A 57,671-nucleotide genomic window follows, 5' to 3' on the forward strand; every position below is an offset into this window, starting at 1 on the left:
TTTAATTCTAAAACTATTCCCATTACAAAATGAAAAACAACTCCGAGAATTAAAACAGGCTGCATAACAAATTGAATTACTGGATTATATCCCATAAAATGAGACATCATATTGAAAGTTTCAGCACTAAAAACCGATATCATGTTGATAAAAAAGTGAAGTGAGAGAAACGTTATCAGGAAAATTCCCGAAAGAGCCATAGCGACTTTTTTTGCTATCGATGACTTCAACATTGTTGATTTTGCCATAGTATTTTTGTTAATTATTTGGTTTTAAAAAAATTTAAACAAAAATAACGCAAATTCATCTCATCAACAAATGTTAGTAGCTTATTTATAATGAATTTAAAATGGGTTTAACTTTTGTTGAAGCCTAATCAGTCAAACCCATCTTTAATATTTATTCTCAAAGCTATTTTATCTCACATAGCTAGGAATTAAACCTCTTAATCCCATATCTACAACATTTTCTCCAGCTGAGGGTTCGTATTTTCCATCTACATTAACTTCATTCCACTCAAAACTATTGTTAATAGAAAGCGAAAGCGTCACTTCAATGTTGCTTGTTTCGGCTCCAGTAATGACTAAATTATTAGCAAATTTACCTGTAACCACACATGAATTTGCAGGAATGTCCGATTGCCCTGAAAGCGGATTGGGAACTGTTGTTGCGCCAGCAGGTGTTTGCCCAGAAGTTGAATAATTAACTCCTTGCAAACCAAAAGCCCAGTAACCTTGGTCACGATTTCCATTTACCACAAATGGATAATTCCCTATATTATGGGTTGTGATATAAGTTCTAGACCCTACAAAACTTGCTAAAGTCCCGACATAATCAACTCCTGCACTTCGAACATTGATGTCATAATTTTGATATGAAAGCGAACATCTAACCCACTCGTAACTTCCTGCTTGAATTTGACTTAATGGAATACTTAGAAACGCTTCGCCTTCTGCAACAATTTTTGCTTGACTAAAATCGAAAGCGTTCAATCCTCCAGCAGTAGTTTCTTGCCCGTGATATAAAATTGTTCCTGATCCTAATTGTGTTGTTGCACTTGGTGAAAATTCTAAATAATGTGAAGCAATAGTATTAAAAATTGGAGATTGCGCTGCATTTCCAGCAGTAACAGTCGATGGTTGCCCCAAGTTATTTAATCGAACTTGTGTTGGATCAAACTTAAACTTAACGATTAGTTGTGGTTCAGGAGCTTTAGGAATATCAGCTTCGTCGTCATTATCTGTACAACCGAAAAGCGTCAAAGCAACTATAGGAAATAACAATAGGTTTTTAATTTTCATGTTTAGGTTTTTTGAGGTTCAATATTAAACAAAAATTCAATATGTTTTAGTAACATCTTCGTCTATTACAAGAATAAAATCGGCTCTATGAAGGTTTTCTTTTTCAAAACGAATAATATCCTTTTGCGTAACTGTGGCAATAGTTAAAATTTTTAATTTTGGTTCTTTTTTTATTAAATACCAGTTAATTCCTTCAAGATTATCACTATGATAAGTACCATTATAATGTACAAACGTGGTTTCTGGTTTTTTATTTTTTAGAATGAAATAAGCCATTGTTGCGTCTTTTGAAGCTTGTGCTTTTGGCATATTTGGGCTGGTATGTTCTCCCATCATTTTCAGCATTTCGACATAGCCTGGCAAATTTGCATCATATAAAATAGGTAATGGAGCTATCCAATTTTTTTCTTCCACTGTCAACTCATCAAGAGCTTCGAAACCATTTTTAGATACTTTTGCAGCAAAACGACGTGGAATGTTTGTAGCTATAAAAGGAATATTTTTTGTCTTAGCAAAATCGACTAATGGTTTGTAATCTGTTTTGTAATTAGGCCACAATCTAGCAGTAGTATCGAGTTGCTTTTGATTAATTTCTCCTTTCAAATACTGATCTAATTGTTTCTGATTATCGGCTTCAAGCATTTCGGCGCCCAAAACGAGTTGCTTTTTTTCAGCTAAATCCTTTGTAAGTTCCAACTGAAGCCAATGAGCAATCGCATTATTATGTTCTTCCCCAAACAAGATAACCTCTGCCTTTTCCGAAGCTTTTAGCATGTCTTTATAACTTGCTTCTCGACCGTTACCATCAAAAATTCGAAACGGAACCTTATCTTGAGCTTGAATTGTAACTGAAAACGAGAATAAAATTAAAGGCCAATATTTTTTCATAACTGAAATTTTTATAAAAATATTGTTTTAAAGCTTTTAACCAAACTTATTTCCGTTAAAAAAGAATATTTTTGTTTAAATTTTTTCAAAAAATGGAACTTTCAAATTCTAAAACTAATTTTATCGATTATTTGCATCAATTTATTGACTGTGAAATTGATGACTTTAAAGAATCCATTCAAAAAGCGGAAAATTCATTTACAATTTTAAATTTGAAAAAAAATGAATATCTGGTCAAAGAAGGAGAAATTTGCCAATATTTTTGTTTTGTTGAAAGTGGAATTTTACAACATTCGATTCTCGTTCTTGGTGAAGAAAAAACATCTTATCTAGCATTACGAAACACGGTAACTTCTTCACTTAGTAGTTTTCTATTTAACAAACCTTCTCGCAAAAGTGTGAAAGCAATTTTTGATTGTAAATTACGAGTTATAGATATTCATACCTTTAGAGATTTAATAAAAAACAATAAAGCATTCAATTTGTTTTACTATAATTTAATCGAAAAACAGATTTGTTTGATAGATGATTATCGCATCGATTTGCTTACACTTACTCCAGAAGAACGATATAAAAAATTATTGTTAACAGAACCTAAATTATTGCAAGAAGTTCCGTTACATTATTTGGCTTCTTTTCTTGGAATTTCCTCTCGTCACATGAGTCGTATTCGTAAAAATATCTTATAATTGTTATTGGAATACAGATTACTATAATTGTGAATATAAAAATAACGCCATTTGGCTACGTCAAAAATTATAATATTACTTATTTTTGATAAAAATTATCATATCATGAAATACCATCAAATAGATTCTCAACTTTTCATCAAAAATAGAGCAAAATTTATAGCTCAGATGAAACCTAATAGTGTTGCCATTTTCAATTCGAACGATATATATCCAGTTTCTGCAGACAGCACATTGCCATTTGCACAACACCGAGATATTTTTTATCTATCTGGAGTGGATCAAGAAGAAAGTATCTTATTACTTTTTCCTGATGCGCCTTACGAACATCTCAAACAAATTTTATTCTTAAAAGAAACTAACGAACATATTGCCATTTGGGAAGGCGAAAAACTAACTAAAGAGCGTGCTTTTGAAGTTTCTGGCATAAAAAGTGTGATTTGGTTACAGGATTTTCATAAAACATTAAAAGAAATTATGGCTTATGCCAATACAATGTACATTAATACCAATGAACATTATCGCGCAACTATTGAAACCGAAACTCGCGAAGCTCGTTTTATAAAATGGTGGAAAGAGAATTATCCTGCGCATAAAGTTGAAAAATCGAATCCTATTTTGCAACGAATTCGTTCTATCAAAGAAAGCGAAGAACTAGATTTGATACAAACCGCTTGTGATATTACCGAAAAAGGATTTCGTCGTTTGCTGTCGTTCGTTAAGCCAAATGTGATGGAATACGAAATAGAAGCGGAATTTATGCACGAATTTTTAAGAAATCGTTCTAAAGGATTTGCTTACACGCCCATTATTGCATCAGGGAATAGTGCCAATGTTTTGCATTATATAGAAAACAACTTGCAATGCAAAGCAGGAGATTTAATTTTGCTAGATGTAGGTGCCGAATATGCTAATTATTCTAGCGATATGACACGAATGATTCCCGTTTCCGGACGATTTACCGACAGACAAAAAGCAGTTTACAATGCAGTTTTAAATGTAAAAAATGAAGCTACAAAAATGCTTACGCCAGGAACTTTATGGAAACCTTATCAAGTTGAAGTAGGCAAAATCATGACTTCCGAATTACTTGGTTTAGGGTTGCTTGACAAAGCCGATGTGCAAAACGAAAACCCAGAATGGCCAGCATACAAGAAATATTTTATGCACGGAACCTCCCATCACATGGGTTTAGACACGCATGATTACGGATTATTACATGAACCTATGAAAGCCAATATGGTGTTTACAGTAGAGCCAGGAATTTACATTCCAGCTGAAGGTTTTGGTATTAGACTAGAAGACGATGTTGTAGTACAAGAAAAAGGAAAACCTTTTAACTTAATGAAAAATATTCCTATTGAAGTAGATGAAATTGAAAGCTTAATGAATAGTTAAAAACTTACTATTTTATTTAACAGATAACGACTCACAAAGTGAGTCGTTTTTTTTATTTTTACAAAAAACATGATTATGAAAAAGTTTCTTTTTATTATTATTTTATTGAGTATTCAAATTGCATTTTCTCAATCCGATGGTTATTCTACAAATGCTGATTCGAGTAAAAGTTATTATAAAATTTTTGGAAAAGGAAACCCTATTTTAATAATAAATGGTGGGCCTGGTATGAATAGTAATGGTTTCGAAGCAATGGCAAAAAAGCTTGCTGTAAACAACCAAACTATTATTTATGACCAAAGAGGAACGGGAAAATCCCCTCTAAACTCTTTAGATTCAAAAACTATTACCATCAAATTAATGGCTGATGATATTGAATCCTTAAGACAGCATCTCAAAATTAAAAAATGGATTATTTTAGGTCATTCTTTTGGAGGAATGCTTGCGTCTTATTATGCAACCGTCTATCCAAATAGCATCGAAAAATTAATATTATCATCTTCTGGCGGTATCGACTTAAGTTTATTGAATGGTCCAAATCTAATCACCTCTCATTTATCTAAAATAGAACAAGACTCTTTGCAATATTGGAATGACAAAATAGACAAAGGAGATACAAGTCACGCAACCAGTCTAGGAAGAGGTAGAGCATTAGCGCCTGCATACGTATATGACCGAAAATTTATACCTATCATTGCCGAAAGACTTACCCAAGGAAATTCGACTATAAACACATTGGTTTGGGATGATTTCAGAAAAATAAAATTTGATTGCAAAAACAAACTAAAACTTTTTAAACAGCCAGTTCTTATTATACAAGGAAAACAAGATGTTATTAATGAGGAGATTGCTCAAACTGCACACAAAGCCTTTGCGAATTCTAAAGTTATTTTGCTAGATAACTGTAAACATTACGGTTGGCTTGATGCCGAAGAAAAATATTTTTCTGCCATAGATGTTTTTCTAAAATCATAAACGAATATTATTTCTTATAGTTTTCAGTTATATAAATCTGTAACACTTTGAATTCTTATTCGACATATCAATAAATTTAAAACAAAAAGAAAATGCAAGCACATGAAATAGATTATCAGATATTTGGTGAAGAAATGCAATATGTAGAAATAGAACTTGACCCGCAAGAAATCGTAGTTGCCGAAGCGGGTAGTTTTATGATGATGGACAACAACATACAAATGGAAACCATTTTTGGCGACGGTTCTGGACAACAATCAGGACTTTTCGGAAAACTTTTAAGTGCTGGAAAAAGAGTTCTAACAGGAGAAAGTTTGTTTATGACGGCTTTTATTAATCAAAACAATACAAAAAGCAAAGTGTCTTTTGCTTCTCCTTATCCAGGGAAAATTATAGCTATCGATTTAACCCAATTTGGCGGTAAATTTATTTGCCAGAAAGATTCTTTCCTTTGCGCTGCAAAAGGTGTATCTATAGGAATAGAATTTTCTAAAAAACTAGGTCGAGGTCTTTTTGGAGGAGAAGGATTTATTATGCAAAAAATAGAAGGAGACGGAATGGCATTTGTACATTCTGGCGGAACATTAGCAAAAAAAGAATTAGGTGTTGGCGATGTTCTTAAGGTCGACACAGGCTGTATTGTAGGTTTTACCAAAGATGTAGATTACGATATCGAATTTATTGGAGGAATAAAAAATTCGTTATTTGGTGGTGAAGGGCTGTTTTACGCTACACTTCGCGGTCCAGGAACTGTATATGTGCAATCATTACCATTTAGCCGATTGGCAGACAAAATTATTGCCTCAGCACCAAGAGCTGGAGGAAGTAGCAACGAAGAAGGAAGTGTTTTAGGCGGATTAGGAAGGCTTTTAGATTAATTTACTTTTCAAAATATATAAACAAAACGGTTTACGAAAGTGAGCCGTTTTTATTTTAAAGGCAATTGTATTTGTGGTAATGGTTTGCAAAGAGTTTTGTTTACAATTTTTTCTCTCATTAATTTCTTTTTATTGAAATGGCGAGAAATATTTTGAATAATATCTGTATAATTATCTTTGACCACATTACCCTCTTTGTCTTTAGTTTCATGATAAAAGACTTTTATAGATCGGCAGTTGTTATGTTCGAAAATTGTATTTAATAATGTCCTGTCTGACAAACCACAAGAATGCCCCATTATACATACTTGGTATTTATCGCTATCAATATATCTAAGTAAATCATTATAATTTGAATTTTGTAAATATTGAAATGACTTAAAGTTTTTTAAATATTCATTATCGTCTATATTTTCAATCATTTTATAATCATCATCCATTTCGTCTCCAAAACCGAAATTGATTTTATTCTCAATAATATTCCCAAGGTTTCCATGAATATAATTCACTTTACTTTCTATTCGATCATCTTTATTTAATAAATCACTGTAGATCCCTGCAATTGGGGTGTAATTGAAATTTAAGAAATATAAATTATTTACTAATTCTTTTTCTCTTTCTTTTTCAAAATGCAGTTTTATTTCTTCGACATCTTCAGTTTTTATAAATTCATTATGAACTTCATGTTGATTACTCAATAATGAAATCGGCTTCAGGTTATTGTAAATATTTACCCAATCTATATTTTGATCTTTGGTAAAATCTAATTGATATTTATCTACTACTTTTTCTTTCAAATATTTTTCAAGTAGATTTTTCACCTCTTCAAATTCCTTATTTAATCGTTTAATGTCCCCAATATAATTTTGTTTTCTTAATTCGCCTTTTACTATTTCCTTTAAACTCTTATAATAAATATTCTCAATATCAACCCAATTTTGAATTGAGTTTTGATTTATTAATTTAAAAAAAAGATTTTTATAGTTCAGAATTTGAACTCTATTATCTTCTATTGGTTTAAGATGTGTCTTTAATTTATATACTCCTATACCTTCTTTCCTAAAATCACTATTAGTATTGATTATCATATCTATTAAATCATCCAAGTTTTCATGATTGTTGAATTCGCCGTAATTATTCAAATTAAAAGATATCAATTCATCATGATTACTATTTTTAATACTTGCCCAGTAATCATCAATAAAATCTTTGTATCTCGTTGGTAATCCATGAGCCAAATCAAATCCGTTTCCAATAATAAAAAGTCTGTTCATAAAAATACTTTTCTCAAAAATAAGGTTTTAACTTATAAAAATTAATATAATTTCTCTAATCTGTGTTCTAAATATTAAATCGTTGGAATTGTTTCTACAACCATTTCATTTCCGTTTTTATCATAATAAGAACAGGTCATTTTAGCCATAACTACAATCCATTTTTCAACACCTGATCTCGCACAATCATTTAGAAATGTCATATAATCGGTTTTCCCTTGTTGGTGTGCTTTTAAGTCAATCTGAAATTGTTTTATATTAATTTGATCCGAAATTATAAGTGTTTCTAAAAAACCTTCCGATGATATTTTAAAATCATTAGTTCCATAATAATTAGTATGATTATCATACACAAATGTTTCAAAAGAAATTACACCAAGTGCGATAAGATCTTGCATGTATTGTGGAAAATCAGCGCCACTTTTTACTTTAGTATGAGCGTCTTTAATTTGTTTAACTGTGAACATATTATAACTTTTAATTATTCAAACATACATTTTTTAAATTTCAAAAATCTATTTTTGCAATAATCTTTAACTTGTTTTTTAACGTTGAAAACAATTCACCACAAAAACACGAAAATCTCCTATTCCGATGCTGGAAAAGGAACTGCTATAGTTTTACTTCATGGTTTTTTAGAAAATGCCACGATGTGGGATTCTTATATGGCATCGTTTACAGAAAAATACCGAGTTATTACTATCGATTTATTAGGTCATGGCAAATCGGAATGTCTAGGTTATGTACACACGATGGAAGACCAAGCCGATATGGTTTATGCTGTTTTGCAACATTTAAAAATTAGAAAATCTATTTTCGTAGGACATTCGATGGGTGGCTATGTAGCTTTGGCTTTCGCCGAATTGTATCCTGAAAACACTAAAGGATTTGCCTTATTAAACTCGACTACTTATGCTGATGATCATGAGCGAAAAATAAACAGAAATCGCGCTATAAAAATGGCACACAAAGAATATGCTTCTTTAGTACAAATCTCTATCGCAAATTTATTTAGTATAGACAATCGGGAAAGTTTTATTTCAGAAATTGAGCAAGTAAAAAAAGAAGCTTTAAAAACGCCTTTACAAGGTTATATTGCAGCGCAGGAGGGCATGAAACTCAGAAAAAACAAAGAACACTTATTACATCTTACTTCTTATCCTAAACTACTTATTCTTGGTAAAAAAGATGGCGTTCTTAATTACGAAGACAACATCAAACAAATTGAAGGTACCAATGTGCAATTGATTCCTTTTCCTGATGGTCACATGAGCCATATTGAAAACCGTGATGCTTTAGAAAAAGCATTATTGACTTTTTTTAAGATTTTTTAGATAATTTTTTCCTCAAAAGGAATCTCAATATTCAAAATCTCATTAATTAAAACAACTATTTCCTTTTTAAAATGCTCTAGAATTTCAGGTGTTATGGTTGTAAAAACCTCTTTGTCTTGTTTTATTCCAAAAGGTAAAAAACCGCCTTTCATATTTTTAAATGAAATGATTCCGGCTTCCATTTCTAAGCCATTTGCTTGCTCTTCATACATAAATGCATAACAAAGCAACTGAATTATTTTATCCTTTTTTATATCTAAAGTAAGTCCGTTCCAATCTTTGAGTTGAACGCTGTTTTTTTCTACTTTTCCTGTTTTGTAATCGATGATTCGAATTTTGTTGTTTCTAATTTCTATTCGATCTACGTTTCCAGCAATTTTTATCGGAAATGGCAAACGCTCATCTTCTAAAACTTTTTCCAACGGCGTTTCTAATGCTAAAACTTTTACCACATCCCCATTTGCAATTTGCTTTTTTTCTTCAATTAAAAAATTAAAAACATTTCGTTTTGCTACTTCAAAAGCCAAAAGATTTTTCCCTTTTTTAACCTCTCCTTCTTTATAAATTTCTTTAAATTGTTTGAGAACTTCCTCGTTAGCAAGAACCAACATTTTATCTAAATCATCAGTAGTCAAAAATTTATTAATGACTGGTTTGTACAATGCTTCCAATGTTTCATGGATAATCGTTCCTAATGTGTTTAACGCGATATTTTCTTCTACTTCTTCCGATTCTCGAATAGATAGTATTCTTTGAAAATAAAACTGAATCGGATTTCTGATATAAGTCGTTAATGCCGATGGCGAAAATCCTTTTCCTGTTGCAATTTCTTTCAATCGCATCATTACTGATTCAGATTTTGGAATTACGATTGGTTTGGAAGCAATATTAGGAACAATTGGCTGAATAATTTCATGAGTCAAATTGTGTTTTGGTTGTTTTTCGACTTCTAACTGCGTAATGAAGCGACTTTTTTCGCCACCATCTAAACCATCACTTTCCGTATTATAAAGCAAATAAATATTTTTTGCACGCTGTAACAAATGGTAAAAATGATACGTGTAAATAGCATCTTTTTCTTTATAAGTTGGCAAGCCTAATTCTCGTTTTACATCGTAAGGGATAAAAGAATTAACTGTTTTTCCCGCTGGAAATTTGCCTTCATTTAGCGAAGTTATAATAACCGTTTCAAAATCTAAAACACGACTTTCCAAAACACCCATAATTTGCAATCCGGACAAAGGTTCTCCTTCAAATGAAACCTCAGCAAGATCGATAACTTGTTTGTATATGGCATACAAGGTATCTATATTTTCTATATATTCATTTTTAGAACAATAGGTAATCAGCTTATTAATGACTTTATATATAGAATATAAAAATGTTTTTACCACCTTATCCTCTTCTAAACTTGAATCTAAATTTGATTTAACGATTAATAATATTTCGGAAATAAGTTCTAATATTTCGATAGGTTTTTGATTCCATTTCTGAAAAAGCAATTCGAAAAGACGATTGGGATTTTCTTGAAACGAAATAACTTTTTGATGTGTTATAAATGTATAATTATTCTTTTTGATAGTATAAATTACTTTTGAAGCATTTACGTAAGATTCTATAATTGGATTAGAAAGCACATCAAGCACATCTTTATAATAAAAAACATAGTTAGATTCACTTCTATTTAATGCATTGTTATGCATCTTAAATAATTTAGCAACCAACAATTGGATTGGATTGTTTTTGCTAGAATAACCCATTGTGATATTCAAACTGCCAACGCTTGCTGGAAGAGAATGTAACATTGGAATAAGCATGTTTTCATCACCAAGAACTAAAGCTACCTTGTCTAATAATGCGTTCGGATTATCTAAAATTTGCTTGTCGATTATTCCCGATACAATTTTGGCTTGACCAATAGCTTTTGCTGTACCTATAATTTGAATATTCTTTTCATCTGAAAAATTAGTAGTGATCCACTCGAAAGGATTGGTTTTATAATGAGACCAAGTATTTTTGAAACGTCTCACAAATAATCCTGCATCGTGAGAAATATCATTTAGAAAAACCGCATCAATGTCCCAATAGATAGATGCAATATCTTTAACGATAAGTTGCTGCACGATTTTTTCTTCTGCTTGATTTAAGGCGTTGAAACCTGCAAAAACAATTTTTTTATTTTTAAAATTAGAAATGAATTTTTCAAGATTTGATACTGCTTCTCTATAAATTAACCCTTGGTAACCAATTTCTTTATTTTTTAGATATGTATAAAATGATTCGTAATACAATGGAAGTAATTTCCAAAATTCTAGATAATTATCTATTAATTTAGTTTTATCTTCAACGTCAATACCCCAACGTTTAATGACTTCTATATCTTGAAGATAAGAAAATACATGTTTTGGGTCTAGAAGATAACGATCAATCTCGTTAAAATCCTGTAATAATGTTTTTGCCCAATTAGAGAATTGTTCGAATGTTTGTTGCTTTTCCTTTACCGTTACCGATAAATAAACCGTATAAAACTCGAAAAGCAATTCTATAGAATCTATAGATCGAATGTTTGCAATTTCTTGAATAAAGTCTTCAATGCTTGTAATCTCTGACGCAAAAGTAAAATTAGGTAGTTTTTTTTTTAATGCCTCGAGAAGGAATATTTTAGCTCTTTTGTTGGGTAGAATAATGGTTGTTTCAGAAATGTTTTCGGTTTCATCTGAAAGTAATTTATCAACTAAGTTTTCTAAAAAAGTATTGTTTTTCATAGAATATAAATATAAAAAAAACGCCCCGATAAATCGGGGCGTTTTAAGAATTTATTTTAGAAGTGATTATTTAACCACTTTTACTTCTACTCTTCTGTTTAAAGCTTTTCCAACTTTAGTTTTGTTTGAAGCAATTGGCATAGAATCACCAAAACCTGCAGAAGTTAATCTGTCTGAAGCGATTCCTTTTGAAATTAAGAAATCTGCAACTGCTTTAGCTCTATTTTCAGACAAAGTTTGATTTGATGCTTTTTTACCAGCATTATCTGTATGTCCTTCAATACTAAATTTTGAAGATGGATACTCGTTTAAGATAGCAACCATAGCATCTAAAATAGGTAATGTTTGAGCTTTGAAAGTAGATTTAGCGTTATCAAACAAGATAGTTTTAGCATAATCGTTTAATCTTTTGATAGCTTCTTCAGAAACTTCAGGACAACCATTGTTAGCTACAGTACCTTTAACATCTGGACATTTATCATCTTTGTCAAGAACTGAATCTCCGTCAGTATCTGGCCATGGACAACCACCGTTATCTCTTGGACCTGCAACTGTAGGACATTTGTCTTTCATATCTGCAACACCATCTCCGTCAGTATCAGGACAACCGTTTAATGCAGCTAAACCAGCAACTTCTGGACAAGTATCATCTTTATCAGCAATTCCGTCTCCATCTGTATCAGGACAACCTTGAAATTCTTTTAAACCAGCAACTTCTGGACAAGCATCATCTTTATCATAGATACCATCACCGTCTGTATCTTTACCACCAAATTTAAAAACTAAACCTGCTGTATTTTCAAAAAGTGAAGGAAGTTGAAAATCTGTTGCAGATTTATATTCTCTATCAGTAAATGCTTTTTTGTATGTAGAAGCTAATGATAAACCAACTTGTTCAGTAAACCAAAAAGTTAAACCAGCTCCTATGTTTGCAGTACCACCAGATGTTTTACCCATCCAGCTATAACCACCACCAACATTTACAGAAGGATCAATTACTTTTGAACCAATTAAACTCATTAAGCTATATTTGATAGCTAAATCTCCTGAATAATACATCGCATTTGGATTGTCAACTCTCACTGCATTTGGAGTTGGACCCTCCCAATTTACATATTTTGTAATTTTGTTTACAGAACCTGTAACTCCTACAGAAAAATTACCACCAACATTTCTAGAAACTGTTAAGTAAGAAACAGAAGGAAGGATATTCCAATTGTCTTTTGCATTAAAGAATTCTGAAAAGTGATCTTTTAAATTAAAATCTCTGGTACCAGCACTAGTTCTTGTGTCTATTGCATTGGCTCCGAAAGATATTGCCCATGGATTGTCGCTGTCTTGTGCAGAAGCACTTAATCCAGCAATCATCAACATGGAAACAAAAAGTTTGTTAAGATGTTTCATACTTAATTTTATTTGATTACATTACGTTATTGTGACAAAAGTAACTAGGAAATTATTAATTACAAAATGAATTGTTAAAAAAGTTAGATAAAAAGTGAAAAAAAATTATTTTTTAATAATATTCAAAGCTTCTCCAACTTCTGTAAAAGCTTTGATAGCCTTGTCTAAATGCTCTTTTGTATGTGCTGCAGACAACTGAACTCTAATCCTTGCTTTGTCTTTAGGAACAACCGGAAAAAAGAATCCGATGACATAAATGCCCTTTTCTAGTAATTTTTCGGCCATAACTTGAGATAATTTTGCGTCATAAAGCATCACTGGAACGATTGCAGAATCCCCATTTATAAAATCTAACCCTGCTTTTCTCATTCCATCTTTAAAATAATTGGTATTCCATTCTAATTTATCACGAAGTGTGGTGTCTTTTTCTAATATTTCGAAAACCTTAATTGAAGCTCCTACAATTGCTGGCGCTAATGAGTTTGAAAATAAATAAGGTCGTGAACGTTGGCGTAAAATTTCAATAATTTCTTTTTTAGCTGTTGTATATCCTCCCATTGCACCGCCTAAAGCTTTACCCAGCGTCCCAGTAATAATATCTACACGCCCCATTACACCTTTGGCTTCTAACGTTCCCTTTCCTGTTGCTCCAATGAATCCTGCTGCGTGACATTCATCAACCATGACCATGGCGTCATATTTATCTGCTAGATCACAAATTTTATCTAAAGGAGCTACTAATCCGTCCATAGAGAAAACACCGTCAGTTATAATGAGTTTGAAACGAGTTCCAGCTTCAGTAGCCTTAATTAGTTGTTGCTCCAAATCTTCCATATTCGAATTTTCATAGCGATAACGAGCTGCTTTACATAGACGAACTCCATCTATTATTGATGCGTGATTTAAACTATCAGAAATAATACAATCTTCTTCTCCTAGTAATGGTTCGAAAACACCTCCATTAGCATCAAAAGCTGCTGCATATAAAATGGTATCTTCTGTTCCGTAGAAATCAGCAATCTTTTTTTCAAGTGTTTTATGAATATCTTGTGTTCCGCAAATAAAACGAACCGACGACATTCCGAAGCCATGAGAATCTAAAGTATCTTTTGCTGCCTGAACTACTTCTGGGTGCGATGATAATCCTAAATAATTATTAGCGCAAAAATTAAGAACAGTTTTACCGTTAACTGTAATCTCAGCTCCTTGTGGCGAAGTGATAATTCTTTCTTTTTTGAAAATTCCGTTTTCTTCGATTGTGTTTAACTCGTTTTGTAAATGTTGTTTAATTTTTCCGTACATTTTTTTAGTTTAAAATTTAAGGTTTAAAGTTTTGAGAAACTTTCGACTTTTTACATTCGACTTTTGATTATTTTCTACAAATGTACTATTTCTATATTTTCTCCTATATACACAAGTGATTTTTTATGCACTTGAAATCCCATTTCTATCAGTGCTAATTCGTAATCTCTTAGTTGGCTCTCATATTTAGGCTGATGTTTTCCTGTTTTGTAATCCAACAAGTAAGCATTTTTTCCAGAAACAGTAATTCGGTCGGGTTTTATTGTTTTTGATTCTTTTTTAATAATCACTTGTTCATTAAAAACTTTGCCATTTTCATCAAAAAAGTCATTTAATTCTGGATGAAAAACAATTTCAGCAATTGTTTTTTCTACTTCTTGTTGCTGATTTTTAGTAATAAGACCTGTTTCTAATGCTTTTTTTATTGCCGATGGAATATCATTTTTAGTTTTGACAAATGATAAAATTTCATGTAAAACATTCCCAAATTCGATGGCTTTTTGCTGGTGTGTTCCCCACATGAGTGATTCTCGTTGTGCAATTTTTATAGCATTTGGATTAATTACAGCATTTACAACTTCAATATTTTTTCGTTTGGCTTCGAGTGGTTTTTGTTTAGAAATTCTTTTTGAATCACCAAATTCATAATTCAAAACATTTGAATCAAAGTTTTTGCAATCTTCTAAAAATTCAATAAATAACGAAGCCGAATTATTAGGCAAATCACCTTTGCTATTTCTTTCTTTCATACTAGAGATAATATACAATTGTTCTTCTGCGCGCGTTAATGCTACATACAAAACATTAATATTATCTAATAAATCTTCCTGTGATTTCTGATTGTAAACCGCAGCTGCATTTTCTCCATATTCGGTTACTTTGCTAGATTTGTCTATTAGAAATTTATCAAAATCTAAATCGTCAGATTGAGAATCTATCCACATTTTTTCTCGTTTGGGGGCACTATAATTTTCTTCGGCAAAAGGAAAAATAACTACAGGAAATTCTAATCCTTTCGATTTGTGAATTGTCATAATTCGAATCGCATTAGATCCTTCGGCAGATGGAATACTTAGTTTGAGACCGTTTTTGTCCCAATAGACTAAGAAATCAGAAATACTCATTTGATATTTTACATCACGCTCTAAAACAATGTCTAAAAAATATTGCACATAGGCATTATTGTTTTTAGGATTGATACATTTTGCTGCAATCAATTCAGCAATTTCGTACAATGATTTTCTTCTACTATTTTGAAACGAAAGATGTATTCCGAAATTAGCCAGCCATTTTTCTAAGGCATTTTCCTCTTTGTATTGAATTCCTTGGTAAATAAAATCGTGTGTTTTTATAGTATTATCAATATTTTGATCCAAATAATATAATGCATTGGCTAATGATTCGATATCATTTTTATCATTTAAATATCGAAACATATTTAGTATAAACTTCACCTCCGATGACGCATTTATCAATAAACTTTCGGACGAAATAACTGGGATATCGTTTTCGGTCAAGTAATTTGCCAATAAAACGCCATGTTTATTATTTCTAGTAAGCAATACAATTTCGTTAAACGAAAAACCTTCTGTGACTACTTTTCTAATAGTTTGCAAAGAAGTTTTAAGGTAAATGTCATTTTTATCGATATTTTCATCATCATCTTCCGAAACAAAATCGGAATCAATTTCTGGAATGAAAGAAATGTTTACATAACCTCCATTTTTAGCATTTGATTTTTGAAAACTATAATTTTTGTATAAATCTTTGTAATCTTTGTTAGAAAATTTTTGTGATAAAAACTTAAAAAAATCATTATTAAAGGCAATTACCGTATCGAAACTTCGATAATTTGTTTCTAAATTAAAAACCTCTTTGTCTTTATTACTAAATGGATTTTTGGACTTAGCCAAATCGATAAACTGTTCCGCTTTTCCGCCACGCCAACGGTAAATAGACTGTTTTGGATCTCCTACAATCATCAATGAACCTTGGATACCTTGCAAATCTTCACTCGAAAGTGCATTATCAATTAACGGAACCAGATTTTGCCATTGCATTTCGGATGTATCCTGAAACTCATCGATAAAAAAATGCTTGTACTTTTCGCCCAATCGTTCGTAAATAAATGGTGCTGGTTGGTTTTGTATGTGTTCGAATATTAATTTATTAAATTCGGAAATAGATAAAATGTTTTGGTCTTCCTGAATTTTAGCTAACTCATTACTTACCGTATTAAGTAATGAAAGTGGCGTAATATTTTTTAGAAAAGCTTGGTAAAAATCCTTCTTTTCGTAGTTTTTATAAACTTTATATAAGGTATAAATTAGTTCCTCGGCAATTCCTTCAATAATATCTCTGTCTTTTGCGTTTTTATTAATAGCAATGTCATCGACAGTTCTAAACTTTTTATGTGTTGGTTTGAGTTCACTTCTCTGAATAAAGCCCAAATGATTAGGAAAAGTTTCTCTAGAAAAGGATTTTGTATCAATTCCTTGTGTATTAATAAGCTGCAAGGCTTCATTTGCTAAATGAATATTTTCGTTTTCTAATGACTTACAGGTTTCTTCTAATTTTGCTTTGAGCTCGATAAATTCTGGAATTGTTTTGTCTTTGAGCGATAGAATTTCTTCACGATAATTTTCGTTAAGAATTAACCTTCCTGTGCTCATGATTTCGCTCGAAATATCCCACGATTTGTCATCGTCGGTTTTTTCCATTGTAAAATCGACGAGTAATTTTGTTAGGATTTCATCTTCTCCAGCCTGCGCAACAATAGCATCTACTGCTTCTTGCAATAAATTTTCGGTATCTAGCGAAACATCAAAAGTGATAGGTAAACCCAAATCAAAAGCAAAAGCACGAATTACTTTATGAGTAAACTTATCGATAGTCGAAATATCGAAAGCCGCATAATTATGAATAATGTTTTTTATTATTGCTTGTGCTTTTGTTTTAATTTGAAATGGATTGAGATTGATTTCTTTTGATAAATCATCCATCAATTGAATTGATTTTTCAGATGGATTATCTTTAGAAAAATCGAAAAGGCTGTCTATAATTCTAGTTTTCATTTCGAAAACTGCCTTGTTTGTAAAGGTTATAGCGAGAATATTTTTATAAGCATCGTTGTGTTTGGCTTTTAGAATTATTTTTAGGTATTCTTTGACCAAAGTATATGTTTTACCTGAACCAGCTGATGCGTTATATATAGAGAATGCAGGTGTTTTCATAGTCATTACGAGGAACGAATCAATCTCGTTCGAATTAGAATGTTGTTTTATGGCAAATTGCTTCGCCAGTTCGCACTTTCAGGCTCGGGGTGCGGGAAATAGCTTCAAATATCTATTTCTGTTAAAACTACAATTATATAATTCACACTTTTAATGAAATTATAACAGATTGAAATTTTAATTCCAAAGTTAAATGATTAATTTTGAATTTAAATATATACTAATCATTTAAAATATACAATTATGGCTTTCGAATTACCACAATTACCTTATGCATACGATGCATTAGAACCACATATTGATGCAAGAACAATGGAGATTCACCATTCTAAACATCATAATGCTTATACGACAAACCTAAATGCAGCTATTGCAGGAACTGATTTAGAAGGAAAATCTATTGAAGATATTCTTAAAAACCTCGATATGACTAAAATGGCTGTTCGTAATAATGGTGGTGGTTTTTTTAACCACAATTTATTTTGGACAGTAATGTCACCAAACGGTGGTGGTTTACCAACGGGTGAATTAGCAACTGCTATAGATTCGGCTTTTGGGACATTTGGAGATTTTAAAGCGGCTTTTGCTAAAGCTGGTGCTACACAATTTGGTTCTGGATGGGCTTGGTTGTGTCTAAAAGATGGAAAATTGGAGGTTTGCGGAACTCCAAATCAAGATAACACACTTATGCCTGGTGTAGGTTGTGGTGGAACTCCAATTTTAGGAATGGATGTTTGGGAACACGCTTATTATTTACACTATCAAAATAGAAGACCTGATTATATTGAAGCTTTTTTTAATGTAATAAACTGGAATGAAGTTGCAAGACGTTTTGCAGAAGCAAAATAATCTTTGAAATAACTTTTTTTAGATAATTGACGAATAGACTTTTTATAAAGTTTGTTCGTCTTTTTTATTTTCTTGACTTTGTTCCAATAAAAAAGGTGAAATTATTAGTTTCACCTTTTTTGCCCCAAATCTACCATAACTTAACCTACTTATGTAATGGTGAGGTAAAAGTACTGCTACTGTGCTTTTTTACCAAATAAAATCGTTGAATTGTATAAAAAATCGTTGATTGAAGAAGTATTATTTTTTTCTAACTAAATACTGTTAGAGCCTTTCTAACCTAATTTAGTTAGAAAAAAAATGTTGCTTTTTTATTATTTTAGTATTAAAATAATTTAGATATTATTATTTCATTTTATTCCAATAAAAAAGGTAGAATTATTAGTTCTACCTTTTTTGCCCCAAATCTACCATAAACTTAACCTACTTATGTAATGGTGAGGCTAAAGTATAGGCAGTTTGCGCGGTCACCAAATTAAATCGGTGAATTGTATAAATACTCGTTGAATTGTAGTTTTCCTTGTTTTTAGTAGGCTCTAGCATCTTTCCCTTCATAAAAATTCATAAAAGCTCGGTTTACTACTCGGTTCCCTCCAGGTGTTGGATAATCACCAGTAAAATACCAATCGCCTAAATTTTTAGGACAAGCAATATGTAAATTTTCTACTGTTTGAAAAATAATTTTTACTTTCGCTTTTACTGAATCTTCGGTAAGCATTTCGGCAATTTTATCTGATACTTCTTGCGGTTTGAATGGTGCGTAAATTTCGGTTACAAAGTTTACAACTGCGTCATCTTTTAGATTTTCTTGTGCTTTGCATTTAGCATAAACTTCATCAACAATGTGATATAAGTTTCTTTCTTTTAGCAATTCTAAAGCAGCTCTAAAAGCAACTAATCCTTCTAGTTTTGCCATATCTATTCCATAACAGTCAGGATAACGAATTTGTGGCGCAGAGGAGACTACAATGATACTTTTTGGCTTCAAACGATCCATCATTTTTATGATACTCATTTTTAATGTCGTTCCTCGAACAATACTATCGTCTATTATAACAAGATTGTCTGTTGGTTTTATCACACCATAAGTAACATCATATACGTGAGCAACTAAATCATCTCGACTGCTGTCTTCGGTGATAAAGGTTCGCAGTTTTGCATCTTTTATAGCTACTTTTTCGGTTCTAATTTTTACCGAAAGTAATTCTTGAAGCGATTCGGTTGTTAATGTGTTACGATTTGCAAGAATAAAATTGTTTTTTCGTTGATTTAAAAAATCTTGTGCCGCTTCGACCAATCCGTAGAAAGAAGTTTCAGCCGTATTTGGAATATAAGAAAAAACTGTGTTATCAGTGTCATTATCTATCGCATCAAGAACTGCAGGAAGTATTAATTTTCCTAGATTTTTTCTTTCTTGATATATTTCTGCATCACTCCCACGAGAAAAATAAATTCTTTCAAAAGAGCAGGCTTTTTTTATAGTTGGTGTGATAATTTCTTCTTCTGAAACTTTTCCGTTTTTCTTGATTATTAAAGCATTTCCAGGTTGCAATTCCTGTACTTTTTCGAAATCGACATTAAAAACAGTTTGTATCACTGGTCTTTCCGAAGCCACAACTACAATCTCGTCGTCTTGGTAATAATAAGCTGGACGAATTCCTGCTGGATCGCGAAATACAAATCCGTCACCATGCCCTAATAATCCTGCCATGGCATAACCTCCATCGAGATTTTTGGATGCTTTTTTTAAGATTTTAACCAAATCTAGCTTTTCGGCAATAATTGGAGAAGCTTCTCTTTTAGAAAATCCATTATTTTTGCATTCCTGATACAAGTCGGTCACCTCTTCATCTAAAAAATGTCCTATTTTTTCCATTACAGTAACAGTATCCGCCATTTCCTTTGGATGCTGACCTAATTCTACTAAACTATTGAAAAGTTCTTTAACATTAGTCATATTAAAATTTCCTGCTAATAGTAAATTTCTATGCATCCAGTTATTTTGACGTAAAAAAGGATGTACATTTTCAATACTATTTTTTCCAAAAGTCCCGTAACGAACGTGACCTAAAAACAATTCGCCTATGTAAGGAATATTTGCTTTTTGCATTGCCACATTATCAGCATATTCTGGGTGCGCAATCATTTCTTCGTTTATTCGAGAATTTATTTGCGCAAAAACATCTTGTATGGCTTGAGCATCATTAGAGCGGACTCTGCTAATGTATCTTTCGCCAGGTTCAACATCTAGTTTTATGCTTGCAAAACCAGCACCATCTTGACCACGATTGTGCTGTTTTTCCATAAGGAGATACATTTTTTGTATTCCGTAGAAAGCAGTGCCATATTTCTCTTTATAAAACTCAAGCGGTTTTAGTAATCTTAAAAAAGCTATTCCACATTCGTGTTTAATTGCATCACTCATTGGGCTGTTGTAATTTTGTAGTTATTTATGCTTTTACCAGTAAATTTGTAAATTATTATTTCTTGCAAATTAACTAGTTAGTTGTTTTTTTAAATCAAAAACGCCTCGAGAATTCCGAGGCGTTTTTTTATTATAATGCTATTTCAAATTGTGTAAGAGATTTGAATTGTTTCAATCTCGCTACAACTTCTTCTTTATTTAATTTTAGCATTCTTTCGGTTCCAAACTTCTCGACGCAAAAAGATGCTAAATTTGATCCGTGAATGATTGCCGTTTTCATATTCTCGAAAGAAACGTTTTCGCTTTGCGTTATAAAACCTGCAAATCCTCCTGCAAACGTATCACCTGCTCCTGTTGGATCGAAAACTTCTTCAAGTGGTAAAGCTGGTGCGAAGAAAACTTCTTTTTCATGAAAAATTAGCGCTCCGTGTTCTCCTTTTTTGATAACTACATACTTAGGACCCATTGTATGAATCTTAGCGGCAGCTTTTACAAGAGAATATTCTCCTGAAAGTTGACGTGCTTCTTCGTCATTTATAGTGATAACATCGACACGTTTTATAACGTTAAGTAAATCTTCAAGCGCACAATCCATCCAAAAGTTCATTGTATCAAGAACAACTAATTTTGGTTTTTCTTCCATTTGATCTAAAACACTACTTTGCACCATTGGATGCAAGTTTCCTAGCATAACAACATCGGCATTTTTGAAATTTTGTGGCACTTTAGGTTGAAAATCGGCTAAAACATTTAGTTCTGTAGCCAATGTATCTCTAGAATTTAAATCATTATGATATCTTCCACTCCAAAAGAAAGTTTTTCCTCCTTTTACTACTTCAAGACCTGAAATATCAATATTTCTTGAAGTTAATAAATCTAAATATTCTTGTGGGAAATCGTCTCCTACGACAGAAACTATTGCTGATTGCAAGTTAAAATGTGAAGCTGAAAGTCCAATATATGTTCCTGCACCACCTAAAATCTTGTCTGTTTTCCCAAAAGGAGTTTCAATAGCGTCGAAAGCAACAGTTCCAACAATTAATAATTTATTCATTATCTTTAGTTTCAAATTAAAGTGCAAAGATAGTTGTAAAGTTTGAAGTTTGAAAATGGAATTTTATATTATTCTCTTCTTATTAAAAAGGGCTAATTTTTGAGAATTAGCCCTTTTAAAAATTATTATAAAATGTGATTGTTTTTATTGTTTGTATTTAGCATCGGTATCGGCTGTCAATGTTTTTAGATAAGCTTCAATATCTTTAATATCATTATCTGACAAATCTTTGTTTACTTGTAATTTCCCCATAATTTTTATGGCTTCTTTTAGCGAAACAACAGAGCCATCATGGAAATAAGGGTATGTTTTTTCAACATTTCTTAAACTAGGTACTTTAAACATAAATTGATCTCCTTCTTTTTTAGTCCTATCAAAAAGACCTTTATCTATTTTTTTGCTATTCGTCAATTTAGCATAATCTCCATAAAGACCAAATTTTTGCATAAGCTGTCCGCCAATCGCTACACCACTGTGACAAGTAGTACACCCATTATCAACAAAAGCTGTTAATCCTTTCTTCTCTTGTTCGTTAATTGCATTTTCATTTCCATCTAAATAATCGTCAAATTTACTTGTTGGGTTTAACTGACGTTCAAATGCTCCAATGGCATTAGTAATGTTTACAAATGTTATTGGTTCTTTGTCATTTGGAAATACACTTTTAAAAGCATTTTGATATTCAGGAATTGCCCTTAATTTTTTTTCTAAGAATTCTTTACTAGGCAAACTATGCTCTACAGGATTCAACAAAGGACCACCAGCCTGTTCTTCAACATCTTTTGCTCTTCCGTCCCAAAACTGCATGGCATGAAGGGATGCGTAAATAACAGAGGGTGAATTACGACCACCCAACTCTTTTGTATCTCCAAGAGAAAAAGATTTGTTATCAACACCAAAAGTGGCAAGATTATGGCAAGAATTACAACTGATTGTTCCATTTTTTGATAAGGCTTTGTCAAAAAACAATTTTTTCCCCAAATCTATTTTATTTTGTGGAACGGGAGCATACTCAATGGTTGAAATTGATTTAAAAAAAAGAGAGACTTTTTTCATAAGTTCTGATTTTTCAGCGACTTGTGGTTTAGAAAAATCTTGTTCAGCTTCTTTTTTACAAGCAAATAAAACTAGTCCAGCGAAAATAAAGATTGTTTTTTTCATAATATTGTAATTTAATGTTACAAGATTACGCTTTTATTGATTTGTGAAAAATGATAATTATCACAAATTCAATTACTTAAGTAAATCTTAAGCAAGTAATAAATTACAAAAGTTTATTGTCTTCTTTCTCATAAAAAGCATCAATCGAAAGTGTTTTTTGACTAGATGCAAAAACTGCTAATTCATCACATCGTTCGTTTTGAGGATGGTTATTATGCCCTTTTATCCATTTGAAATCGACTTGGTGTTTTCTGTAAATAATTAAAAACCGTTTCCATAAATCGGAATTTTTTCGGTCTACAAATCCTTTTTTCTCCCAACCTAAAACCCATTTTTTTTCGACAGAATCAACAACGTACTTAGAATCTGAAATAACTAAAACTTTCATGTCTGGTTTTTTTAGTTTTTCTAAACCCACAATTACGGCTAATAGTTCCATCCTGTTGTTAGTTGTATGTCTAAACCCTTCGTAAAACTCTTTTTTGAAAGAGGTACCAACTAATTCCATGACCACGCCATAGCCACCTGGCCCAGGATTACCTTTGGCAGCACCATCTGTATATATATGTACTTCGTATTTCAATTTTAGGTTGTTAGGAGTTTTTCAATTTCTTTAGGGAAATATTCCATTTCTAGTTCATGAATTCTTTGAGCAATTTCTTCTGGTTCTTTACAATTTACAATCGAAACATTTTTTTGAAAAATAAATTCGCCTTCATCATAATTCTTATTTACATAATGAATGGTAATTCCGGTTTCAGGTTCTTTATTTTCCAGAACTGCTTTGTGTACATTCATTCCGTACATTCCTTTTCCACCATATTTTGGAAGTAAAGCTGGGTGAATATTTATTATTTTATTAGGAAAGGCTTCAACAATAGTTTCAGGAAATTTTAATAGAAAACCCGCCAGAACAATTAAATCTGGATTTATTTTATTTATCTTACTTAAAATGGTACCGTCAGAAAGTTCTGCTTTACTAAATATTTCGGTAGAAACCTGGAGCTGATTTGCTTTTTCTAAAACTTTGGCATGTAGATTGTTAGTAAATACAGTGACTACGTTTGCTAGATTTTTGTTTTTAAAATGTAATATGATATTTTCGGCATTAGAACCCGACCCTGAAGCAAATATTACAATCTTTTTCATTTATCCTGTGATTTATATTACGCAAAAAAAAGAATAATAAATGATAAATAATTAAAATTAAACGTCTTTGTGAAATTATTTTTTTAAATTCGTAGTCAGATTTATTAACTAAAATGTGGTTTTAAGATAAAGTTTTTTATTTTTGCCATCAAATTAAAAATTAAAATTAAAGATTATGTCAGACATTGCATCAAGAGTAAAAGCGATTATCGTAGACAAATTAGGCGTTGACGAGAACGAAGTTGTAACAGAAGCAAGCTTCACAAACGATTTAGGAGCTGATTCATTAGACACTGTTGAGCTAATTATGGAGTTCGAAAAAGAATTTGACATTCAAATTCCAGACGACCAAGCTGAAAACATTGCTACGGTAGGTCAAGCGATTTCTTACATTGAAGAAGCTAAAAAATAATACTCAAAGACATCTGTAAGTGAAATACCTTACAGATGTTATTATTTTTTTAATGTCTTTTCAAAATCTTTCGTAGATTTGTAAAAAACACTGATTGTATTACAATCATAAAATATTTATGTAATACCACCCATTGTTTCTTTTAGTAATAATTAAAAGTACGCTGGGTTTTTTTATATTAAACAAAATCAACTAAACTATGCAATTAAAGCGAGTAGTAGTAACTGGATTAGGAGCACTAACACCAATTGGAAATAACGTTCAAGAGTATTGGGAAGGATTAATAAGCGGAAAAAGCGGTGCTGCTCCCATTACTTATTATGATACTGAAAAACACAAAACTAAATTTGCTTGCGAGATAAAAAACTTCAATATAGAAGATTTTATGGATCGTAAAGAGGCAAGAAGAATGGATAAATTTGCACAATATGCTGTTGCTGCAAGTGAAGAAGCGATTAAAGATGCTGCAATAACAGATACAAATGTTGACAAACAAAGAGTTGGTGTTATTTGGGGAGCTGGAATTGGCGGTTTAGAAACTTTTCAAGAAGAAGTAATGAGTTATGCTAAAGGAGATGGCACCCCAAGATTTAATCCTTTTTTTATCCCAAAAATGATTGCTGATATTGCTCCTGCACATATTTCTATGAGAAACGGATTTATGGGTCCTAACTACACTACTGTTTCTGCTTGTGCCTCTTCTTCAAACGCAATGATTGATGCTTTCAATTATATACGTTTAGGAATGTGTGATATTATTGTTTCTGGGGGATCAGAAGCTGCAGTAACAATAGCAGGTATGGGAGGTTTTAATTCTATGCAAGCTTTATCTACAAGAAATGACAGTCCAGAAACTGCTTCAAGACCATTTGATGCTAACCGTGACGGATTTGTACTTGGCGAAGGTGCTGGTGCAATTGTTCTAGAAGAATATGAGCACGCTAAAGCACGTGGTGCAAAAATATATTGTGAAGTTGGCGGAGGCGGAATGTCGTCTGATGCTTATCACTTAACAGCGCCACATCCTGAAGGAATAGGTGTTATTGCAGTAATGAAAAACACACTTCGTGATGCTGGAATGAATCCTGAAGATGTAGATCATATAAACACTCATGGAACTTCAACTCCACTTGGTGATGTTGCAGAATTGAAAGCGATAAGTCATGTTTTTGGTGCTCATGCTAAGAACATTAATATTAATTCAACAAAATCGATGACTGGACACTTACTGGGTGCAGCAGGTGCTATCGAAGCAATTGCATCAATACTTGCAATAAAACATGGAATAGTTCCTCCTACAATAAACCACACAACTATTGACGAAAACATTAACCCAGAATTAAACTTAACACTTAATTTTGCTCAAAAAAGAGAAGTAAAAGTCGCTATGAGTAATACTTTTGGTTTTGGCGGTCACAACGCTTGTGTTCTATTTAAAAAATTAGATTAATTACTCTTATGAGTATTATTAAAAAAATATTTTCAAATTCCCGTTCTCCAGAGGACGGGAATTTTTTTGATAAACTTGAGAAAATCTTAGGATTTAAACCTTTAAATCTCATTCACTTTCGTAAAGCATTTACGCACCGATCGATGAATAAATTAGATGAAAAAGGCAATCCTATGAATTATGAGCGACTAGAATTTATGGGAGATGCTATGCTAGGAAGTGTGATAGCTGCTCACTTATTTAATATGGTTCCTGATGGAGACGAAGGTTATCTTACTAAAATGCGATCTAAAATTGTTAGTCGAGAACATCTAAATGAACTAGGAAAAGATCTTAATCTTATTCAGTTTTTAGAAAGTAAAGTTACAATACAAAATTTTGGAGAAAACATACACGGAAATCTTTTTGAAGCTTTTATAGGAGCCATTTATCTAGACAGAGGTTTTGCATATTGTGAAAAATTTATTCATAAAAAAGTAATCAAACCTTATGTAGATATCGACAAACTAGAAGGTAAAGTTATTAGTTATAAAAGTCTTGTCATTGAATGGTGCCAAAAAGAAAAAAGACAATTTCACTATGATATTTATGAAGATGATGATGCAGGAAAACTAAAATATTTTGGTGTAAAATTAAGTATTGATGGTAAAGTTATATCAAAAGCTCGAGCAACATCAAAAAAGAAAGCAGAAGAAATAGCATCAAAAAGAGCATATTTTGCATTTCAAACAAAAATAGACGGCAAATAATTCGTTTATTTTAAAACTATAACGTTATCGTTAACAATTTAACAAAAACCTAATTTTGTTAACTGGTTTTTAACTAATAGAAATACTATCTTTACATCTTATTTTTAGTGCTTTATGGCGATTCATAAATTACATCTTGAGGATTTTGACCAAGTCGATTATAACTTAATTGCCATTCATACCTCACAAGAAGATTATAAACTAGCATTTAAACTAAATCAGAAATTAACCATTTCACTTAGTAAAAATGAAAATGAAATTCCTGTTGAAATTCAGGAAAAAGTAAGTCATTTTTCTCGTTTCACCTTTGATGATGAAGAAAAAATGGTGGTTTGGGATTTAATTCAAAATAAACAAAAAATCGATTTACCTAATGAAGATGTAGTCGCCAATTTGTTTGAAAATAAAAATTTTACAAGACGAATTTCCTTGGTTTCCGAACTAAAAAAAGTAGATTATTTTCTAAAAATAGAACATGATTCTCAATACAAAATAAAAGATATTATAAACAAAATAAACAAAATTGATTCTATAAGTGCCGTTTATGAAGTAAACGCAAACGAAATAAAATCAAAAAATAATTTAATTTTCTAAAAAATGCCAACAATAAAAAAAACAAAAATTGTAGCCACACTTGGACCAGCATGTAGTACAAAAGAAGTATTAAATGACATGATTAAAGCTGGAGTAAATGTTTTCAGGATTAATTTTTCACATGCAGATTATGATGATGTAAAATCCAAAATAGATATAATTAGAGGTTTAAACGAAGAATTTGGTTACACTACAGCTATTCTTGGTGACTTGCAAGGACCTAAACTTCGTGTTGGCGTGATGAAAGAAGATGTGGTCGTAAATCCAGGTGACATCATCACTTTTCAAACTGCAGAAGATGTTCCAGGAACTGCCGATAGAGTTTACATGAACTATAAAGAGTTTCCAAAAGATGTAAATCCAGGCGAAAAAATTCTTCTTGATGACGGAAAACTAATGTTTGAAGCCATCGAAACTAATAGAAAAACCGAAGTGATTTGTAAAGTTATTCAAGGTGGTCCTTTAAAATCTAAAAAAGGGGTAAATCTTCCTAACACTAAAGTTTCTCTTCCTGCCTTAACAAAAAAAGATATAAAAGACGCCATTTTTGCTATCGAACAAAAAGTAGATTGGATAGCACTTTCCTTTGTAAGAACAGCGGAAGATTTAATAGAGTTACAACAATTAATCTCAAAACATTCTGATTATAAAATTCCGATTATTGCCAAAATAGAAAAACCTGAAGGAGTTGCAAACATAGATAAAATTGTTGCTTATTGCGACGGTCTAATGGTAGCTCGTGGAGATTTAGGAGTAGAAGTTCCTGCTCACGAAGTCCCTCTTATTCAGAAAAAACTAATACACAGAGCAAAAACAGCTCGTATCCCAGTAATTGTTGCCACACAAATGATGGAAACCATGATTACAAGCCTTACACCAACTCGTGCCGAGGTAAATGATGTTGCAAATTCTGTTATGGATGGTGCTGATGCTGTAATGCTTTCTGGCGAAACATCTGTTGGAAACTACCCTGTTCAGGTTATCGAACAAATGACACAAATTATTGAAGCCGTAGAAGATTCTCCACTTATTCAAGTGCCACAAAACACACCACAAATTCGTACCAATCGTTTTATCACAAAAACTATTTGTCACCATGCTGCAACGATGGCAAATGTGATTAAAGCCAAAGCAATTTGTACCTTAACCAATAGTGGATACACTGCTTTTCAGATTTCTGCATGGCGACCATCGGCTCATATTTTAGTTTTTACTTCTAACAAAAGGATTCTTACCCAACTTAATTTACTTTGGGGTGTAAAATCATTTTATTATGACAAATTTGTAAGTACCGATGACACTGTGACCGATGTAAATGAAATAGCACGTGTAAAAGGATTTGTAGAAAAAGGTGATTTCTTAATAAATCTAGCAGCTATGCCAGTAACCGACAAAGGAATGGTAAACACACTGAGAGTTTCTGAGATTGAGTAATTAGATTTCAGCTTTTGTGGAAAAGTTAAAATTCAAACCGTAGTTGCACAACTACGGTTTTTTTTATCTCCGTATTCAAATTAGCGAGAGAAATTCCGAGTAATCGCACCGAATCTTTCATTCGTTCTTGGTATAACAATTCTTTGACAGTTTCAAAAATAATTCCTTTGTCAGACACAAAATAAGGCAAAGTTTTACTTCGAGTTTGTTGGGTAAAATCGGAGTATTTTATTTTTAATGTAATGGTTTTTCCTGATATTTTGTATTTTTGAAGTCTTCTTTCGAGTTCGGAAGCAATTCGTTCCAATCGTTCTGCCATAAATATTTCGGAAGTAAGATTAGTGTCAAATGTATGTTCGGCAGCGACCGATTTTGTAGTTCGATTGGGTTTTACTTCACTGTTGTGAATGCCACGCACAATCTTGTAATACTGAGCGCCACTTTTACCAAAATGCTCCTCGAGGTATTCGGACGTTTTTCTTTTTAAATCTTTTCCTGTAAAAATCCCATGTTGGTACATTTTCTCGGTAGTTACTTTCCCAATTCCGTAAAATTTTTTAATATCTAAAGCTTCCAAGAAATCTTCAATTTCTTCTGGATTAATGGTTTTTTGTCCGTTGGGTTTGTTATAATCCGAAGCGATTTTTGCTACAAACTTATTAGCCGATATTCCTGCCGAAGCAGTTAGCCCAACCTCATCGAAAATGCGCTTTCTAATTTCTTGTGCAATCAAAGTCGCACTAGGATTTCCTTTTTTATTTTGGGTAACATCTAGATAAGCTTCGTCGAGCGATAAAGGTTCGACTAAATCTGTATATTCATAAAATATTTTTTGAATTTTTTTCGAAATCTCTCGATATCTATCAAAACGAGGCGGAACGAAAATTAAATCGGGGCAATTTCGCTTGGCTTGCGCACCACTCATCGCACTACGAACACCAAATTTTCGCGCTTCGTAACTTGCTGCCGAAACGACACCACGAATTTCACTTCCGCCAACAGCCAATGGTTTTCCCTTTAGGTCAGGATTATCCATTTGCTCGACCGATGCATAAAAGGCATCCATATCGATATGAATTATTTTTCGCTGTATATTATCGGACATGGTACAAATTTAAAAAAATTACCTCGAGATTTGTAGAGATGAAACTAAGATTAGTAAAGTTTGCTTTCTGAAAAATCATATCTTTGGTAACGAAACCCATAGCCCAGATTGCAACGAAAATCCTTTGTTTTTTTCTTTAAAAAAATAAAGATTGCAGTGTAAAGCTGGAATAGCTTCCAAAAAATGATAGAAATAGAACGCAAATTTTTAGTTTTAAATAATGATTTTATTGCTTTGGCTGTTGCCAAAAATAGAATCGTACAAGGTTATTTAAATTCTAATCCTGAGCGAACGGTTCGTGTAAGAATTAAGGGAAGTAAAGGTTTTTTGACTATAAAAGGTAAAGGTAACGACTCAGGAACAACAAGATTAGAATGGGAAACCGAAATCCCATTAGCTGAAGCTGAAAAATTATTATCTATTTGCGAAAATGGCGTGATTGACAAAATCAGATATGAAATCCCTTTAGGAAAGCACATCTATGAAGTTGATGTTTTTGCTGGAGAAAACAACGGTTTGATTATTGCAGAAATAGAACTCGATGACGAAAACGAAAGTTTCGAAAAACCAAATTGGTTAGGTCAAGAAGTTACGGGTGATAATAGATATTACAATGCTTATTTGAGCAATAATCCTTTTGGAAGCTGGTAAAAATTACTTTTTCTTCATCACTTCGATGGTCACTAATGTTTCTCCGCCACCTTTGTTAGAGGTCATTTGCATATAAGCACGTCGTGATAAATCTATTTCTCTTCCTTTTACAAATGGACCACGATCGGTTACTGTAACTATGACATGTTTTCCGTTTCGCTCATTTGTAATACGCAACATGGTTCCAAAAGCGAACTTACGGTGCGCTGCTGTGAGTTTGTTATTATCGAAACGGGTGCCACTTGCAGTACGCTTTCCGTGAAATCTTTTGGCATAATACGAGGCGTGGGCTTTTCTTTTGTATAATTTATAGGTAAAATTGCCTTCTATAAGCAAACTGTCTATCGCTACCGAATCGACCTTGACTGTATCTTGAACTGGTCTTATAGAAAAAGATTGTTTATCGAATTTTTTGAACGAAAAACTAGAAATTAGTATCGCTGCTATTGTTGTGGTAATTACCAGAAAAAATTTATCTTTCATCATAATTTTAATTAATTATTATTACACACTTGTCAAATACCATACCCAAAAATAAAAAAGCCTTAATAAATAAGACTTTTTTTAAATTATTAGAACCACAATGACCACGGAATTCTACTTAATATAAGTAACAATCCTAGTCCATAAAATATTGCAATTGCTTTAAACTTATTTTTACCTTCTAATGCTTTTTTATGTTTAGACCAACCTATTGTGATTAGTATGATGGCTATAACATTAGTTAACGGATGCTCTAACGAGGTTAGTCGCAAAGCTGCATTTTTCATGTCACCAAAAGCTGACAACCCCAAAGGTGACAGAAAATATAATACCAACCCAACTGTAAGTTGTATGTGTGTCACTATAAGCGCAAATAATGCAATTTTCTTGTCTTTTGCGAAAAATTCTCTTTTAGATAAGAATCCTAAAGTACTGTTTGCAACAGCTACAACTAGCAGTAACAAGGCTAAATATGCCCAGCCAGAGTGAAATTTTTGAATAAAATCGTACATTTTTTTGTTTTTAGTTTAAACAAATATAAACAAAAAATATAACGGATTTAAAACTTACACAATAGAAATTGAAACATAATGAAATGTTAAAAAAGATTTGATTTGCTTTTTGGTACGGTATTTGAATTAATTTTATATCTTTACCCTATTATTGATTTCGATGAAGAAAAACTACATTTATATTACATTATTTAGCCTTTTGTTTTCGTTGAGCGCCTTAGCTCAAGACGGGAAGCAATCTTCATTGTCAGCAAAAACCCAAGAACAACAGTTTGACAATCTAAACGTATACCCAAACCCAGTAGGAAACGGTCGTGTATATATCACCTCAAAAACTAGTGCTCCTAAAGATATCGAGATTTTTGATGTTTTAGGAAAACGTGTAATGCAACTCACAATATCTACTAAGGAGCTAAATGTTTCTACATTATCTCCAGGAGTTTACATTATAAAAATAAAAGAAGGCGAGCAACGCGCCACTAGAAAACTCATTATCAAGTAATTGATTTTTTAATATTATTTTTTAATTTAATATTTTATTTACATTAGTTTCTTTCTCATAAAGAAATTACTATTACCTTTGTAGTCCAATTTTTAAACAAATAGAAAAATGAAAAAAATTTACTTATTAGCATTAACTTTAGTTAGTGCAATGTCTTTTGGACAAGTAGTAATTAGCCAAGTATATGGTGGTGGTGGAAACGCAAGCGCAACTTACACTAACGATTTTGTTGAATTATACAACAAAGGAGCTGCATCTGTGGATATTTCGGGTTGGTCAGTTCAGTATGCAAGTGCAACTGGTACTGCTTGGGCTGTTAACGCAATCCCTGCTGCTTCATCAATTGGAGCTGGAAAATATTTTTTAGTTAAATTAGCTGGAAGTACAGTAGGTATTGCTTTGCCAACTCCTGATGCGGATATAACAACATCGCCTTCAAATTTGTCTGGAACAGCTGGTAAGGTTGCATTAGTAAATAACATTACTGCTTTATCAGGAGCTGTTGTTACAACTGGATATATAGATTTATTAGGTTATGGATCAACTGCAACTTCATCTGAAACTGCAATTTTTTCAACAACAGGAACCAACAATACTATTTCTTTTCAAAGAGGAAACAATGGATGTAATGACACAAACAACAATTCAACAGATTTTGCTTTAGGAAGTGTAAATCCAAGAAACTCTTCAGTAGCTGCTTATAGTTGTACTGTACCAACTATTTCAATAACTTCACCAGCAAATGCAACAATATTTTCTCCAGAGACAACAACTGTAAATGTAGTTTTGTCTGTAAACAATTTTAATGTTGCAAACGGTACAGGCAACGGTCATATTCACTACACAATAAATGGTGGAGCAACTGTTATGAAATACGACACAACTCCTATTGCAGTTCCTACAACTCCAGGATCATATACAGTTTATGTAGAGTTAGTAGATAATACTCATACTCCTATTGTTCCAGCAAAAAATGCTACAGTAACATTTACAGTAGCAAGTTATACAAATGCCGCAACTTTAGCTGCTGTTAGAGCTGCTGGAATAAATGCTTGGGTAAATTACACTGGAACTTCTGTAGTTTCTTTTTCAAGACCACTTACAGGAGGACGTAATCAAAAATACATTCAAGATGCTACAGCTGGAATATTAGTTGACGATAGTGCTGGTTTAATTACAACTCCATTTGTTATTGGAGATGGTATTTCTAACATAAAAGGACAATTAATAAATTTTAGTGGTGTTATGGAATTTGTTCCTAACCAAGATGCTACAAAACCATCTACAGGAAATACAATCACACCGCAAGTTGTATCTCTTGCAACTATTGCAGGAAACATAGATGCTTACGAAAGCCAATTAGTACAAATAAACGGAGTTAATTTTACTGCTGCTGATGGTACTGCTGTATTTGTTGTAAACACTGATACTGCTATTAATGACGGAACAGCTTCTCTTTTTAGACCAATGTTTCCAGCTACAGAAGTTGACTACATAGGTGCTGTAATACCAACTGGCGCAAGAAATATTGCGGTAATTGTTTCAGAAAACACAGGTGTTCTTAAAGTTGTTGCTCGTTCGTTAGCAGAATTAACATTATCTAGAAGCAGTTTCGATGCAATTTCAGGATTGAAAATATACCCAAACCCTGCTAAAAACTTATTAAACATTACTTCTGATAGTTTTGAAACAAAAACTGTAGCAATATATAATGTATTAGGAGCTCAAGTTCTTGCTGCAAATGTAACTAATGCACCAATAAACGTTGCTTCATTAAGCAAAGGTGTTTATGTAGTAAAAGTTACTGAAGAAGGCAAAACAGCTACTAGAAAGTTAGTTATCGAGTAATCTTTAACAAGAATTTATATATCTTTAAAGCTCCAAATATTTTGGAGCTTTTTTATTTATCAACTTTCACAAAGCCTTTATATTAAAGTTCTTAATACCTTATGAAAACATCCTTCTCTATATTTATAATATTTATTTACAATATATCATTTGCTCAACTTACTGATTCCTTTACTGGAACTGGTTCATTAATTACTAATGGATGGTATAATCACAATGGAGTTTCAGGGCAAATAATGATTTCTCCAGGCTCTTTAAACTATTCTGGCTTAACAACATTTACGGGGAATAAAATTTCTCTCATATCAGGTAATACTGAGGATGTAAATAAAAGCATTGGAACACCTATAAACACAACCGCATATTATTCTGTAGTAGTTAATGTTCCAAATACCAATGGGCTAACTACAGTTGGCAGCTGTTCTTTGCACTTTGCCAACACTGAAGCTAGACCTCCAGATGCTTTACCACTACCATTTCTTGGGAAATTATATTTTAAAACTGGATCAACTTTAGGAACATTTAATATAGGAGTTTATAATTATGGGGTAAATTATATTGATAACATTTTCAATACAATTTATGACAATCCTACTTATGCAACTACAGATTTTAGCATAAACAATAATTTATTCGTAGTTGTTAAATATGAAGTGGCAACAAATACTGCCTCATTATTTATTAATCCAATATTAAATTCTAATGAGCCAACGCCTACAGCAGTAAACTCTTTAGGAATAGGCATACAAACAACGGTTGGTGCAATTGCATTCAGACAGTATGAAGGATCACTTTCAGGAACTGGTAATATCGAGTATTCAAATCTTAGAGTGGCAGACAACTGGGCATATGTAACAAATGGTACTCTCGGAACTCAAAAAAATTCAATTTCAGGATTAAAAATATACCCAAACCCAGCTAAAAACTTATTAAACATTACTTCTGATAGTTTTGAAACAAAAACTGTAGCAATATATAATGTATTAGGAGCTCAAGTTCTTTCTGCAAATGTAACTAATGCGCCAATAAACGTTGCTTCATTAAGCAAAGGTGTTTATGTAGTAAAAATTACTGAAGAAGGTAAAACAGCTACTAGAAAGTTAGTTATCGAGTAATTTATTTTTTAAAAATATTTAAAGAAACCGTCTCAATATTTATACGAGACGGTTTCTTTGTTTAATATCATTCCCTTATACTAACAAAATTTGATTGTTTGTGTAATCACAATAACAAAACAACCCTTTTACAATAATAGAACTGCACGAAATTAATGAGATTTATATCACTAATTTTAGTTAGAAAAAACAAGGGTAAATACCTTATTTATAGCAAGTTAATGCTTTTTATCGAAAAAAATAACGCTGTTAACGATTATATTGTTTTATAAAAAAGCTTCTCGCTAGTTTTGTCTCGAAATTAAATCACTAAATATAAACAACGAGATGAAAACTATTTATTTATTATTATTACTAAGCATTAATTCTATAGCGAATACAACTAACGAAGAAAACGGTATAAACACAAAACCGAAGACTACAATTGAAGCATTTTACAATAGCGAAATAATTAAAAAACCCGCATCTGAGAGCGATTCTATTTCAGGGTTGAAGATTATAAGTTATGATTCTGAAAAACATGGAAAACATATTTATATAGTCTCTGACATATATACTATGAAAAAAATTTCGTTCTTTAATAAAAAAGGAAGAAAGGTTTTTACAACTTCTACTATTGGTTCACCTATATACCTTTCAAAATTTAAAAAAGGAGTATATACAATTAAAGTTGTTGAAAATGATAAAACCGAAATAAAAGAATTTGCAATAAATTAGCACATACCAAACAAATCTTGAAGTCCTACATTGTGGGACTTTTTTTATTTCCTTACTTTTACAAAAAAATTAATTGTTTAATACCTCCGACATATTTCAAATCGATTCCAAAAAAGAATTCGATAAAATTTCTCTCAAATTATTTCGTTTTCAATACGATAATAACGAAGTATATAAGCAGTTTTGTGATTTTTTAAACAAGGATAAAACCAATGTAAAAAAAATTGAAGACATTCCTTTTTTGCCCATACAGTTTTTTAAATCCCATGAGATTTTAAGCTCTAAAGAAGTCATTCAAGCTACTTTTACCAGTAGCGGAACCACAGGAGTGATTACCAGCAAACATTTAGTTACAAATGTTTCTCTGTACGAAAACAGTTATCGCAATGCCTTTTCTCAATTTTACGGAAACATAGAAGATTATGTAATTTTGGCTTTACTTCCTTCCTATTTAGAACGAGAAGGTTCGTCGCTAATTTATATGGTCGATGATTTAATAAAACAAACAAATAATCCTGATAGTGGTTTTTACCTTCACAACCACGAAGAATTAATTCAAAAGCTTATCGCTTTAGACAATAAAGGACAAAACGTCATTCTCATTGGGGTTACTTACGCTTTGTTAGATTTGGTCGAAAAACAAAAATTTAATCTAAAAAATACCATTATCATGGAAACTGGTGGTATGAAAGGTAAAAGAAAAGAAATGATCCGCGAAGAATTACACGAACAACTTTGCGATGGTTTTGGTGTAAATGCGATACATTCTGAATACGGAATGACTGAATTATTATCTCAGGCTTATTCTCTTGGAAATGGCATATTTGAATGTCCAAATTGGATGCAAATACTAGTTCGCGATACCGAAGATGCTCTAACCTATATTGAAAGCGGAAAAACAGGTGGAATTAATGTTATCGATTTAGCTAATATTAATTCTTGTGCTTTTATTGCCACTCAAGATTTGGGCAAGAAATACAAAAATAATACGTTTGAGATTTTAGGCCGTTTCGACAATTCCGATATTCGTGGTTGTAATTTGATGGTTTTATAAAATTATTATACATTTTAAATGAAAAAAATAGTAGTCTTACTCTTTCTGTTTTCTCTTTCTGTTTTTTCTCAAAACAAAGCTATTGATGTAAAAATTGATTCTATTATTTCAGATGATTCAAATCCAAAAATACGAGTTTACACTATCAATTATCATATAGAAAACCTATCAAACAATTCGATTTCTTTCTTCCTTATACCAAATACTTTGATAGCGAATGCGGCGAGTTCGATGACTTTGTTTCCAATTTATAAAATATATCATAATGATATTTTCACTCCACTTGATGGTCCTTTTTTTGAGAAACATGGCATCGATTGGGAAACAAAATTAACAGGAATTAAAGATTATACTTCTCCCGAAGCAAAGGAAATAATTAAAAAATCTTTAGAAGAATTTACAGCAAAAAATAAAATTATTGTAGATAATTATACAAAAAATGGCGGGAAAAGCACTGATGACAACTGGATAATAGAAAACCATCATTTACTTGAATCTAAAATCACTTTCAAACAAAAAGAAACAAAAACTTTTGTGATAAAAACTTCTTGGAACAAGGAACGTTATTTTAAAGAAGATGATTTAGAATATTATCTAGACGAAAAAGATAAATATGAATTTGAATTGGTTTTAGATTTAAAAAAAACCTTTTTTAAGGAAAGATTATCGACCGAAGAATATCTAAAAATAGAAAAAGACATCCATTTTATTGAAGGAATATTTACTACAAATAAAGTATCTATTATTTTTTAAAAAACTTAAATTACATATTTATGACTATCCAAAATATCAATCAAGTTATCGAACCCAAAAAAAATATTTTATTACAACATCCTTTGTATCATCAAATACAAAACATAAATGATCTTCATTGTTTTCTTGAAACACACATTTATGCAGTTTGGGATTTTATGTCACTTCTAAAAGCATTGCAATCAAAATTAACTTGTACTACAACGCCATGGTTTGCAACAAAAAATCCTAAAATTCGCTATCTAATCAATGAAATTGTTTTAGCCGAAGAAACAGATATTTCATTAGACGGAAAAAGACAAAGCCATTTTGAAATGTATATTGAATCCATGAATTCTTGTGGCGCAAACACATCAGAAATTGAATCTTTTTTAGAAAATGTTACGGTTACAAATGATGTTTTTATTTCGATAAAAAGAAGTAATTTACATACTAATATTAAATCTTTTTTAGACTTTACTTTCCGAATAATTGAAGAAGGGAAACCACATAAAATTGCTGCGGCATTTACTTTTGGAAGAGAAGATCTTATTCCATCTATGTTTACCGAAATTCTGAAAAATTTTAAAATTAATTTCCCTGAAACTGATTTATCAAAACTAATCTATTATTTTGAAAGACATATTGAGCTAGATGCCGATGAACACGGACCAATGGCTATGCAAATGATTACCGAATTATGCGAAAATGATGAACAAAAATGGAAAGAAGTCGAAGAGGTTTCGGTTCTAGCGCTTAAAAAAAGAATAGGTCTTTGGGATGCGATAGAAGAACAAATTACGCAAAAAAAAATATCTTTGGTTAACTCATCCAACTAATATGTTTTCATCTCAAGATCGTTTAACTAGGGCTTATAAAGAGGCGAGAAGAATTTCCTTCGACGATTCATCGAAGTTTATCTTGTTTTCCGATTGCCATCGTGGAGACGGAAGTTTTGCTGATGATTTTGCAAATAATAGAAATATATACCAACACGCATTAAAATATTATTTTGAAAACGATTTTACTTATATCGAGATTGGTGACGGAGATGAATTATGGGAGAACTTATTTTTTAAAGATGTTTTAGAAGCCAACAAAAGCGTTTATTTACAACTTCAGAAATATTACAATACTAACAAATTACACATGATTTATGGCAATCATGATATGGTTTATAGAAATCCAGCAGTTGTAAAAAAGAATTTTTCTGATTATTTTGATGTCAAAGAAGGAAAGAAGCTTCCGCTAATGCCAAATCTTGAATTTCACGAAGGAATTGTACTTGAAAACGTTCAAACAAAGCAAGAAATCTTCTTAACCCATGGTCATCAAGCAGATTTTATGAATTATGTAGGTTGGCAGATAAATCGTTTTTTTGTTCGTATTTTATGGAAACCTTTACAAATTTGGGGAATAAAAGACCCTACTAGTCCTGCTAAAAATTATACAGAACTCGTAAAAGTAGAACGAAGAATAAAAAAATGGATTGCCTACAATAAAAACCTCATCACTATTGTTGGTCACACACATAGACCTCATTTTCCCAAACCACAAGAAAATGAACTTAGTTTCTTTAATGACGGAAGCTGTGTTCACCCAAGAAGTATTACAGGAATAGAAATTGAAGACGGAAATATTTCCTTAATAAAATGGTTTATTGACACTACAGACAATGGTGTTTTGCAAATTGTTAAAGAATATTTAGAAAGCCCGCAAAAACTAAGCAATTACAGTAGGACTTAAGATTCTGGAGCTAATTCTATCTCTAATCCCTCCAACTCATCAGTAATATGAATCTGGCAACCCAGCCTGCTATTCGGTTTTACATTAAATGCTTCAGACAGCATAGCTTCTTCATCATCACCAATTTCTGGCAATACAACATCATTGAGAACATAACATTGGCAAGAAGCACACATAGCCATTCCTCCACAAATTCCAATAGTGCCTTCTGGAGCGAGTTCATACATACGTACTAACTCCATGACATTCATGTTCATATCTGTTGGAGCTTGCACTTCGTGTATTGTGCCTTCACGATCTGTAATTTTTATGGTAATGTCTTGCATTGTTTTTATTTTTCACAAAAGTATAAATTATTCAATAAAAACAATATATTTGGGAAAATATTGGGGGATTAGCTCATTTGGCTAGAGTGCTTGCCTGGCAGGCAAGAGGTGATCGGTTCGAATCCGATATTCTCCACCATAAAACCATAAAACCAAACCAAAAGCAAAACGCCTTAACTATAAGTTGAGGCGTTTTCGTTATTTATACTTTGTTCTGATTCATCTAACAATATTATTATTTTGTCGGATGTAGCAACAAGCTTTCTATATTTTATTTCGGATTCTTCTATTTTTCCTTTCGCTTTTAAATCTAGTATATCTTTAACTAAATGATGCAATTTTTCGTGTTGCAACTCAAGTTTTTGCACAGATTCCATGTGTCCGTATTTTTCTTTCCCTTCGCTATAATACCATTTTCCAAAATCGCAGTGATAATGAGAAACCGCTTGAGTTTCCGTTAAACTTCCTTCTCCATCAAGAAAATGGCGTATCTTATATTTCCATTTTAGGTGTTTTAGTTTTGCTTCTATAAAATCGACATTAAAAATTTCTTCATGATGTTTACGGTTTTTAGAATGTGTATTTATAAAATTAGATAACTCTTTCGAAGAAGAATCTAAATCGTTTATTTCATTTTTTATTATACTTAACAATTCATTTGTTTCATCTTTGCTAGTATCTCCATCTATTAAATCTATGACACCAATGATATTACTTAAAGGTTTACGGAAATGGTGTGAGTTTTTGAATGCTAATTCTTCAAATTGAGCAATATAATTAGCATTTTGAAACTCATTTTCTTTCATTTCAGTAATATCATGTCCTATAGAAAGTATTTCTATTACTTCTTTATTTGTATCAAAAAAAGCAATTTCATCCCACTTTATCCATCTTTTTTGCCCCAATGCATTTTCTCTAAGAAGAACTATGGTGATTTTGGGATTTTCGTATGATATAGAATCGAATATTCTTAAGTAAAAATTATCAACATTATCGGGTTGTAAAGTTCTATAATTAGTTCCCATAAAATAATCTTTGTCTTTTCCGAAGAAATCACAAAAAGCTTTATTTACGTATTTTCTATTTCCTTGTTTGTCTGTAATAACTATTAAATCGGTTTGATTTTCTATCAATAAACTAAACCTTTTTTCGCTTTTCGATAATTTATCGATTGCATATTTCTCTTTTTCTTCTGCTATTTTTTTATCTGTAATATTAGCTGAAATGGTTAAAAATTTAGTGATTTTTCCTTCAGAATCCTTGATGGGAAGTATTGAAGAAGAAATCCAGAAATCGCTTCCGTTTTTAGTTTTAATCTTCGATTCACCACGCCAAACTTGACCTGATGCAATGGTTAAAGTTATTTGTTTATAAAACTGATCATCGTGATAGTCTGATTTTAAAATATTTATATTTTCTCCCAAGAGTTCTTCTCTTGTATAACCTGTTTTTTCGAGATATAAATCGTTTATTTTTAAAATTTTCCCTTCAAAATCGGTAACAATCGAACTTAAATTATCGTTTATTGCCATTTGATAAGAATACAATTCTTCGCTAGATTTTTTGACCAAAAAATCTAATTTTTTATTAAAATCATACAACTCGCTATTAGCAGATTTTAATCTTTCATCGGATATTTTTTGGCTTTCGAGTGATATATTTAACTTTTGAAAATTTTTATCTAAACGTTTTGAAACAGACAAACTGATATCAACATTTACCATAGCTTGAAAAAACATCATTCCAGCTGTTGTATAAGCTAAAATGGCATTTATAACAAAGTAATTTATTCTACTATTGGGTACAAAGGGAGTTACAGAATCATAATATATGTAAGCAAAAAATAATATAGAACAAATTATCATAGAAGTATAAGCAATTTTTCTTTGCCTAAAAATTGAAACGCTACCGCTAGCTAAAGCAATATAAAGTAACTGAGCTCCAGTCCTTCTGGTATAAAATGCCCAAATTGTAATTACAACTAGAAACCCAATTAAAGCAATATTACGAGCTGCTTTGTATTTTTTTTTATAATTACAAAACAAAACACTTAGGGAAACCGGCAAAATTATTAATCCTATAAAACGGTTGTCAAAATTTAATGAGCAATAAATTATAGTTATAAAAATACTTCCAAAAATTATTAATAATGAAATCGCATTTAACGTTGCTATTCGCTGTCTTTCTAAATAATGCAAATTATCTTTACGCCCTATATTTAGAGCGTCTTTCCATTTTTGTAAAAAGTATTTTATCATTAAAATTTTCTCTAATAATTTTACACCATCATCTATTAATTCTTTATTGGCAACCTCCAAATAATTTTTATAACAAGTAAACGATTTTAAAACAAAAAAGCGATTTCTTTTTAAAAAAATCGCTTAAGTGTTTGTTATGTTCGACGAAATTACATTTCAGCAATAACTTTATTTGCATTTCGTCTGTCACGCAACCAATATTTCATTCGTTTTACTAAATAAAACATAACTGGAACCATAACCAAAGTTAAAACGGTTGCATAAGTTAATCCGAAGATAATAGTCCATGCTAATGGTCCCCAAAACATTACATTATCTCCACCCATAAATAAGTGCGGATTTAAGTCGGTAATTAATGAGAAGAAATCAAAATTTAATCCTATTGCTAATGGAATTAATCCTAAAACTGCAGTCAATGCCGTTAGTAATACTGGACGTAATCTAGATTTTCCGGATTCGATGATTACTTCTTTTATTTCTTCTAAAGATAAATCATCATGACTTGTTAAGTGTTTATCAGCAACTTTTTTATCTAATAAGAGAACAAAGAAGTCCATTAATACAATTCCATTTTTTACTACAATTCCAGAAAGTGATATAATTCCCATCATGGTCATTAAGATAACAAAATCCATATTAGCAATTACATAACCATAGAAAACACCACTAAAACTCAATATTACAGTAAATAAAATTACCATTGTTTTAGAAACCGAATTAAATTGTAACACAATAATAATTGTAATTCCTGCTAAAGCTAAAAACAGAGCTAACATTAAGAAACTTTGGTTTTTACCTTGTTCTTCTTGAACTCCAGAGAACGAATAACTTACTGATTTAGTTAAATTATATCCTTTAAGGTCTGCTTCTATTTGTTTAGTAATAGCATCACCATTAAAACCAGTTAAAACATTAGAATAAATGGTCATTATTCTTTTTTGATTTTTTCGTTTAATCTGATTGTAAGTAGTTGTTTTTTCAGTTTTTGAAACCGCTGAAATTGGAACTTGAACAATTTGTCCGTTGTTTTGATTTCTGAAGGTCAATGACTGATTGAATAATACATTTTCATTTTTACGTTGATCATCTTGCATACGCATAGTGATATTGTAATCATCATCACCTTCTTTGTAAGTAGAAATTTCTTGACCATAAATAGAACGACGCAAATTATACCCAAGTTGACCAGTAGAAACGCCTAAACTTCCTGCATTTACTCTGTCAACTTTTACTTCTAATTCAGGACTTTCTTTGTTTACATCAACATCCAAACGCTCAATTCCACCAATGTTTTTAGAATCGATAAAAGTAATCATTTTGTGTGCTTCTTTCAGCATTACATCATAATCAGATCCTGTTAATTGAATACTAATTGGATAACCTGCCGGTGGACCATTTGCATCTTTTTCGACAGTAACTTTAGCGCCTGCGATTCCTTTTACTTTACTTCTAATTTCTTCTAAAACATCAGTGGTATTAACTCCACGTCTGAATTTGAATTCAGAAAAATTGACAGTTACTTTTCCTTTAAATGGTGTTTCAGAAGCTGAACCAGCATCAACATTTGGATTTCCAGCACCTTTTCCTACTTGTGAAACAATTGATTCTGCCAGGAAATTTTCATCTGTCTTTGGATCAATGTATTTCTTCATTATAGAAATCACTTGATTCTCAACAAATTTAGTTGCTTTATTAGTTTTGTCAATTGCTGTTCCTTGCGGATACTCTATATAAGTGATAATTTGTTTTGGTATATTTTCTGGGAAAAACAACACTTGTCTTGGGAAAATACCCAATAAAACAAAAGAGAAAAACATCATTCCAATTATTCCAATCAAGGCTAACCAAGCTCTTCTTCCGGTTAATATTTTTGCTAAAAATAATTTGTATTTATCCTCCATTCTTGGGAAGAAACTGTGTTGAAAATCTTGCGTCCATTGGTATAATTTGATTTTATATAACCACATTAATCCTAATGAAATTATTGCTAAATGTCCGATTGCTCTTGCAAATTTAGAATCATAAATGTTTCCAATTAAAACAAATATTACTCCTATAATTGTAAAAATAATTGAATATAATTTTGCTGATTTTTTAGAAACATTTTTATCTTCAATTGCCATCGAACCTCCAGTCATAGCAGCATTTACAACCATCGCCACAAATAATGATGCTGATAAAGTTATGGTTAAAGTAATAGGGAAATATTTCATAAATTTACCCATAGTTCCTGGCCATAAAGCAAATGGTAAAAATGCCATAAGTGTTGTTGCTGTTGAAGAAATTACAGGCCAAGCGATTTCACCAATACCAATTTTAGAAGCAGAAACTTTATCCATTCCTTTTTTCATATTGGCAAATACGTTGTCTACCACTACAATTCCATCATCAACAAGCATTCCTAATCCCATTACAAGACCAAAAAGCACCATTGTGTTTAAGGTTAAACCAAATGCTGACAAAATACTAAACGCCATTAACATCGAAAGTGGAATTGCTGCTCCAACGAATAACGAATTTCGTAATCCCATTGTGAACATCAATACAATCATTACCAATACAATACCAAAAATAATGTGGTTTGAAAGTTCATCTACTTCGTGTTCAACTCTTGATGATTGATCATTGGTAAGTTTTAATTTTAAATTAGATGGCAAATAGGTATTTTGAGCTTTTTCAATTTTTTCTTTAACTTGTTCAATAGCCGAAATCATATTTTCACCTGAACGTTTTTTCACGTTTAGCATTACAACTTCAGTTCCTTTTTCACGAGCATATGTAGTTTTTTCTTTTTCTTTAAAACTTACTACGGCAATATCTTTAAGGTAAACTGTTCCTCCATAAGATTTTACGACAATGTTTTCTAACTCTTTCGGATCTTTGATTTCACCAACAATTCTGATGTTATTTCTTGAACCTTGAGAAATTAAATTACCACCAGAAAGCGTCATATTTTCATATTTAACAGCATTTTGAATGTCGTCAAATGTTACTTGCGCTGCGGTCATTTTATATATATCTACAGCAATCTCAACTTCTTTGTCGTCAACTCCAAGAATATCTACTTTTTTAACTTGAGGTACTTCTTCAATATCGTCTTGAAGTAATTCTCCATATTTTTTAAGTTGTTGAGTTGTATAATTTCCTTGTAAGTTGATATTTAAAATCGGTACTTCTTCTGAAATATTTAATTCAAAAACACTTGGTTCAACTTTACTTCCGTTATCCAAATTTGGCCAATCGGTATCTGCTTTTGCCAAATCAACTTTATCTTTGATTTTGGTTTTTGCTTCTTCGATTTTTACTTTATCGTCAAATTCAACGATAATCATTCCGTAATCTTGAAATGAACTTGAAGTTATTTTGCCAACACCACTAATGTTTTTAAATTCCTTTTCGAGTGGTTTAATCACTAATTTTTCAACATCTTCTGCCGAGTTTCCAGGGAATACAGATGAGATATATACTTTATTTTCAATAATTTCTGGGAAATCTTCACGTGGCATTGTAATGTAGGCAGTTACTCCTAATATTACAATCAAAAGCGTCAAGATATATACTGTAACGCGATTGTCTACAGCCCAACTTGATATACTAAATTCTTTGTTTGTGTGACTCATATATTTTAGTTTATGAGTTTAGAAGTTTAAAGGTTTATAAGGAACTTTTAATCTTTTAAACTATTTTTAGAAATTCAACTTCATTCCATCAGAAATCGTATTTACACCTTCCGTAACGATAACATCCTTTGGTGACAAACCACTTAAAATTTCTGTTACATTGTCGGATGATTTTCCGATTTTTACTAATACTTTTTTAGCAACTGCTTTTTTACCATTGATTTCTGATGCTACAAATACAAATTTGTTATGTTCTCCATCTTCTTGAACAACATTTGTTGGAACTACAACGGCATTTTTGTTCATGTAATCAATGATTTTAAGTTTGGCAACTTGATTTGGACGCAATAAATTTTCAGGATTTGGAACGGCAACTTCAATTCCGAAACTTCGGTTACTTGGATTAATAAAAGTTCCAATTTGACGTACTTTACCTTTATAAGTTTTTCCTATTGATGAAATAACAACGTCAACTTCGGTTCCAACTTTTAATTTTCCAATATAAGTTTCAGGAACTGTAGTCGAAACATACATACTTCCTAAATTTACAATACGCATTAATCCTTGTGGACTTGCAGCAACTACTTGTCCTCTTTCTACAAAAACTTCGTCAATTGTTCCAGAAAATGGTGCTCTAATTAATGTTTTAGATAATTGAGCTCTGGCTTGTGCAACCGATTTAGACAAACTAACCATTTGTGTTTGTGCTTGTAAATATTGAATCTCAGAGCCAATTTTTTGATTCCAAAGATTTTTTTGTCTTTCAAATGTTGTTTTAGCTAATTGATATTGTGTTTCTAAATTAGCAACTTGTTGGCTTGAACCACCATCATCAACACGACCAAGTATTTGACCTGCAGCAACATGTTGACCTGCTTTTACATTCAACGTTACTAATGTTCCCGGAACTTCTGGTTGAACCAAAATATTCTGTTTTGTGTTTACGTTTCCTTGAATATCAAGATAATGATTGAATAAAGTGTCTTTTACAGTTAAAACAGAAACCAAAGCTTCTTCGTCTTTTTTAACTTCTAATGTTGCTAAAGCATCGTCAATTTTGGTTAAATCGGCTTGAATTGCAGCTTTTTTTGCTTGAAGTTCTTTAGTGTTTTTTGATTTGATTAAATCATCTATTGATGCATTGTTTTCCTTCTTACTACAAGAAAAAAGAACTAATGAAAGTGTTAGTATTGTGATTATTCTCTTCATTTTTATTGGTTTTATGAGTTTATTATTTGTTTCCGATTACTTTTTCTAATGCTGCTTTTTTATTAATCACATCTACCATTGTTTGTAAATAGCTTTGTTGTGAAGAATATAACTGACGTTGCGCTTCTGTTAAATTGAAACTGCTAGAAAGCCCTTCTTTAAATTTGATTTGTTGCTTTCCTTCAATGCGTTCGGCTAGTTTTAAATTTTCTTTCGAACTTTTGTATTGTTCAACGCTGTATTCGTAATCGCTTTTAGCATTTTGATATTGCAATTTTAATTTTTGTTCTGCGTCTTCCAAATCGGTTTTGGCTTTTTCTAATGCAATTTTGGCTTGTTGAGTTCTAGCACTTCTAGCAAAACTGCTAAAAATTGGAACATTCAAACTAACACCAAGATTAGAATAATTAAAGTAACGTTGATTTGAATTAAAGAAATTAAAAGTGCTTCCAAAAGAATTGTAACCAAAGTTTACTCCAGCAGCTAACGTTGGTAATGCTTTACTTTTTTGAAGTTTTAATTCTAAATTTCGTTGGTCAACAAAGTTTTGTGACATTAAATAATTGATGTTTCCAGAAGGATCAAATTCGGTTGATTTTATTGTCAAATCTAAATTGCTTTGTGCTAAAACATCCAGCTTATCAGTAAGCACCAATTCGTCATCAATATCTAAACCTAAATTTATTTTTAGCATTTTCAAACTAATATCTTTCAAACGAGTTACATAATTGATATTACTGTTAATAGTTGCTAACGTTATTTTAAGTTGTTCTACATTTTCTTCTTCAATCAATCCATTTTTATAAGTTTGATCAGTGTCAAAAAGTGTTTTTTCTAAAATAGTTTTGTTTTTTTGAAGAATTAATTCGTTTTCATTTGCTAATAGAACATTACCGTACGAATTGATAATCATTTCTTTAACGTCGGTATCTGTTTTAACTTTATAATTTTCATAAAATTTCAAATACGTTTTAGACGCTTGCAACGCCACGATGTAAGAACCATCAAAAATCAATTGATTTAATGATAAACTTCCGCCACCATTGTGTTTAGTTCCAAAAGTAACTTCTGCAAATTCCCCAGCTGGACCACCAAAAATTTCGGCTGGTAACAATGAAGTTTGTAGTTTAAAGTTATTTTGATAAGTTATTGCACCATTTATTTGTGGCAAACCCATTGCGGTTGTTTCACGTTTTTTTTGTTTGGCAATGTCAATATCTTTTCCAGCATTAATTGCAGTTCTATTGTTAGTCAATGCATGTGAAATGGCTTGATCTAAACTAAATGAGTAGCTTTGTTTCTTATCTTGGGCTTGCAGGATTCCAAGATATAGAAGTGTGATTATTAAAAGTGTTTTTTTCATGGATTGATGATTATATTATATTAAGGTTTTTTGATAATTGTTTCTCTAGTTCTTTGATCCCTTCTGTTGTTGCAATAGCTCTTGTGTGATACTCTAATGCTTTTCCTTCAATTTCATAAGCTTCACTTTCTAACTGTGTATTTTCATTTATTGAAAAAATAAGTATGTAGTAAAAACGGGCTGCTACTTCAACTTCAACTTCAGGTCTGTAAAGTCCTTGTTTGATTCCTTTAAATACGTTTTGAGTAAACATATGATTACAATCTTCTATTTCATTAGCCATCATTTTTTCATAAATTTCTGGATAATGTTTTTTTAGCTGATAAGCTGGCGAATGATCAAAAGACTGAAACATTTCTTTAAACATTTGACGCATCTCAAAGTTTTCTTCAATAGCGTTATAATTTCTAGCAACCACTTCATCCATAAGGGCATGAATTTTTTGATGAATCACTTCCGTTCCTTCTTCGATAAGTTTTTCCTTGTTACTAAAATACTTATAAATTGTTTTTTTAGAAATACACATTTCGCAAGCAATATCATCCATAGTTACACTCTTGAAACCTAGTTTCAAAAACATATCTGTTGCTTTTTTGATGATTTTATCTTTCATTTTTCTGAATTTATTTTAGAATCTGTTAATTCAGATTCTTTAATATTTCGGATGCAAATGTAATACGGAAACTTTAAATACCAAAATAGTTTCCATGGTATTTACATAAATTTAACATTAATTAATTTTACTTAAAAATTCTAAATTGGCATTTATGGTTATTTCTTGTCCAATCATTATTCCGTTAGATTCACTAAATAAATTGTAGGATAGACCAAAATCTTTGCGGTTTATTTTCCCTACAACTTCAAATGTTGCTTTTGAAGTGCCATTGTAAGTTTCTAAATCAATTAATACAGCGTCAAATTCTACAATTTTTGTAACGTTATTTATGCTTAAATATCCTTTTATAAAATTGATGTTAGCATTCACTTTTTCAAATGAAGTCGATTTAAAGCTGATGATTGGGTTTTGTGTTGTATCAAACAAATCTTTCAATTTAAAATTGGTTTCCATTTTTTCTAATTTCCCGATTTTGTGATTTACATCAATTTCAAATTCTACTGATGCATCTTCTAGTTCATCATTTTTAACATTAATAGAACCCTTAAATTTATTTATTGAACTTGCTAAATAAGCAATTATTGAATGTCTGGCTCTAAGTATAACATCTGATTGACGAGAATCTATGTCCCAATTTGCTGCTGTCATGATTTATTTTTTTAGAATTTTAGCTTAAATGGATTCTTGAATTACTTCATTAGAAAGTTCCCACCATTTTGGAAACACTTTTTTGTGGTTCAGTGTTGTTTTTTCTCCTATAATTGGAGTAATTAAATAAATATCGGTCGCTTTTGCTAACTCGGTTATTTTTTTCAAAGGCTCATTCCAGTCATGATTTGCTAATACAAATTTTGATGAATGTACTGGAAACAATGCCTTTGCATTCAAATTAATCGCTGCTTGAAGAACTTCATTTGGAGTCATGTGAATATATTTCCAACTTTTATCATACTGGCCATTTTCTAAAAAAGCCAGATCAAATGGTCCAAATTGTTTTCCTATTTCAATAAAATGAGTATCATAACCACTATCACCGCCAATAAATAGTTTTGATGTTGGTGTTTGCAATACAAAAGAGGTCCAAAGTGCTTTGTTTCTAATAAAACTTCTACCCGAAAAATGTCTTGCAGGAACTGTATTTACCTCAAAACCATCTTCAAGTATAATAGTTTCATTCCAATCTTTTTCGATTATTGAATCGCTATTGAAACCCCAATGTTCAAAATGAGCTCCAGTTCCTAATCCGCAAATCACTGTTTTAATTTTTGGCTTCATTTTCATAATGGTTTTGTAATCAAGATGATCCCAATGATCATGTGATATAAACAAATAGTCAATTTCAGGAAAATCATCGGTTGTGTAAACATCGGTTCCATTAAAGGCTTTTGTTGTAAAAGAAAGTGGCGATGCTGAACCACTGAGAACAGGATCGACTAATATTTTTTTCCCATCGATTTGCATAAAATAAGACGAATGTCCAAACCAGATAACTACGTTTTCTAATAAATCTAGTTCTAGTAAATTGGTTTTTGTGGATGGAATAATTTGGTTTGGTTTTTTGAATTCATTTTTATTAAATAAAAACTCTTTCATAACCGAAAAAAAGGAGACACCTTCTGTTAAATCTGGTGTGTGACTAAGATTTTGAAATGTACCATTTTTATAATTAGGTGAATTTTTTATTAATTCTAATCTATTTCCACTTGGCCTTTTTCCAAATTGAGCTTGTTGAAGAAATAGATAAATTAGCACAACGAATGCTAAAACTATAATTAATGTAATTATCATTCTTTTATTTTTTTAAAACTATGATGCAAATATATATTGGAAACTTTAAATACTATAATAGTTTCCAAAGTATTTACATTTATTTAACATAAAAATATTTAAGTTTCAGATTTTAAACTTTTTTGAGTTACTTTGTACAGCCTGAAACTTTAAATTTAAAACTCAGAATTAATGCACCCAATTTCTCATTATCAAGAACTTATTTCAGATTATTTTTCAGAATTGCATTTAACAAAAGAGCCTAAAAATCTTTATAAACCAATAGAATATATTTTATCTCTTGGTGGGAAACGAATGCGTCCAATTTTGACCTTAATGGCAACCGAAATTTTTGATGTAGATTGTCAAAAATCATTGGCAGCAGCTACGGCAATTGAGGTTTTTCATAATTTTTCGCTAGTTCACGATGACATTATGGATGATGCTCCTTTACGAAGAGGAAACGAAACTGTTCACGAAAAATGGGATATAAATACTGGTATTTTATCTGGTGATGCCATGCTAATATTAGCCTATCAACATTTTGAAGAATATGAACCAAATATATTTAGAGATTTAGCAAAATTGTTTAGCAAAACGGCACTTGAAGTTTGTGAAGGACAGCAATATGATGTTGATTTTGAAACTCGTGATGACGTTACCATTCCTGAATATCTAAAAATGATCGAATATAAAACGGCAGTTTTAGTGGGTGCGGCCATGAAAATGGGTGCGATTGTAGCAGAAACCTCCGAAGAAAATGCAAATCTAATTTATAATTTTGGACTTAATTTAGGTATTGCTTTTCAATTGCAAGATGATTACTTGGATGCTTTTGGTGATCCTGAAACTTTTGGAAAACAGGTAGGTGGTGATATTATTGAAAATAAAAAAACTTATTTGTATCTAAAAGCAATTGAGTTTGCAAAGACAGAAGAAAAAGAACAACTTTTACATTTATTCTCTATTCAACCTAACGATAATTCAGATAAGATAGATTCTGTAAAACTAATTTTCAATCAGACTAAAGCATCTGAAGCAACCCAAAAAGCAATTCATGATTACACTTTTAGAGCTTTTGAAACTTTAGAAAAAATGAACGTCTCTAATGAAAAAAAGATGATATTAAGAGCTTTTGGCGAAAAATTAATGAGTAGAAATGTCTAATTATATAACTCCTATATCGACTGATTTGTTACTTTCTGAAGCGGAAACAGAGAATTTATATCTAAAATTGATCGAACAAATTAATAAAGATTTTAATTTAGCAAATGAAGCAATAGATTTCCCGATGAGTACAACTCCTGAAGAGTTAAAAATACAATTGCACGAAAAAATTTACAGACTAATTCAATATAAATTTGCTGAGTATCTCAATTTATTATACATAATAGATGTTCCTGAAGATCAAATTAAGAAACTTGATGGCTCAGATATTTCGGAGCTTTCTGCCCAAGTCGCATTTCTTATCTTAAAACGAGAATGGATGAAGGTTTGGTTTAGAAATAAATATTAAAATTATTCTAATTCCTTTTTTAAAATTACTTTATTCCATAGCTCAACGCCATCTTTATCAAATAAGGTTAGTTTCATTTGACGGTTTTCTTTGTTACCAGAAAATGAAATTAAACCAAAATTGTGTTTAAAAAACGTACTTCCTTGAACTTTTAGAGGATTCGTTTCACGCTCTTTTGCAACGCCAGATGTAAATGGAGAAACTGTCCAATCATATAATGGATAAGTATTTTCTCTATCCATTTTAGCCAATTCGGCATAATGTCTATCACCAGTTAGAAATATAACTCCTTTTATTTTATTATCTAAAAGCTCTTTTAAAAGCTTGGCTTTTTCTTCTGGATAATGTCCATAATTTTCTGAATCTCCAATCGAATTAAGAACTTGTCCGCCAATCACAATAACCTTAAAACTAGCTGTAGAGGCAGATAATGCATCTATCAACCAATTAAATTGTATGGCTCCAAGCATAGTGTGATCTCCTGTAATCCTATCATTTGGCGAACGAAAAAATCGATCGTCAAGCATAAAAAACTGTGCATCTCCCCAACTAAAAGTCGAATAAGTGCCTTCTGTTTGACTTGAATCTGAACCGTACATTTTATTTGCCCAAAAATCTCGAAATGCTTTTTGAGTTACATACTTGTTATAAAAACTTCGATCACTATCATTATTACCAAAATCATGATCATCCCAAATAGCAAAATTTTGAGTTTTTGCCAACAAAGGCTGAATTTCTTTTATAGAACGAGAATGAGTATTTCGATAATAGATTCCAGTTTTACTATCCCAATCTACCTCACGCAAATACATATTATCTCCTCCCCAAATCATAATATCTGGATTTTTATTAGCAATTGCTCCAAAAATCTCGTGGTCACTTCCATAACCTTTTCCTGGGCGATCAACCTCTGGTTCATTTACATAATTACAACTACCGAAAGCTACTGTAAAATCGGGAGCATCTTCACGCCATTGCCATAATTTTTTTGATGAAAATGAAGTTTCATAAGGCAATACCTGTTTTTTATTATCAATAAAAACATTGTATTTATATTTTTCCCCCGGTTGCAACTTATCTAAAACGATATGATAAGTAAATCCAACATCTTTGGTTGTTGTATAATTATCTGAGAAGAAAACTTCCGAAGGTTTATCAATCGTAAAATATTCAATTTTAACTGATGCATTCTTTTTTGTTTGCAACCAGATTACAGCTTCTTTCATTTCACAATAACCAACCATGGGGCCAGATTGTAAAATAGAATTCTGAGCAAATGTTATATTACATAAGATTATGAATAGGAAACTGTATGTTTTTTTCATTTTTAATGTAAATTATTTTATGCGAAAATAACAAAGTGAAACTCTTAAATTTTAATTTATAACATTAATTAATCATTAAAAATAAACTCTAATAAATGGCATAAAGGCATTAGCATACACATTATCTTTTTCGTTATACAAAACATTATAACGTGCTCCTATTGTTACATTATTTGTTCTATATCCCGCACCGATGAATAATCCTGTGTTCCAAAAACTATTTTTAATTGAATTTGGAATTGTTTCATAAGTATTATTAACTCTTAATTGTTCCAACTCTATCGAAAATTGGATTTGTTCAATTGGATTGAATAATCCTATTAGACTTCCTCCATAAATGAATGAATTATAATCATTTTTAACAGAGGCATAACTTCCTTGAATACCTATACCTAAAGAAACATAATCATTTACATTATAAATTGCACTTGGAGCAACTGTAATATCTGTAAAACCTCCGCCTACATTAAGACCCAAACCACCTCCAATTTGAACTTTTTTCCAAAACTCACTTTTCTTCTTAACACTAGTAGAATCCTGACAAAAACCACTTAAACTAATCGCAAAAAAGCCTAAAACTAAATAGATTTTTGAGGTATTTTTAAAGCTTTTAAAAATCATATTGTAAATGTCTTAAATATTACACCATAAAAGTATAAAAAAACAGAATGTATTTGTTGTAAATGTTATATTTTTGCTACAGATTTAATATAATGTTCATTTAATAGACAATATGGATAGGTTTTCTTTTTTAAACGCAGCTCACACTGAATTTTTCGCACAATTATACGATCAATATCTCGAAAACCCAGATAGCGTAGAGCCTTCTTGGAGAAGTTTCTTTCAGGGTTTTGATTTTGGAATGACAACTTATAACGAAGAAAATGTTGTTTCGCAAATGTCTAATATCGCTGTAGCGAACGTAGATAATGGTCAAGTTTCTGATAAAATTCTTAAAGAATTTAATGTTCTAAAATTAATTGATGGTTATAGAACTCGTGGTCATTTATTCACCCAAACTAACCCAGTTAGAGAGAGAAGACATTATTTGCCAACATTAGAACTTTCAGATTTTGGGCTTTCTGACGCAGATTTGAACACTGTCTTTGATGCCGCTAAAATACTTGGACACCAACCACAATCACTTCAACAAATCCTTACTCATCTTAAAAATGTATACTGCCAACACATTGGTATAGAATACATGTATATGAGAAATCCACAAATTATTCAGTGGATTCAGGATAAATTAAATATTAATGATAATCTTCCAAATTTCGATGACAATCAGAAGAAAATTATCCTCGAAAAACTAAATGAAGCTGTTTCGTTCGAAAACTTTTTGCATACTAAATACGTAGGTCAAAAACGATTTTCATTAGAAGGTGGAGAAACTATTATTGCAGGATTAGACGCACTTATTGAGGCAGCAGCAGACAAAGGTGTCGAAAAATTTGTAATGGGAATGGCTCACCGTGGTCGTTTGAACGTTTTAGCCAATATTTTTAGAAAATCAACTCAAGATATTTTTTCTGAATTTGACGGAAAAGATTACGATCAAGAATATTTTGATGGTGACGTAAAATACCACTTAGGATTAACCTCTGATAGAAAAACACGTTCAGGAAAAAATATAAATATCAACCTTGCTCCAAATCCTTCACATCTTGAAACTGTTGGAGCGGTTATTGAAGGAATTACAAGAGCGAAGCAAGATAAGTACTTTCCAGATGATTTCTCAAAAGTATTGCCTATTGCCGTTCATGGTGATGCTGCAATTGCAGGACAAGGAATATTGTATGAGATTATTCAAATGGCACAATTAGACGGTTACAAAACTGGCGGAACGATTCATATTGTCATCAATAATCAAGTTGGTTTTACAACCAATTATCATGATGCTCGTTCGTCAACGTATTGTACTGATGTGGCAAAAGTAACACTATCACCTGTATTACACGTAAATGCTGATGATGCTGAAGCTGTTGTACACGCTATGCTTTTTGCTTTAGATTTCAGAATGCAATTTGGTCGTGACGTTTTTATCGATTTATTAGGATATAGAAAATATGGCCATAACGAAGGCGATGAACCTCGATTTACACAACCGTTGTTATATAAAATCATTGCAAAGCACGAAAATCCAAGAGATATTTATGCTGAGAAATTATTAGCGCAAAACATTATCGACGCTAATTTTGTAAAAGAATTAGAAACACTATACAAACAAGATTTAGATGACAATCTAGAAGCCTCTCGCAAGAAATCACTTACTGTAATCACACCATTTATGCAAAATGAATGGGAAGGATTTGTTCAGGTTTCAGATGATGTGATGCTTCAAAAAGTAGATACAAAATTTGACAAAAAAGAATTAGATTCTATTATTGAAACGATTTCAACATTACCATCTGACAAGAAATTTATCAATAAAATTTCAAAGATTGTTACAGATAGAAAAACAATGTATGACAACAATACTATCGATTGGGGAACAGCCGAAGCACTAGCTTACGGATCGTTACTTACTGAAGGTTACGATGTTAGAATATCAGGTCAAGATGTAGAACGTGGTACTTTTTCTCACCGTCATGCAGTTGTAAAAGTAGAAGATTCGGAAGAAGAAGTAATTTTACTAAATAATATAAAAAATAAGAAAGGAAAATTTAATGTTTTCAATTCATTATTATCAGAATATGGTGTTTTAGGATTTGATTATGGTTATGCATTAGCAAATCCTAACGCATTAACAATTTGGGAAGCACAATTTGGAGATTTCAGTAATGGAGCACAAATCATGATAGACCAATACATTTCTTGTGGCGAAGACAAATGGAACAACCAAAACGGTATTGTTTTATTGTTACCTCACGGATATGAAGGGCAAGGAGCCGAGCATTCATCAGGAAGAATGGAACGTTACTTACAACTTTGTGCTAGACATAATATGGTCGTTGCAGATTGTACGACGCCAGCCAACTTCTTCCACTTATTGAGAAGACAAATGGTCACTAAATACCGCAAACCATTAGTTGTTTTTACACCTAAAAGTTTGCTTCGTGATCCAAGATGCGTTTCTTCTCAAGATGAAATTGCAAATGGTCAGTTTCAAGAAACCATCGATGATATTTCAGTAAAAAAATCTGATGTAAAAACATTGGTTTTCTGTACTGGAAAATTCTATTACGATATTACTGCCGAAAGAGAAAATTTAAAAAGAAACGATGTGGCGGTAGTAAGAATCGAACAAATGTTCCCATTGCCAGTCGAGCAACTAAAAGCTATTGTAGCAAGCTATCCAAATGCAGATGATTATGTTTGGGCACAAGAAGAACCTAAAAACATGGGAGCTTATAGTTTTATGTTAATGAATTTCGATTTCATAAAATGGAGATTAGCTTCTCTAAAAGCATATGCAGCACCAGCAGCAGGAAGTTACACAAGAGCAAAACGCCGTCATGCTGATGCAATAAGAATGGTTTTTGACAAAGATTTGTTTCAATAATTTAAAATATAAATTCATCATTTAAAATAATATACAATGATTTTAGAAATGAAAGTCCCATCACCAGGGGAATCAATCAAAGAAGTTGAAATCGCAACTTGGTTAGTAAAAGATGGCGATTATGTAGAAAAAGACCAAGCAATTGCTGAAGTAGATTCTGATAAAGCTACACTTGAATTACCAGCAGAAGCTAGTGGAATTATTACGCTAAAAGCAGAAGAAGGCGACGCTGTTGCTGTTGGAGCTGTAGTTTGTCATATCGACACAGACGGTGTAAAATCATCAGGTTCAGCCCCAGTTACAGAAGCAAAACCTATTGCTGAAACTCCAAAAGCAGAAGTAAAAGTAGAAGCTCCGAAAGTTGCTCCAGTTGCTGAAAAAACATATGCTGCACAAACACCATCTCCTGCAGCTAGAAAAATATTAGACGAAAAAAATATACAACCGTCTGACGTTGTTGGAACAGGAAAAGGTGGAAGAATCACTACTGAAGATGCTGTAAATGCAGTGCCTTCTATGGGAACGCCAACTGGTGGTTCACGTGGTTCAGAACGCACAAAATTATCTATGTTGCGTCGTAAAGTAGCAGAACGTTTAGTTGCTGCTAAAAATGAAACCGCTATGTTAACTACATTCAATGAAGTTAATATGACACCTATAAACAATATTCGTAATCAGTATAAAGATGCATTCAAAGCCAAACATAATGGTATTGGATTGGGTTACATGTCTTTCTTTACAAAAGCCGTAACTAGAGCATTACAGTTATATCCAGATGTTAATTCGATGATGGATGGTGACTATAAAGTAGCTTATGATTTTGCTGATATTTCGATTGCCGTTTCTGGCCCAAAAGGTTTGATGGTTCCTGTAGTTAGAAATGCAGAATTATTAACTTTTAGAGGCGTAGAAGCTGAGATTAAACGTTTGGCTATTCGTGCACGTGACGGACAAATTACGGTTGACGATATGACTGGAGGAAC

The 57,671-nt window shown here is 31.6% G+C and carries 50 protein-coding genes, 1 tRNA gene and 1 pseudogene (1 of these 52 running past the window's edge); 25 read left to right on the forward strand and 27 right to left on the reverse strand.

The genetic code is table 11. The features are described from left to right. The 3 genes and pseudogenes from ACKVOV_RS05750 to ACKVOV_RS05760 form a co-directional block, all read right to left on the reverse strand. A pseudogene (locus ACKVOV_RS05750) lies at window positions 1-248 on the reverse strand (succinate dehydrogenase); the annotation flags it as partial. A gap of 168 nt (window positions 249-416) precedes the next feature. Next, on the reverse strand, window positions 417-1,301 hold the full coding sequence (locus ACKVOV_RS05755; protein ID WP_409205807.1) for a hypothetical protein: 885 nt from the start codon (window positions 1,299-1,301) through the stop codon (window positions 417-419). A gap of 36 nt (window positions 1,302-1,337) precedes the next feature. Further along, window positions 1,338-2,189, reverse strand: a complete 852-nt coding sequence (locus ACKVOV_RS05760; protein WP_409205808.1) for a ChaN family lipoprotein — start codon at window positions 2,187-2,189, stop codon at window positions 1,338-1,340. A 92-nt stretch (window positions 2,190-2,281) separates the two neighbouring features. On the opposite strand from ACKVOV_RS05760, the gene ACKVOV_RS05765 reads away from it, so the two are divergent. The 4 genes from ACKVOV_RS05765 (at window position 2,282) to ACKVOV_RS05780 (ending at window position 6,129) form a co-directional block, all read left to right on the forward strand. Beyond that, window positions 2,282-2,878: a Crp/Fnr family transcriptional regulator gene (locus ACKVOV_RS05765; protein ID WP_409205809.1), complete on the forward strand. Its 597-nt coding sequence runs from the start codon at window positions 2,282-2,284 to the stop codon at window positions 2,876-2,878. A 105-nt stretch (window positions 2,879-2,983) separates the two neighbouring features. After that, window positions 2,984-4,276 (forward strand): aminopeptidase P family protein, encoded by a 1,293-nt coding sequence (locus ACKVOV_RS05770; RefSeq protein WP_409205810.1) that lies wholly within the window; start codon window positions 2,984-2,986, stop codon window positions 4,274-4,276. A gap of 75 nt (window positions 4,277-4,351) precedes the next feature. Beyond that, the gene (locus ACKVOV_RS05775; protein ID WP_409205811.1) at window positions 4,352-5,251 is read left to right on the forward strand and encodes an alpha/beta fold hydrolase; all 900 of its coding nucleotides are present in this window, start codon (window positions 4,352-4,354) and stop codon (window positions 5,249-5,251) included. 92 nt (window positions 5,252-5,343) lie between these two features. Next, the gene (locus ACKVOV_RS05780) at window positions 5,344-6,129 is read left to right on the forward strand and encodes a TIGR00266 family protein (protein ID WP_409205812.1); all 786 of its coding nucleotides are present in this window, start codon (window positions 5,344-5,346) and stop codon (window positions 6,127-6,129) included. 50 nt (window positions 6,130-6,179) lie between these two features. Here ACKVOV_RS05780 and ACKVOV_RS05785 read toward each other — a convergent pair whose 3' ends face one another. Continuing rightward, a complete protein-coding gene (locus tag ACKVOV_RS05785) occupies window positions 6,180-7,403 on the reverse strand; it encodes an AbiH family protein (protein ID WP_409205813.1) in 1,224 nt (407 codons plus the stop codon). A gap of 74 nt (window positions 7,404-7,477) precedes the next feature. Next, entirely contained in the window at window positions 7,478-7,870 is a 393-nt protein-coding gene (locus ACKVOV_RS05790; RefSeq protein WP_409205814.1) for a DUF1398 domain-containing protein, read from the reverse strand. Between the two features lie 84 nt (window positions 7,871-7,954). Here ACKVOV_RS05790 and ACKVOV_RS05795 point away from each other — a divergent pair, with 84 nt between their 5' ends. Next, on the forward strand, window positions 7,955-8,737 hold the full coding sequence (locus ACKVOV_RS05795) for an alpha/beta fold hydrolase (RefSeq protein ID WP_409205815.1): 783 nt from the start codon (window positions 7,955-7,957) through the stop codon (window positions 8,735-8,737). On the opposite strand, the gene ACKVOV_RS05800 is transcribed toward ACKVOV_RS05795, so the two are convergent. The 4 genes from ACKVOV_RS05800 to ACKVOV_RS05815 all read right to left on the reverse strand — a co-directional run bounded on the left by ACKVOV_RS05800 (window position 8,734) and on the right by ACKVOV_RS05815 (window position 17,441). Further along, a complete protein-coding gene (locus ACKVOV_RS05800) occupies window positions 8,734-11,502 on the reverse strand; it encodes a PD-(D/E)XK nuclease family protein (RefSeq protein ID WP_409205816.1) in 2,769 nt (922 codons plus the stop codon). The two genes, ACKVOV_RS05795 and ACKVOV_RS05800, sit on opposite strands and share 4 nt — an antisense overlap. 66 nt (window positions 11,503-11,568) lie before the next feature. Next, window positions 11,569-12,906 carry an OmpA family protein gene (locus ACKVOV_RS05805; protein WP_409205817.1) on the reverse strand — a complete coding sequence of 446 codons (1,338 nt, stop codon included), beginning with the start codon at window positions 12,904-12,906 and terminating at the stop codon, window positions 11,569-11,571. A gap of 105 nt (window positions 12,907-13,011) precedes the next feature. After that, a complete protein-coding gene (kbl, locus tag ACKVOV_RS05810) occupies window positions 13,012-14,208 on the reverse strand; it encodes a glycine C-acetyltransferase (protein ID WP_409205818.1) in 1,197 nt (398 codons plus the stop codon). Between the two features lie 74 nt (window positions 14,209-14,282). Further along, window positions 14,283-17,441, reverse strand: coding sequence for a UvrD-helicase domain-containing protein (locus ACKVOV_RS05815; RefSeq protein WP_409205819.1), 3,159 nt, complete (start codon window positions 17,439-17,441; stop codon window positions 14,283-14,285). Between the two features lie 243 nt (window positions 17,442-17,684). Here ACKVOV_RS05815 and ACKVOV_RS05820 point away from each other — a divergent pair, with 243 nt between their 5' ends. Then, window positions 17,685-18,290 (forward strand): superoxide dismutase, encoded by a 606-nt coding sequence (locus tag ACKVOV_RS05820; protein WP_409205820.1) that lies wholly within the window; start codon window positions 17,685-17,687, stop codon window positions 18,288-18,290. A 526-nt stretch (window positions 18,291-18,816) separates the two neighbouring features. On the opposite strand, the gene ACKVOV_RS05825 is transcribed toward ACKVOV_RS05820, so the two are convergent. From ACKVOV_RS05825 to ACKVOV_RS05845, 5 genes are all read right to left on the reverse strand, one after another. Then, the gene (locus ACKVOV_RS05825; protein WP_409205821.1) at window positions 18,817-20,715 is read right to left on the reverse strand and encodes an amidophosphoribosyltransferase; all 1,899 of its coding nucleotides are present in this window, start codon (window positions 20,713-20,715) and stop codon (window positions 18,817-18,819) included. Window positions 20,716-20,845: 130 nt separating this feature from the next. Further along, the gene (locus ACKVOV_RS05830) at window positions 20,846-21,769 is read right to left on the reverse strand and encodes a PfkB family carbohydrate kinase (protein WP_409205822.1); all 924 of its coding nucleotides are present in this window, start codon (window positions 21,767-21,769) and stop codon (window positions 20,846-20,848) included. Between the two features lie 144 nt (window positions 21,770-21,913). After that, the gene (locus ACKVOV_RS05835) at window positions 21,914-22,930 is read right to left on the reverse strand and encodes a cytochrome-c peroxidase (RefSeq protein WP_409205823.1); all 1,017 of its coding nucleotides are present in this window, start codon (window positions 22,928-22,930) and stop codon (window positions 21,914-21,916) included. Between the two features lie 103 nt (window positions 22,931-23,033). Then, entirely contained in the window at window positions 23,034-23,513 is a 480-nt protein-coding gene (gene rnhA / locus ACKVOV_RS05840) for a ribonuclease HI (RefSeq protein ID WP_409205824.1), read from the reverse strand. Window positions 23,514-23,515: 2 nt separating this feature from the next. Then, on the reverse strand, window positions 23,516-24,079 hold the full coding sequence (locus ACKVOV_RS05845; RefSeq protein WP_409205825.1) for a phosphoribosylglycinamide formyltransferase: 564 nt from the start codon (window positions 24,077-24,079) through the stop codon (window positions 23,516-23,518). A gap of 175 nt (window positions 24,080-24,254) precedes the next feature. On the opposite strand from ACKVOV_RS05845, the gene ACKVOV_RS05850 reads away from it, so the two are divergent. From ACKVOV_RS05850 to pyk, 5 genes are all read left to right on the forward strand, one after another. Further along, entirely contained in the window at window positions 24,255-24,491 is a 237-nt protein-coding gene (locus ACKVOV_RS05850; protein ID WP_007137004.1) for an acyl carrier protein, read from the forward strand. A gap of 199 nt (window positions 24,492-24,690) precedes the next feature. Continuing rightward, window positions 24,691-25,941 (forward strand): beta-ketoacyl-ACP synthase II, encoded by a 1,251-nt coding sequence (gene fabF, locus ACKVOV_RS05855; RefSeq protein ID WP_409205826.1) that lies wholly within the window; start codon window positions 24,691-24,693, stop codon window positions 25,939-25,941. A gap of 8 nt (window positions 25,942-25,949) precedes the next feature. After that, window positions 25,950-26,690, forward strand: coding sequence for a ribonuclease III (gene rnc / locus ACKVOV_RS05860; RefSeq protein ID WP_409205827.1), 741 nt, complete (start codon window positions 25,950-25,952; stop codon window positions 26,688-26,690). 114 nt (window positions 26,691-26,804) lie between these two features. Further along, a complete protein-coding gene (locus ACKVOV_RS05865; protein WP_409205828.1) occupies window positions 26,805-27,284 on the forward strand; it encodes an IPExxxVDY family protein in 480 nt (159 codons plus the stop codon). 3 nt (window positions 27,285-27,287) lie between these two features. Next, window positions 27,288-28,718, forward strand: coding sequence for a pyruvate kinase (gene pyk / locus ACKVOV_RS05870; RefSeq protein ID WP_409205829.1), 1,431 nt, complete (start codon window positions 27,288-27,290; stop codon window positions 28,716-28,718). Window positions 28,719-28,743: 25 nt separating this feature from the next. Here the strand turns inward: pyk and dinB are convergent, their stop codons facing one another. Continuing rightward, on the reverse strand, window positions 28,744-29,823 hold the full coding sequence (gene dinB / locus ACKVOV_RS05875) for a DNA polymerase IV (RefSeq protein ID WP_409205830.1): 1,080 nt from the start codon (window positions 29,821-29,823) through the stop codon (window positions 28,744-28,746). A gap of 183 nt (window positions 29,824-30,006) precedes the next feature. Here dinB and ACKVOV_RS05880 point away from each other — a divergent pair, with 183 nt between their 5' ends. Then, window positions 30,007-30,474: a CYTH domain-containing protein gene (locus ACKVOV_RS05880; RefSeq protein ID WP_409205831.1), complete on the forward strand. Its 468-nt coding sequence runs from the start codon at window positions 30,007-30,009 to the stop codon at window positions 30,472-30,474. 3 nt (window positions 30,475-30,477) lie between these two features. On the opposite strand, the gene ACKVOV_RS05885 is transcribed toward ACKVOV_RS05880, so the two are convergent. After that, window positions 30,478-30,960 (reverse strand): septal ring lytic transglycosylase RlpA family protein, encoded by a 483-nt coding sequence (locus tag ACKVOV_RS05885; protein WP_409205832.1) that lies wholly within the window; start codon window positions 30,958-30,960, stop codon window positions 30,478-30,480. Window positions 30,961-31,046: 86 nt separating this feature from the next. Continuing rightward, window positions 31,047-31,469 (reverse strand): hypothetical protein, encoded by a 423-nt coding sequence (locus ACKVOV_RS05890; protein ID WP_409205833.1) that lies wholly within the window; start codon window positions 31,467-31,469, stop codon window positions 31,047-31,049. 160 nt (window positions 31,470-31,629) lie between these two features. Here ACKVOV_RS05890 and ACKVOV_RS05895 point away from each other — a divergent pair, with 160 nt between their 5' ends. The 8 genes from ACKVOV_RS05895 to ACKVOV_RS05930 all read left to right on the forward strand — a co-directional run bounded on the left by ACKVOV_RS05895 (window position 31,630) and on the right by ACKVOV_RS05930 (window position 39,183). Continuing rightward, complete coding sequence (locus ACKVOV_RS05895) at window positions 31,630-31,971, forward strand: T9SS type A sorting domain-containing protein (RefSeq protein WP_409205834.1); 342 nt, start codon at window positions 31,630-31,632, stop codon at window positions 31,969-31,971. Between the two features lie 108 nt (window positions 31,972-32,079). Then, window positions 32,080-33,819, forward strand: coding sequence for a T9SS type A sorting domain-containing protein (locus tag ACKVOV_RS05900; RefSeq protein WP_409205835.1), 1,740 nt, complete (start codon window positions 32,080-32,082; stop codon window positions 33,817-33,819). A gap of 101 nt (window positions 33,820-33,920) precedes the next feature. Then, entirely contained in the window at window positions 33,921-34,934 is a 1,014-nt protein-coding gene (locus ACKVOV_RS05905) for a T9SS type A sorting domain-containing protein (protein WP_409205836.1), read from the forward strand. A gap of 327 nt (window positions 34,935-35,261) precedes the next feature. Continuing rightward, the gene (locus tag ACKVOV_RS05910) at window positions 35,262-35,651 is read left to right on the forward strand and encodes a hypothetical protein (protein WP_409205837.1); all 390 of its coding nucleotides are present in this window, start codon (window positions 35,262-35,264) and stop codon (window positions 35,649-35,651) included. Window positions 35,652-35,724: 73 nt separating this feature from the next. Further along, window positions 35,725-36,705, forward strand: a complete 981-nt coding sequence (locus ACKVOV_RS05915; protein WP_409205838.1) for an acyl transferase — start codon at window positions 35,725-35,727, stop codon at window positions 36,703-36,705. Window positions 36,706-36,723: 18 nt separating this feature from the next. Beyond that, on the forward strand, window positions 36,724-37,458 hold the full coding sequence (locus tag ACKVOV_RS05920; RefSeq protein WP_409205839.1) for a hypothetical protein: 735 nt from the start codon (window positions 36,724-36,726) through the stop codon (window positions 37,456-37,458). A gap of 20 nt (window positions 37,459-37,478) precedes the next feature. Continuing rightward, window positions 37,479-38,276, forward strand: coding sequence for a DUF3050 domain-containing protein (locus ACKVOV_RS05925; RefSeq protein WP_409205840.1), 798 nt, complete (start codon window positions 37,479-37,481; stop codon window positions 38,274-38,276). Window position 38,277: 1 nt separating this feature from the next. Beyond that, window positions 38,278-39,183, forward strand: a complete 906-nt coding sequence (locus tag ACKVOV_RS05930) for a metallophosphoesterase (RefSeq protein WP_409205841.1) — start codon at window positions 38,278-38,280, stop codon at window positions 39,181-39,183. On the opposite strand, the gene ACKVOV_RS05935 is transcribed toward ACKVOV_RS05930, so the two are convergent. Beyond that, window positions 39,180-39,509 (reverse strand): ferredoxin, encoded by a 330-nt coding sequence (locus ACKVOV_RS05935; protein WP_409205842.1) that lies wholly within the window; start codon window positions 39,507-39,509, stop codon window positions 39,180-39,182. The genes ACKVOV_RS05930 and ACKVOV_RS05935 overlap by 4 nt on opposite strands. Window positions 39,510-39,571: 62 nt before the next feature. On the opposite strand from ACKVOV_RS05935, the gene ACKVOV_RS05940 reads away from it, so the two are divergent. Further along, a tRNA-Ala gene (locus ACKVOV_RS05940) sits at window positions 39,572-39,648 on the forward strand. Window positions 39,649-39,682: 34 nt separating this feature from the next. On the opposite strand, the gene ACKVOV_RS05945 is transcribed toward ACKVOV_RS05940, so the two are convergent. The 7 genes from ACKVOV_RS05945 to ACKVOV_RS05975 form a co-directional block, all read right to left on the reverse strand. Further along, window positions 39,683-41,827, reverse strand: coding sequence for a PAS domain S-box protein (locus ACKVOV_RS05945; RefSeq protein ID WP_409205843.1), 2,145 nt, complete (start codon window positions 41,825-41,827; stop codon window positions 39,683-39,685). 89 nt (window positions 41,828-41,916) lie between these two features. After that, a complete protein-coding gene (locus tag ACKVOV_RS05950; RefSeq protein WP_409205844.1) occupies window positions 41,917-45,387 on the reverse strand; it encodes an efflux RND transporter permease subunit in 3,471 nt (1,156 codons plus the stop codon). Window positions 45,388-45,453: 66 nt separating this feature from the next. Continuing rightward, window positions 45,454-46,596: an efflux RND transporter periplasmic adaptor subunit gene (locus ACKVOV_RS05955; RefSeq protein ID WP_409205845.1), complete on the reverse strand. Its 1,143-nt coding sequence runs from the start codon at window positions 46,594-46,596 to the stop codon at window positions 45,454-45,456. 22 nt (window positions 46,597-46,618) lie between these two features. After that, window positions 46,619-47,959: a TolC family protein gene (locus ACKVOV_RS05960; protein ID WP_409205846.1), complete on the reverse strand. Its 1,341-nt coding sequence runs from the start codon at window positions 47,957-47,959 to the stop codon at window positions 46,619-46,621. Window positions 47,960-47,969: 10 nt separating this feature from the next. Further along, window positions 47,970-48,572, reverse strand: a complete 603-nt coding sequence (locus tag ACKVOV_RS05965; RefSeq protein ID WP_409205847.1) for a TetR/AcrR family transcriptional regulator — start codon at window positions 48,570-48,572, stop codon at window positions 47,970-47,972. 117 nt (window positions 48,573-48,689) lie between these two features. Next, entirely contained in the window at window positions 48,690-49,223 is a 534-nt protein-coding gene (locus ACKVOV_RS05970) for a YceI family protein (protein WP_409205848.1), read from the reverse strand. Window positions 49,224-49,247: 24 nt separating this feature from the next. After that, window positions 49,248-50,363 (reverse strand): MBL fold metallo-hydrolase, encoded by a 1,116-nt coding sequence (locus ACKVOV_RS05975; RefSeq protein WP_409205849.1) that lies wholly within the window; start codon window positions 50,361-50,363, stop codon window positions 49,248-49,250. 171 nt (window positions 50,364-50,534) lie between these two features. Here ACKVOV_RS05975 and ACKVOV_RS05980 point away from each other — a divergent pair, with 171 nt between their 5' ends. Both ACKVOV_RS05980 and ACKVOV_RS05985 read left to right on the forward strand, forming a co-directional pair. Further along, window positions 50,535-51,509 carry a polyprenyl synthetase family protein gene (locus ACKVOV_RS05980; RefSeq protein WP_409205850.1) on the forward strand — a complete coding sequence of 325 codons (975 nt, stop codon included), beginning with the start codon at window positions 50,535-50,537 and terminating at the stop codon, window positions 51,507-51,509. Further along, entirely contained in the window at window positions 51,502-51,858 is a 357-nt protein-coding gene (locus ACKVOV_RS05985) for a hypothetical protein (protein ID WP_409205851.1), read from the forward strand. The genes ACKVOV_RS05980 and ACKVOV_RS05985 overlap by 8 nt, the downstream gene beginning before the upstream one ends. Before the next feature lie 2 nt (window positions 51,859-51,860). Here the strand turns inward: ACKVOV_RS05985 and ACKVOV_RS05990 are convergent, their stop codons facing one another. Then, on the reverse strand, window positions 51,861-53,183 hold the full coding sequence (locus ACKVOV_RS05990; protein ID WP_409205852.1) for an alkaline phosphatase D family protein: 1,323 nt from the start codon (window positions 53,181-53,183) through the stop codon (window positions 51,861-51,863). A gap of 75 nt (window positions 53,184-53,258) precedes the next feature. Beyond that, the gene (locus ACKVOV_RS05995; protein ID WP_409205853.1) at window positions 53,259-53,804 is read right to left on the reverse strand and encodes a hypothetical protein; all 546 of its coding nucleotides are present in this window, start codon (window positions 53,802-53,804) and stop codon (window positions 53,259-53,261) included. A gap of 112 nt (window positions 53,805-53,916) precedes the next feature. Between ACKVOV_RS05995 and ACKVOV_RS06000 the strand changes: the two genes are divergently transcribed. Further along, on the forward strand, window positions 53,917-56,688 hold the full coding sequence (locus tag ACKVOV_RS06000; RefSeq protein WP_409205854.1) for a 2-oxoglutarate dehydrogenase E1 component: 2,772 nt from the start codon (window positions 53,917-53,919) through the stop codon (window positions 56,686-56,688). Window positions 56,689-56,724: 36 nt separating this feature from the next. Further along, a protein-coding gene (gene odhB, locus ACKVOV_RS06005) for a 2-oxoglutarate dehydrogenase complex dihydrolipoyllysine-residue succinyltransferase (protein WP_409205855.1) crosses the window boundary here: on the forward strand, window positions 56,725-57,671 show its 5' portion. Its footprint extends 283 nt past the window's final position; the window shows 947 of its 1,230 coding nt (coding positions 1-947); its start codon is at window positions 56,725-56,727; its stop codon lies off the right edge, out of view.

It is taken from the genome of Flavobacterium sp., assembly GCF_046153165.1.
GTDB lineage: Bacteria > Bacteroidota > Bacteroidia > Flavobacteriales > Flavobacteriaceae > Flavobacterium.

Excerpts from the sequence above, each read along its gene's own strand:
- ACKVOV_RS05910 (WP_409205837.1), top strand. The coding sequence starts at position 35,262 with ATGAAAACTATTTATTTATTATTATTACTAAGCATTAATTCTATAGCG.
- ACKVOV_RS05975 (WP_409205849.1), bottom strand. The coding sequence starts at position 50,363 with ATGATAATTACATTAATTATAGTTTTAGCATTCGTTGTGCTAATTTAT.
- ACKVOV_RS05925 (WP_409205840.1), top strand. The coding sequence starts at position 37,479 with ATGACTATCCAAAATATCAATCAAGTTATCGAACCCAAAAAAAATATT.
- ACKVOV_RS05885 (WP_409205832.1), bottom strand. The coding sequence starts at position 30,960 with ATGATGAAAGATAAATTTTTTCTGGTAATTACCACAACAATAGCAGCG.
- ACKVOV_RS05770 (WP_409205810.1), top strand. The coding sequence starts at position 2,984 with ATGAAATACCATCAAATAGATTCTCAACTTTTCATCAAAAATAGAGCA.
- ACKVOV_RS05995 (WP_409205853.1), bottom strand. The coding sequence starts at position 53,804 with ATGATTTTTAAAAGCTTTAAAAATACCTCAAAAATCTATTTAGTTTTA.
- ACKVOV_RS05895 (WP_409205834.1), top strand. The coding sequence starts at position 31,630 with ATGAAGAAAAACTACATTTATATTACATTATTTAGCCTTTTGTTTTCG.
- ACKVOV_RS05880 (WP_409205831.1), top strand. The coding sequence starts at position 30,007 with ATGATAGAAATAGAACGCAAATTTTTAGTTTTAAATAATGATTTTATT.
- ACKVOV_RS05985 (WP_409205851.1), top strand. The coding sequence starts at position 51,502 with ATGTCTAATTATATAACTCCTATATCGACTGATTTGTTACTTTCTGAA.
- ACKVOV_RS05950 (WP_409205844.1), bottom strand. The coding sequence starts at position 45,387 with ATGAGTCACACAAACAAAGAATTTAGTATATCAAGTTGGGCTGTAGAC.
- ACKVOV_RS05990 (WP_409205852.1), bottom strand. The coding sequence starts at position 53,183 with ATGAAAAAAACATACAGTTTCCTATTCATAATCTTATGTAATATAACA.
- ACKVOV_RS05865 (WP_409205828.1), top strand. The coding sequence starts at position 26,805 with ATGGCGATTCATAAATTACATCTTGAGGATTTTGACCAAGTCGATTAT.
- kbl (WP_409205818.1), bottom strand. The coding sequence starts at position 14,208 with ATGTACGGAAAAATTAAACAACATTTACAAAACGAGTTAAACACAATC.
- dinB (WP_409205830.1), bottom strand. The coding sequence starts at position 29,823 with ATGTCCGATAATATACAGCGAAAAATAATTCATATCGATATGGATGCC.
- ACKVOV_RS05835 (WP_409205823.1), bottom strand. The coding sequence starts at position 22,930 with ATGAAAAAAACAATCTTTATTTTCGCTGGACTAGTTTTATTTGCTTGT.
- ACKVOV_RS05850 (WP_007137004.1), top strand. The coding sequence starts at position 24,255 with ATGTCAGACATTGCATCAAGAGTAAAAGCGATTATCGTAGACAAATTA.
- ACKVOV_RS05920 (WP_409205839.1), top strand. The coding sequence starts at position 36,724 with ATGAAAAAAATAGTAGTCTTACTCTTTCTGTTTTCTCTTTCTGTTTTT.
- ACKVOV_RS05900 (WP_409205835.1), top strand. The coding sequence starts at position 32,080 with ATGAAAAAAATTTACTTATTAGCATTAACTTTAGTTAGTGCAATGTCT.
- ACKVOV_RS05935 (WP_409205842.1), bottom strand. The coding sequence starts at position 39,509 with ATGCAAGACATTACCATAAAAATTACAGATCGTGAAGGCACAATACAC.
- ACKVOV_RS05930 (WP_409205841.1), top strand. The coding sequence starts at position 38,278 with ATGTTTTCATCTCAAGATCGTTTAACTAGGGCTTATAAAGAGGCGAGA.
- ACKVOV_RS05755 (WP_409205807.1), bottom strand. The coding sequence starts at position 1,301 with ATGAAAATTAAAAACCTATTGTTATTTCCTATAGTTGCTTTGACGCTT.
- ACKVOV_RS05790 (WP_409205814.1), bottom strand. The coding sequence starts at position 7,870 with ATGTTCACAGTTAAACAAATTAAAGACGCTCATACTAAAGTAAAAAGT.
- ACKVOV_RS05775 (WP_409205811.1), top strand. The coding sequence starts at position 4,352 with ATGAAAAAGTTTCTTTTTATTATTATTTTATTGAGTATTCAAATTGCA.
- ACKVOV_RS05830 (WP_409205822.1), bottom strand. The coding sequence starts at position 21,769 with ATGAATAAATTATTAATTGTTGGAACTGTTGCTTTCGACGCTATTGAA.
- ACKVOV_RS05815 (WP_409205819.1), bottom strand. The coding sequence starts at position 17,441 with ATGAAAACACCTGCATTCTCTATATATAACGCATCAGCTGGTTCAGGT.
- ACKVOV_RS05785 (WP_409205813.1), bottom strand. The coding sequence starts at position 7,403 with ATGAACAGACTTTTTATTATTGGAAACGGATTTGATTTGGCTCATGGA.
- ACKVOV_RS05980 (WP_409205850.1), top strand. The coding sequence starts at position 50,535 with ATGCACCCAATTTCTCATTATCAAGAACTTATTTCAGATTATTTTTCA.
- ACKVOV_RS05805 (WP_409205817.1), bottom strand. The coding sequence starts at position 12,906 with ATGAAACATCTTAACAAACTTTTTGTTTCCATGTTGATGATTGCTGGA.
- ACKVOV_RS05765 (WP_409205809.1), top strand. The coding sequence starts at position 2,282 with ATGGAACTTTCAAATTCTAAAACTAATTTTATCGATTATTTGCATCAA.
- ACKVOV_RS05760 (WP_409205808.1), bottom strand. The coding sequence starts at position 2,189 with ATGAAAAAATATTGGCCTTTAATTTTATTCTCGTTTTCAGTTACAATT.
- ACKVOV_RS05800 (WP_409205816.1), bottom strand. The coding sequence starts at position 11,502 with ATGAAAAACAATACTTTTTTAGAAAACTTAGTTGATAAATTACTTTCA.
- ACKVOV_RS05905 (WP_409205836.1), top strand. The coding sequence starts at position 33,921 with ATGAAAACATCCTTCTCTATATTTATAATATTTATTTACAATATATCA.
- ACKVOV_RS05965 (WP_409205847.1), bottom strand. The coding sequence starts at position 48,572 with ATGAAAGATAAAATCATCAAAAAAGCAACAGATATGTTTTTGAAACTA.
- ACKVOV_RS05890 (WP_409205833.1), bottom strand. The coding sequence starts at position 31,469 with ATGTACGATTTTATTCAAAAATTTCACTCTGGCTGGGCATATTTAGCC.
- ACKVOV_RS05780 (WP_409205812.1), top strand. The coding sequence starts at position 5,344 with ATGCAAGCACATGAAATAGATTATCAGATATTTGGTGAAGAAATGCAA.
- ACKVOV_RS06000 (WP_409205854.1), top strand. The coding sequence starts at position 53,917 with ATGGATAGGTTTTCTTTTTTAAACGCAGCTCACACTGAATTTTTCGCA.
- fabF (WP_409205826.1), top strand. The coding sequence starts at position 24,691 with ATGCAATTAAAGCGAGTAGTAGTAACTGGATTAGGAGCACTAACACCA.
- ACKVOV_RS05970 (WP_409205848.1), bottom strand. The coding sequence starts at position 49,223 with ATGACAGCAGCAAATTGGGACATAGATTCTCGTCAATCAGATGTTATA.
- ACKVOV_RS05820 (WP_409205820.1), top strand. The coding sequence starts at position 17,685 with ATGGCTTTCGAATTACCACAATTACCTTATGCATACGATGCATTAGAA.
- ACKVOV_RS05845 (WP_409205825.1), bottom strand. The coding sequence starts at position 24,079 with ATGAAAAAGATTGTAATATTTGCTTCAGGGTCGGGTTCTAATGCCGAA.
- ACKVOV_RS05825 (WP_409205821.1), bottom strand. The coding sequence starts at position 20,715 with ATGAGTGATGCAATTAAACACGAATGTGGAATAGCTTTTTTAAGATTA.
- pyk (WP_409205829.1), top strand. The coding sequence starts at position 27,288 with ATGCCAACAATAAAAAAAACAAAAATTGTAGCCACACTTGGACCAGCA.
- rnc (WP_409205827.1), top strand. The coding sequence starts at position 25,950 with ATGAGTATTATTAAAAAAATATTTTCAAATTCCCGTTCTCCAGAGGAC.
- ACKVOV_RS05955 (WP_409205845.1), bottom strand. The coding sequence starts at position 46,596 with ATGAAGAGAATAATCACAATACTAACACTTTCATTAGTTCTTTTTTCT.
- ACKVOV_RS05960 (WP_409205846.1), bottom strand. The coding sequence starts at position 47,959 with ATGAAAAAAACACTTTTAATAATCACACTTCTATATCTTGGAATCCTG.